41 protein-coding genes (2 of these 41 running past the window's edge) are annotated in these 57671 nt (G+C 65.1%); 25 read left to right on the forward strand and 16 right to left on the reverse strand.

The genetic code is table 11. The features are described from left to right. Window positions 1-63: the final stretch of a glycerophosphodiester phosphodiesterase gene (locus tag IAE34_RS07745; protein WP_200138281.1), read on the forward strand. 654 nt of this gene lie to the left of the window's left edge; only the last 63 of its 717 coding nucleotides appear in the window; its start codon lies off the left edge, out of view; its stop codon occupies window positions 61-63. 48 nt (window positions 64-111) lie between these two features. On the opposite strand, the gene sthA is transcribed toward IAE34_RS07745, so the two are convergent. Then, on the reverse strand, window positions 112-1506 hold the full coding sequence (gene sthA, locus IAE34_RS07750) for a Si-specific NAD(P)(+) transhydrogenase (RefSeq protein WP_200138282.1): 1395 nt from the start codon (window positions 1504-1506) through the stop codon (window positions 112-114). A gap of 248 nt (window positions 1507-1754) precedes the next feature. Further along, a complete protein-coding gene (locus IAE34_RS07755) occupies window positions 1755-3218 on the reverse strand; it encodes a glyceraldehyde-3-phosphate dehydrogenase (protein WP_200138283.1) in 1464 nt (487 codons plus the stop codon). A 166-nt stretch (window positions 3219-3384) separates the two neighbouring features. Here IAE34_RS07755 and mfd point away from each other — a divergent pair, with 166 nt between their 5' ends. From mfd to IAE34_RS07770, 3 genes are read left to right on the forward strand one after another with little or no spacing between them, the layout of a single operon-like run. Further along, the gene (gene mfd, locus IAE34_RS07760) at window positions 3385-6834 is read left to right on the forward strand and encodes a transcription-repair coupling factor (RefSeq protein ID WP_200138284.1); all 3450 of its coding nucleotides are present in this window, start codon (window positions 3385-3387) and stop codon (window positions 6832-6834) included. 9 nt (window positions 6835-6843) lie between these two features. After that, complete coding sequence (locus IAE34_RS07765) at window positions 6844-7419, forward strand: CsiV family protein (RefSeq protein ID WP_200138285.1); 576 nt, start codon at window positions 6844-6846, stop codon at window positions 7417-7419. Window positions 7420-7423: 4 nt separating this feature from the next. Further along, entirely contained in the window at window positions 7424-10723 is a 3300-nt protein-coding gene (locus IAE34_RS07770) for a DEAD/DEAH box helicase (RefSeq protein ID WP_200138286.1), read from the forward strand. 8 nt (window positions 10724-10731) lie between these two features. On the opposite strand, the gene nagZ is transcribed toward IAE34_RS07770, so the two are convergent. Together nagZ and IAE34_RS07780 are read right to left on the reverse strand one after the other, a co-directional pair. Continuing rightward, window positions 10732-11730, reverse strand: coding sequence for a beta-N-acetylhexosaminidase (nagZ, locus tag IAE34_RS07775; protein WP_200138432.1), 999 nt, complete (start codon window positions 11728-11730; stop codon window positions 10732-10734). A 168-nt stretch (window positions 11731-11898) separates the two neighbouring features. Then, complete coding sequence (locus IAE34_RS07780) at window positions 11899-12612, reverse strand: TetR/AcrR family transcriptional regulator (RefSeq protein ID WP_200138287.1); 714 nt, start codon at window positions 12610-12612, stop codon at window positions 11899-11901. 241 nt (window positions 12613-12853) lie between these two features. Between IAE34_RS07780 and lexA the strand changes: the two genes are divergently transcribed. Both lexA and sulA read left to right on the forward strand, forming a co-directional pair. Beyond that, window positions 12854-13462: a transcriptional repressor LexA gene (gene lexA / locus IAE34_RS07785; RefSeq protein ID WP_200138288.1), complete on the forward strand. Its 609-nt coding sequence runs from the start codon at window positions 12854-12856 to the stop codon at window positions 13460-13462. Window positions 13463-13475: 13 nt separating this feature from the next. Then, the gene (sulA, locus tag IAE34_RS07790) at window positions 13476-13952 is read left to right on the forward strand and encodes an SOS-induced cell division inhibitor SulA (RefSeq protein WP_200138289.1); all 477 of its coding nucleotides are present in this window, start codon (window positions 13476-13478) and stop codon (window positions 13950-13952) included. Between the two features lie 45 nt (window positions 13953-13997). On the opposite strand, the gene IAE34_RS07795 is transcribed toward sulA, so the two are convergent. The 8 genes from IAE34_RS07795 to IAE34_RS07830 form a co-directional block, all read right to left on the reverse strand. Then, complete coding sequence (locus IAE34_RS07795; protein ID WP_200138290.1) at window positions 13998-14231, reverse strand: hypothetical protein; 234 nt, start codon at window positions 14229-14231, stop codon at window positions 13998-14000. A gap of 51 nt (window positions 14232-14282) precedes the next feature. Then, on the reverse strand, window positions 14283-14804 hold the full coding sequence (locus IAE34_RS07800; RefSeq protein ID WP_200138291.1) for a DUF6586 family protein: 522 nt from the start codon (window positions 14802-14804) through the stop codon (window positions 14283-14285). Between the two features lie 123 nt (window positions 14805-14927). Beyond that, on the reverse strand, window positions 14928-17537 hold the full coding sequence (gene topA, locus IAE34_RS07805) for a type I DNA topoisomerase (RefSeq protein WP_200138292.1): 2610 nt from the start codon (window positions 17535-17537) through the stop codon (window positions 14928-14930). Window positions 17538-17637: 100 nt separating this feature from the next. Further along, window positions 17638-17889 (reverse strand): DUF1653 domain-containing protein, encoded by a 252-nt coding sequence (locus tag IAE34_RS07810; RefSeq protein WP_200138293.1) that lies wholly within the window; start codon window positions 17887-17889, stop codon window positions 17638-17640. Between the two features lie 86 nt (window positions 17890-17975). Further along, window positions 17976-19151: an acetyl-CoA C-acyltransferase FadA gene (gene fadA, locus IAE34_RS07815; protein ID WP_200138294.1), complete on the reverse strand. Its 1176-nt coding sequence runs from the start codon at window positions 19149-19151 to the stop codon at window positions 17976-17978. 31 nt (window positions 19152-19182) lie between these two features. Then, window positions 19183-21330, reverse strand: a complete 2148-nt coding sequence (gene fadB, locus IAE34_RS07820; protein ID WP_200138295.1) for a fatty acid oxidation complex subunit alpha FadB — start codon at window positions 21328-21330, stop codon at window positions 19183-19185. Then, window positions 21330-21608: a hypothetical protein gene (locus IAE34_RS07825; RefSeq protein ID WP_200138296.1), complete on the reverse strand. Its 279-nt coding sequence runs from the start codon at window positions 21606-21608 to the stop codon at window positions 21330-21332. Before IAE34_RS07825 ends, fadB begins: the two co-directional genes overlap by 1 nt. 182 nt (window positions 21609-21790) lie before the next feature. Beyond that, complete coding sequence (locus IAE34_RS07830; RefSeq protein WP_200138297.1) at window positions 21791-22228, reverse strand: hypothetical protein; 438 nt, start codon at window positions 22226-22228, stop codon at window positions 21791-21793. 106 nt (window positions 22229-22334) lie between these two features. On the opposite strand from IAE34_RS07830, the gene IAE34_RS07835 reads away from it, so the two are divergent. Beyond that, the gene (locus IAE34_RS07835; protein WP_200138298.1) at window positions 22335-22775 is read left to right on the forward strand and encodes a universal stress protein; all 441 of its coding nucleotides are present in this window, start codon (window positions 22335-22337) and stop codon (window positions 22773-22775) included. 80 nt (window positions 22776-22855) lie between these two features. Here IAE34_RS07835 and IAE34_RS07840 read toward each other — a convergent pair whose 3' ends face one another. Further along, complete coding sequence (locus IAE34_RS07840; RefSeq protein ID WP_200138299.1) at window positions 22856-24784, reverse strand: ATP-binding cassette domain-containing protein; 1929 nt, start codon at window positions 24782-24784, stop codon at window positions 22856-22858. Between the two features lie 234 nt (window positions 24785-25018). On the opposite strand from IAE34_RS07840, the gene IAE34_RS07845 reads away from it, so the two are divergent. The 4 genes from IAE34_RS07845 (at window position 25019) to dsbG (ending at window position 30396) form a co-directional block, all read left to right on the forward strand. After that, entirely contained in the window at window positions 25019-26947 is a 1929-nt protein-coding gene (locus tag IAE34_RS07845) for a transglycosylase SLT domain-containing protein (RefSeq protein ID WP_200138300.1), read from the forward strand. A 131-nt stretch (window positions 26948-27078) separates the two neighbouring features. Next, window positions 27079-28803 (forward strand): protein-disulfide reductase DsbD, encoded by a 1725-nt coding sequence (gene dsbD, locus IAE34_RS07850; RefSeq protein WP_200138301.1) that lies wholly within the window; start codon window positions 27079-27081, stop codon window positions 28801-28803. Further along, window positions 28803-29642: a TlpA disulfide reductase family protein gene (locus tag IAE34_RS07855; protein WP_200138302.1), complete on the forward strand. Its 840-nt coding sequence runs from the start codon at window positions 28803-28805 to the stop codon at window positions 29640-29642. Before dsbD ends, IAE34_RS07855 begins: the two co-directional genes overlap by 1 nt. 1 nt (window position 29643) lies before the next feature. Beyond that, on the forward strand, window positions 29644-30396 hold the full coding sequence (gene dsbG, locus IAE34_RS07860) for a thiol:disulfide interchange protein DsbG (RefSeq protein WP_200138303.1): 753 nt from the start codon (window positions 29644-29646) through the stop codon (window positions 30394-30396). Between the two features lie 39 nt (window positions 30397-30435). On the opposite strand, the gene IAE34_RS07865 is transcribed toward dsbG, so the two are convergent. Then, window positions 30436-43395, reverse strand: coding sequence for a non-ribosomal peptide synthetase (locus tag IAE34_RS07865; protein ID WP_200138304.1), 12960 nt, complete (start codon window positions 43393-43395; stop codon window positions 30436-30438). A 308-nt stretch (window positions 43396-43703) separates the two neighbouring features. On the opposite strand from IAE34_RS07865, the gene IAE34_RS07870 reads away from it, so the two are divergent. Then, entirely contained in the window at window positions 43704-44273 is a 570-nt protein-coding gene (locus IAE34_RS07870) for an RNA polymerase factor sigma-70 (protein WP_200138305.1), read from the forward strand. Window positions 44274-44345: 72 nt separating this feature from the next. On the opposite strand, the gene IAE34_RS07875 is transcribed toward IAE34_RS07870, so the two are convergent. Continuing rightward, window positions 44346-45149 carry a substrate-binding periplasmic protein gene (locus tag IAE34_RS07875; protein WP_200138306.1) on the reverse strand — a complete coding sequence of 268 codons (804 nt, stop codon included), beginning with the start codon at window positions 45147-45149 and terminating at the stop codon, window positions 44346-44348. A gap of 210 nt (window positions 45150-45359) precedes the next feature. On the opposite strand from IAE34_RS07875, the gene IAE34_RS07880 reads away from it, so the two are divergent. Next, complete coding sequence (locus tag IAE34_RS07880) at window positions 45360-45911, forward strand: exonuclease domain-containing protein (RefSeq protein ID WP_200138307.1); 552 nt, start codon at window positions 45360-45362, stop codon at window positions 45909-45911. Window positions 45912-45983: 72 nt separating this feature from the next. Continuing rightward, a complete protein-coding gene (gene ppnP, locus IAE34_RS07885; RefSeq protein WP_200138308.1) occupies window positions 45984-46268 on the forward strand; it encodes a pyrimidine/purine nucleoside phosphorylase in 285 nt (94 codons plus the stop codon). Here ppnP and IAE34_RS07890 read toward each other — a convergent pair whose 3' ends face one another. Continuing rightward, on the reverse strand, window positions 46269-46994 hold the full coding sequence (locus IAE34_RS07890) for an alpha/beta family hydrolase (protein ID WP_233631010.1): 726 nt from the start codon (window positions 46992-46994) through the stop codon (window positions 46269-46271). It lies immediately after the preceding gene. A 49-nt stretch (window positions 46995-47043) separates the two neighbouring features. Here IAE34_RS07890 and ccoN (IAE34_RS07895) point away from each other — a divergent pair, with 49 nt between their 5' ends. From ccoN (IAE34_RS07895) to IAE34_RS07945, 11 genes are all read left to right on the forward strand, one after another. Further along, window positions 47044-48468 (forward strand): cytochrome-c oxidase, cbb3-type subunit I, encoded by a 1425-nt coding sequence (gene ccoN, locus IAE34_RS07895; RefSeq protein ID WP_200138309.1) that lies wholly within the window; start codon window positions 47044-47046, stop codon window positions 48466-48468. Window positions 48469-48481: 13 nt separating this feature from the next. After that, entirely contained in the window at window positions 48482-49090 is a 609-nt protein-coding gene (gene ccoO / locus IAE34_RS07900) for a cytochrome-c oxidase, cbb3-type subunit II (protein ID WP_200138310.1), read from the forward strand. Window positions 49091-49095: 5 nt separating this feature from the next. Next, window positions 49096-49314: a cbb3-type cytochrome oxidase subunit 3 gene (locus IAE34_RS07905; protein WP_200138311.1), complete on the forward strand. Its 219-nt coding sequence runs from the start codon at window positions 49096-49098 to the stop codon at window positions 49312-49314. Continuing rightward, on the forward strand, window positions 49311-50249 hold the full coding sequence (gene ccoP / locus IAE34_RS07910; protein ID WP_200138312.1) for a cytochrome-c oxidase, cbb3-type subunit III: 939 nt from the start codon (window positions 49311-49313) through the stop codon (window positions 50247-50249). Before IAE34_RS07905 ends, ccoP (IAE34_RS07910) begins: the two co-directional genes overlap by 4 nt. A 354-nt stretch (window positions 50250-50603) precedes the next feature. Then, window positions 50604-52049 carry a cytochrome-c oxidase, cbb3-type subunit I gene (ccoN, locus tag IAE34_RS07915; protein WP_200138313.1) on the forward strand — a complete coding sequence of 482 codons (1446 nt, stop codon included), beginning with the start codon at window positions 50604-50606 and terminating at the stop codon, window positions 52047-52049. Continuing rightward, on the forward strand, window positions 52049-52657 hold the full coding sequence (gene ccoO, locus IAE34_RS07920; protein WP_200138314.1) for a cytochrome-c oxidase, cbb3-type subunit II: 609 nt from the start codon (window positions 52049-52051) through the stop codon (window positions 52655-52657). Before ccoN (IAE34_RS07915) ends, ccoO (IAE34_RS07920) begins: the two co-directional genes overlap by 1 nt. 5 nt (window positions 52658-52662) lie before the next feature. Further along, the gene (locus IAE34_RS07925) at window positions 52663-52860 is read left to right on the forward strand and encodes a cbb3-type cytochrome oxidase subunit 3 (RefSeq protein ID WP_200138315.1); all 198 of its coding nucleotides are present in this window, start codon (window positions 52663-52665) and stop codon (window positions 52858-52860) included. Beyond that, a complete protein-coding gene (ccoP, locus tag IAE34_RS07930) occupies window positions 52857-53885 on the forward strand; it encodes a cytochrome-c oxidase, cbb3-type subunit III (RefSeq protein WP_200138316.1) in 1029 nt (342 codons plus the stop codon). Before IAE34_RS07925 ends, ccoP (IAE34_RS07930) begins: the two co-directional genes overlap by 4 nt. Window positions 53886-54070: 185 nt before the next feature. Continuing rightward, window positions 54071-55480 carry a cytochrome c oxidase accessory protein CcoG gene (ccoG, locus tag IAE34_RS07935; RefSeq protein ID WP_200138317.1) on the forward strand — a complete coding sequence of 470 codons (1410 nt, stop codon included), beginning with the start codon at window positions 54071-54073 and terminating at the stop codon, window positions 55478-55480. A gap of 17 nt (window positions 55481-55497) precedes the next feature. Beyond that, window positions 55498-56022: a FixH family protein gene (locus IAE34_RS07940; protein ID WP_200138318.1), complete on the forward strand. Its 525-nt coding sequence runs from the start codon at window positions 55498-55500 to the stop codon at window positions 56020-56022. 124 nt (window positions 56023-56146) lie between these two features. Then, window positions 56147-57671, forward strand: partial view of a heavy metal translocating P-type ATPase gene (locus IAE34_RS07945; protein ID WP_200138319.1) — the 5' portion only. Its footprint extends 926 nt past the window's final position; the window shows 1525 of its 2451 coding nt (coding positions 1-1525); its start codon is at window positions 56147-56149; the stop codon falls past the right edge of the window.

The raw sequence follows: 57671 nt of genomic DNA on the forward strand, positions 1-57671 counted from the left end.
GACTTTGGCGTGGACAGCCTGATCACAGACTTTCCCGGTTTGGCCAAGACCACCCTCGGGTAGGGCTGAAATCGGTCTCCCCGACCGGCTCAGGCCACCGGCCGGAGCCGCTCAAAAAAGCCGGTTCAGGCCATCGTACGCCGCTACCCGATAGGCTTCGGCCATGGTCGGGTAGTTGAACGTGGTGTTGACGAAGTACTTGAGATTGTTCAGCTCACCCGGCTGGCTCATGATCGCCTGGCCGATGTGGACGATCTCCGAGGCCTGGTAACCGAAGCAGTGCACGCCGAGGATCTCCAGGGTCTCGCGGTGGAACAGGATCTTCAGCATGCCCTGAGGCTCGCCGGCGATCTGCGCACGCGCCATGCTCTTGAAGAACGCCTTGCCCACTTCGTAGGGAACCTTGGCCTGGGTCAGCTCCTGCTCGTTCTTGCCGATCGAGCTGATCTCCGGAATGGTGTAGATGCCGGTTGGCACGTCGTTGACGAAACGCCAGCTGCCATTGTCGACGATGCTGCCAGCGGCCGAACGGCCCTGGTCATGCGCGGCGCTGGCCAGGCTCGGCCAGCCGATCACGTCGCCGGCACCGTAGATATTGGCCACACCCGTGCGGTAGTTTTCGTCCACCTCGATCTGACCACGGCTGTTGACCTTGATGCCGATGTTCTCCAGCCCCAGTTTGTCGGTGTTGCCGGTACGACCGTTGCACCACAGCAAGGCATCGGCCTTGATCTTCTTGCCGGATTTCAGGTGCAGGATCACACCGTTGTCCAGCCCCTCGACCCGCTCGTAGTCTTCGTTGTGGCGGACGGTGATGTTGTTGTTGCTGAAGTGATAGCTCAGGGCCTGGGAAATTTCCGAGTCCAGGAAGCTCAGCAACTGGCCGCGGTTGTCGACCAGTTCGACCAGCACGCCAAGGCCGCTGAAGATCGAGGCATATTCGCAACCGATGACGCCGGCGCCGTAGACGATCAGCTTGCGCGGAGTGTGGCTGAGGCTGAGGATGGTGTCGCTGTCGTAGACCCGCGGATGGTTGAAGTCGATGTCGGCCGGACGGTACGGCCGCGAGCCGGTGGCGATGATGATGTGCTTGGCGTTGAGCTTTTCGACCACGCCGTTGGGGCACACCACCTCGACGGTCTGCTCGTCGGCGAAGCTGCCGGTACCGACGAACACGTCGACGCGGTTGCGCGCGTAGTAGCCGGTACGCGATGCCACTTGCTTGGCGATGACCTTCTCGGCGCTCTTGAGCACGTCGGGGAACGAGAACCAGCGCGGCTCACCGATGGCGCGGAACATCGGGTTGGTGTTGAACTGCATGATCTGCCGCACCGAGTGACGCAGTGCCTTGGACGGAATGGTTCCCAGATGGGTGCAGTTGCCGCCGACCTGGCGCCGGCTGTCGACCATCGCCACCTTGCGCCCTGCCTTGGCGGCGTTCATCGCCGCGCCCTCACCGGCCGGGCCTGAACCCAGCACCACCACGTCGTAGTTGTAGACAGCCATGCGTACTCCTTCAGAACGGGCCCGCCGGCCAACTGGCCGCGGGGCTTGCCATGTCGCCTGGGCGCCATGAAAAAATCGGGTGCAGTCTAATCGAGCCTGAACGCTGCGCACATTACCCCTTGGTCGCGTCGTAGGCCAATTCTGCTTGCACTACATGGGCGCCACCTGTACCTGCTGCAGGGCCAGGCGGCACCCTACGAAAAACGGGAACCCGCAGGTTCCCGTTCGTTCAGCACTTCACTCGCCGATCAGCGCGGGAAAGCCGGCGGATTGACGCCAGCCATGTCTTCCATCACGCGGACCACCTGGCAGCTGTAGCCGAACTCGTTGTCGTACCAGACATACAGCACGACGCGGTTGTCGTTGCAGATGGTGGCCTCGGCATCGACCACACCGGCATGACGCGAGCCGACGAAATCGGTGGACACCACTTCCTGCGAACTCACGTAGTCGATCTGCTTGTGCAGCTCCGAGTGCATGGCGGTCTGGCGCAGGTACTCGTTCAGCGCTTCGCGGCTGGTGGCCTTCTCCAGGTTCAGGTTGAGGATCGCCATCGAGACGTTCGGCGTCGGCACGCGAATGGCGTTGCCGGTCAACTTGCCCTTGAGCACCGGCAGCGCCTTGGCAGCAGCGGTGGCGGCGCCGGTTTCGGTGATGACCATGTTCAGCGGCGCGGCACGGCCGCGACGGCTGCCCTTGTGGAAGTTGTCGATCAGGTTCTGGTCGTTGGTGAACGAGTGAACGGTTTCGACGTGGCCGTTGACGATGCCGTATTCATCGTTGATGGCCTTGAGCACCGGCACGATGGCGTTGGTGGTGCAGGAGGCCGCCGAGATGATCTTGTCGTCGGCGGTGATGTCGCCATGGTTGATGCCATGGACGATGTTCTTCAGCGCGCCCTTGCCCGGTGCGGTGAGGATCACGCGGGCGGCGCCCGGGCAGGCCAGGTGCTGGCCCAGACCGTCGGCGTCGCGCCATACACCGGTGTTGTCGACGATCAGTGCGTTGTCGATGCCGTACTGGGTGTAGTCGACTTCGCCAGGGTTCTTGGCGTAGATGACCTGGATCAGGTTGCCGTTGGCAGTGATGGTGTTGTTGGCTTCATCGATGGTGATGGTGCCGTCGAACGGGCCATGGACCGAATCGCGACGCAGCAGGCTGGCACGCTTGACCAGGTCGTTCTCGGCGCCCTTGCGCACGACGATGGCGCGCAGGCGCAGGCCGTCTCCGCCGCCGGTCTTCTCGATCAGAATGCGCGCCAGCAGGCGGCCGATGCGGCCGAAGCCGTACAGCACCACATCGGTGCCCTTGCGGGCCGAAAGGTTCTGCTGGCCGACCACATCGGCCAGCTCCTCGCGCACGAACTGCTCGGCGCTGCGGCCGTTGCCCTGCTGCTTGAACTTGTTGGCCAGCTTGCCCAGGTCGACCGAAGCGGCGCCCAGTTTCAGCTCGCTCATGGCCTTGAGCAGGGGGAATGTCTCGTGCACGGACAGTTCGGTCTCGTCGGCCTGGCGATGCCGCGCGAAGCGGTGAGCCTTGAGGATCGAGATCACCGAACGGTTGATCAGGCTGCGGCCATAGATCGAGCTCACCACGTTGTTATTGCGGTAGAGCTGACCGATAAGCGGGATCATCGCTTCAGCCAGGGCTTCACGATCGATCCACTCACCAAGACACTGGTCGGGCTTCTGAGTCACGGGAACCTTCCACATGTAGGGACAGAAAAAAGGGGCTACATTATGCCGCCCCGTCGCGTAACCGGCAATGAGTGCCTGTCGGCGCCGCACACGGGCGCCTTGGAGGCCTTTGGAACCTGACAGCAGACGGCGGCGTCAGTACAATCAATCCCTTTGCCGTACGCTTGGAGTCGGATCTTACGTGTCAGTTCTGCGCCTACCGCCACTGTCGGCCACGGCCGGCAAACACACCTGGGGCAACCTGCCCGGTGCCGCCCTCAGCCTGGCCATCGCCGAGGCCGCCAGCAGCGCTGGCCGCTTCACCCTGCTGCTGACCGCCGACAGCCAGGCGGCCGACCGCCTGGAACAGGAACTGCGCTTCTTCGCGCCGCAGTTGCCGGTGCTGCCGTTCCCCGACTGGGAAACCCTGCCCTACGATCTGTTCTCGCCCCATCAGGACATCATCTCCCAGCGCATCGCCAGCCTCTATCGCCTTCCAGAACTGGACCACGGCATTCTCGTGGTGCCGATCAGCACCGCCCTGCACCGGCTGGCGCCGACTCGTTTCCTGCTGGGCAGCAGCCTGGTGCTGGACGTGGGGCAGAAAATCGATGTCGAGCAGATGCGCGCGCGGCTGGAAGCCAGCGGATACCGCTGCGTCGACACGGTCTACGAGCATGGCGAGTTCGCCGTGCGCGGCGCGCTGATCGACCTCTTCCCGATGGGCAGCAAGGTGCCCTACCGCATCGACCTGTTCGACGACGAGATCGAGACGCTGCGCACCTTCGATCCGGACAGCCAGCGGTCGATCGACAAGGTCGAGTCGATCCGCCTGCTGCCGGCGCGGGAATTTCCCATGCACAAGGATGAAGTCACCCGGTTCAAGGCGCGCTTTCGCGAACGCTTCGATGTGGACTTCCGCCGCAGCGCGATCTTCCAGGACCTGACCAGCGGGATCATCCCGGCCGGCATCGAGTACTACCTGCCGCTGTTCTTCGAGGACACCGCCACCCTCTTCGACTACCTGCCGGCCAACACCCAGGTGTTTTCCCTGCCCGGCGTGGAGCAGGCGGCGGACGTGTTCTGGAACGACGTGCGGGCGCGCTACGAGGAACGTCGGGGCGACCTGAGCCGGCCGCTGCTGCCCCCGGCCGAACTGTTCCTGCCGGTGGAAGACTGCTTCGCCCGGCTCAAGCAATGGCCACGCGTGGTGGTCAGCAGCGACGAGCTGGAGGCAGGCGTGGGACGCGAACGCTTCCCGGCGCGCGCCCTGCCCAACCTGGCGATCGAGGCCAAGGCCAGCCAGCCCCTGGCGGAACTGGCGAATTTCCTCGATCAGTTTCCCGGCCGCGTGCTGTTCACCGCCGAGTCGGCGGGGCGGCGCGAGGTGCTGCTGGAGTTGCTCGAACGCCTGAAGCTGCGCCCTCACATGGTCGAAAGCTGGATGGACTTCGTCACCAGCAGCCAACGCCTGGCGATCACCATCGCGCCCCTGGACGAAGGCTTGCTGCTGGACGATCCGGCCATCGCCCTGGTGGCCGAGAGCCCGCTGTTCGGCCAGCGCGTGATGCAGCGTCGGCGCCGCGACAAACGCGGCGAAGTGGCCAGCGACGCAGTGATCAAGAACCTCACCGAGCTGCGCGAGGGCGCCCCGGTGGTGCACATCGACCACGGTGTCGGCCGCTACCTGGGCCTGGCGACCCTGGAAATCGACGACCAGGCCGCCGAATTCCTCACCCTCGAATACGCCGAGGGCGCCAAGCTCTACGTGCCAGTGGCCAACCTGCACCTGATCGCCCGCTACACCGGCAGCGACGATGCGCTGGCGCCCCTGCACCGCCTGGGCTCCGAGGCCTGGCAGAAGGCCAAGCGCAAGGCCGCCGAGCAGGTGCGCGACGTCGCCGCCGAGCTGCTCGACATCTATGCCCGCCGAGCGGCGCGCAAGGGCTACGCCTTCGCCGATCCGGCCGTCGACTATGCCACCTTCAGCGCAGGTTTTCCGTTCGAGGAGACCCCGGACCAGCAAGCGGCCATCGAGGCCGTGCGCCTGGACATGCTCGCTGCCAAACCCATGGACCGGCTGGTCTGTGGCGACGTCGGCTTCGGCAAGACCGAAGTGGCCATGCGCGCAGCCTTCATCGCCGTGCACAGCGGTCGTCAGGTGGCGGTGCTGGTGCCCACCACCCTGCTGGCCCAGCAGCACTACAACAGTTTCCGCGACCGCTTCGCCGACTGGCCGGTGAAGGTCGAGGTGATGAGTCGGTTCAAATCCGCCAAGGAGGTGGCGGCCGCCGCCGCCGACCTGGCCGAGGGCAAGATCGACATTCTCATCGGCACCCACAAGCTGCTTCAGGACGATGTGCGCTTCAAGGACCTGGGCCTGGCGATCATCGACGAAGAGCACCGCTTCGGCGTGCGCCAGAAAGAGCAGCTCAAGGCCCTGCGCAGCGAGGTGGACATCCTCACCCTGACCGCCACGCCGATTCCGCGCACCCTGAATATGGCCGTGGCCGGCATGCGCGACCTGTCGATCATCGCCACGCCACCGGCGCGGCGGCTGTCGGTGCGCACCTTCGTCATGGAGCAGAACAAGAGCACGGTCAAGGAGGCGCTGCTGCGTGAGCTGCTGCGCGGGGGCCAGGTGTATTACCTGCACAACGACGTCAAGACCATCGAGAAATGCGCCGCCGACCTCGCCGAACTGGTGCCCGAGGCGCGCATCGGCATCGGCCATGGCCAGATGCGCGAACGCGAACTCGAACAGGTGATGAGCGACTTCTACCACAAGCGCTTCAACGTGCTGATCGCCTCGACCATCATCGAAACCGGCATCGACGTGCCCAGCGCCAACACCATCGTCATCGAGCGGGCCGACAAGTTCGGCCTGGCCCAGCTGCACCAGTTGCGCGGACGTGTGGGGCGCAGCCACCACCAGGCGTATGCCTATCTACTGACCCCACGGCGCCAGCAGATCAGCGCCGACGCCGAGAAACGCCTGGAAGCCATCGCCAACACCCAGGACCTCGGCGCCGGTTTCGTCCTGGCCACCAACGACCTGGAAATACGCGGCGCAGGCGAACTGCTCGGCGAGGGCCAGAGCGGGCAGATCCAGGCGGTCGGTTTCACCCTCTACATGGAAATGCTCGAGCGCGCCGTCAAGGCCATTCGCAAAGGCACCCAGCCCAACCTCGAGCAGCCCTTGGGCGGCGGCCCGGAGATCAACCTGCGCCTGCCCGCGCTGATCCCCGAAGACTACCTGCCGGATGTGCACGCGCGGCTCATCCTGTACAAACGCATCGCTTCCGCAGCCGACGAGGAAGGCTTGAAGGACTTGCAGGTGGAGATGATCGACCGCTTCGGGCTGCTGCCCGAGCCGACCAAGCACCTCATGCGCCTGACCTTGCTCAAGCTGCGGGCCGAGCAACTGGGCATCAAGAAAGTCGATGCCGGCCCCAACGGCGGCAAGCTGGAGTTCGAGGCCGAAACGCCGGTCGATCCGCTGACCCTGATCAAGCTGATCCAGAGCCAGCCCAAGCGCTACAAGTTCGAGGGCGCGACCCAGTTCCGCTTCCTGATGCCCATGGAACGCCCGGAAGAACGCTTCAACACCCTCGAGGCGCTGTTCGAGCGCCTCGCTCTCCACTCCAAGTAAGGAAGTTCAATGCGTGCCATTGGTTGCCTGACCCTGCTGCTGACGCTGCTCGCGCCGGTGGCGGCTTTCGCCGAAGGGCCCTATCAGGTGGAGATGCTGGTACTGCGCCAGAACGCGGTGCCGGCGGTGACCAGTCCGTTCGCACCGGAGAACTGGAGCGCGGGTGCCCCACGTCTGAGCCAGGAGGCCGAACGGCCGTTGGCGCTGAACGACGAAGCGACGCGCCTGCAGGCCACGGCCGACTATACCGTCCTGCTGCACAAGGCCTGGCAGCAGCAGGTCGGCAGCGAGCCCAGCCGTATCGCCCTGGGCGCCGGCCAGGAGCAGTTCGGGCACTTTCCCATCGAGGGCAATCTGAGCCTGGCCGAGGGCCGGTTCACGCGCATCGATGCCACGTTCTGGGTCAACGAGCTGGACGGCAACGGCAATGTGCTGCGCAGCGAACAGTTCAAGCAAAGCAACAGCAACGTGAAGAATGGTCAGCTCACATTCCTCGATGGCGGCCATCTGGCCGTGCTGATCAAGGTCGCGCCCGTCGGCATGCGCCAACCGCCAAGCCAGGATCCGGAACTGATGGAGCAGTGAGGCCGTGAAAGCGCTGGAGCACCTGTTTGCAGAAAACCGCAGTTGGGAACACGCGTTCGGCGCGGCCACGCTGCAACGGGGCCGGCGCTACGCCGAGCTGGGATGGGTCAGGCTGGTTTCCGAGCAGCAGTCGCGCATCGAGGCGAGCTGCCAGGGCAGTGGCGACAGTCGCTACCGGCAGTCGATTACCTTCAGCGTCACGCCCGCCAGGGCGGTGAAGGTCGAAGGCCGCTGCACCTGCCCCGTCGCCACCAACTGCAAGCACTGCGCGGCCGTCCTGTACACCCTTGCCGCTGGCTACGAGCCCGCAGCCAGCGGCGGCCACTTGCTACCCCACGAACTCGAGCACTGGCTGCAGGTCCTTGGCCAGCCGCCCGCGCCACCGCCGGAAGACCGAGGCGGACGCATGCTGTGCTACGAGCTCATCCTGCGCGAAGACCTGAGCTGTGCCGTGCGCGCCCGCAAGTGCGCCCCGCAGCCCGAAGGGATGCGCTACAGCCGCATCCACTCACTCCACGAACTGCTGTACGACCCACCCCGCTACGTCACGCAGGACGATTTGCGTATCTTGCGCCAATTGATGACCCAGAACGTGCCGTATGGCCAGGAACGCGGCTACGCCCTCAAGGGCCGTGAAGGTGGAGACCTGTTGCAGCAGATCGCCGCAACCGGCCGACTGCTGGTGGACGAGGGTTCACCCCTGTTGAAGCTGGGCGCCGAGCGCGAAGCGGATTTTCGCTGGGTGCGCCTTGAGAGCGGCCAGTATCGGGGGCTGTGGCACTGCGCGGACAGGCCGGTCAAAGTCCTGCCACTGATCCCGCTCTTCTACCTGGATATCGAAGCGGGCGAAGTCGGCATTCTCCAGCATTCGCTGGACCCGCATACGGCGCAGCAGCTGTCCATCGCCCCCGAGGTGCCGGAACACCTGATCGTGCCCCTGAGCCACAAGCTCAAGGCGTTGAATCACCAGTTACCGACCCCGAGCAGCGTGACCCAGGAGCAGGTGAACGACCTCCAGCCGGTCGCCCACTTGACCCTGGGCAGCGTCGAGTTCAGCGCCTACATGCCCAAGACCGGGCGCATGCAGCGACAGTTGCAGCACCGAGCGGCGCTGGCCTTCGATTACGACGGCATCCGCGCCAGCGGCACCGATGACAAGCCGCTCAGCCGCCTGGCAGGCACCACCAGCCAGCGCATCGCTCGCCAGCCACTGCGCGAGAAACAGCTGCGCGAGACCCTGCGCAGCCTGGGCTTCAAGGCCGCCACCCGCCAGAGCAAGGCCCTGCCCGACAGCGCCGGAGAGATGTACCAGTTGCCGGACGACGAAGCCTGGCTGCACTTTGCTCGCGAGGCACTGCCGAAACTGCGTGAAGCGGGTTGGCACGTGGAGATGCAGCGCGATTTCGCCTTCGACCTGCAGGAGGTGCAGGACTGGTACGCGCACATCGAGCAGGCCCCTGCCCACGAATGGTTCGATCTGGAACTGGGCATCGTGGTCGACGGCCAGCGCCACAGCCTGTTGCCGATCATGTTGCAGCTGTTGCGCAGCAACCCGGAGTTGCTGCGGCCCAGCGAGCTGGCGCGGCGCGGCGACGACGAGCACCTGCTGCTGGATCTCAATCGCAATCGCCCGGAGGGCACCGCACTACGCGTCGCCCTGCCCTATGGCCGGATCAAGGCGGTGATGGGCACCCTGAGCGAGCTGTACCTCAACGAAGCGTCGAGCGGTCCCGCGGTGCGCCTGGAACGCGCTGACGCCGCCCGCCTGAACGACCTCGACCACCTGCCGCTGCAGTGGGAAGGTGGCCAGTCGCTGCGCGACCTCGGCCGCCGCCTGCGCGATGCACGCGACCTGCAGGTCACGCCGCCGAAAGGCCTTGCTGCGACGCTGCGGCCTTATCAGCAACAGGGCTTGAATTGGCTGCAGGCACTGCGCGAAATGGGTACCGGAGGCATCCTCGGCGACGACATGGGCCTGGGCAAGACCCTGCAGACGCTGGCCCACCTGCTGCTGGAAAAGGAAAGTGGCCGCCTGCAGCGGCCCGCTTTGGCGGTGATGCCCACCAGCTTGATCCCCAACTGGCTGGACGAGGCGCAGCGCTTTGCGCCGGACCTCAAGGTGCTGGCACTGCACGGCCCGGGACGCTCGCGCTCTTTCGCCGCGTTGAGCGATCACGATCTGGTCCTGACCACCTATGCCCTGCTGCCGCGCGATCTTCCCCACCTGCAGCCCATCAACTGGCACCTGCTGGTGCTGGACGAAGCGCAGAACATCAAGAGCAGTACCAGCAAAGCCGCCCTGGCCGCCCGGGAGCTCCAAGCCGACCAACGCCTGTGCCTGACCGGCACGCCCATGGAAAACAACCTGGGCGAGCTGTGGTCGATCTTCCACTTCCTGATGCCCGGCTGGCTGGGCGATCAGAAACGCTTCAGCCAGGACTACCGCACCCCGATCGAACGCCATGGCGACACCGACCGCATGGCGCACCTGGCCAATCGGATACACCCCTTCCTGCTGCGCCGGCGCAAGGAACAGGTGGCACAGGAACTGCCGGCCAAGACCGAAATGGTGCATTGGGTGGACCTGAGCGATGCTCAGCGCGACGCCTACGAAACCGTGCGGGTGGCCATGGATAAAAAGGTGCGTGACGAGATCAGCCGCAATGGCGCAGCACGCAGTCAGATCGTCATCCTCGACGCCCTGCTGCGCCTGCGTCAGGTGTGCTGCGACCTGCGCCTGGTCAAGGGCGCTGAAGCCAAGGGCAATCAGGCGGACAAAGGCAAACTCGGCAGCCTGCTGCACATGCTCGAGGAACTGCTGGACGAGGGCCGTCGAGTGCTGCTGTTCTCGCAGTTCACCTCGATGCTCGCACTGATCCAGGCCGAGCTGGACGCGCGGGCCATCCGCTACAGCCTGCTGACTGGCGACACCCGCGACCGACGCACACCCGTCAGGCAATTCCAGAACGGTGAGAGCGAGGTGTTCCTGATCAGCCTCAAGGCCGGCGGCACCGGCCTGAACCTGACTGCCGCCGACACCGTCATCCATTATGACCCGTGGTGGAACCCGGCCAGCGAGAACCAGGCCACCGATCGCGCCTACAGAATCGGCCAGGACAAGCCGGTGTTCGTGTACAAACTGATCACGCGCGGCACGGTGGAAGAGAAGATCCAGCATTTGCAGCAGGAAAAAGCGGCGCTGGCAGCGGGCCTGCTCGATGGCGGGCAGGCCGGACAATGGCGCCTGGGTGATGAGGAGATCGAGGCCCTGTTCGCGCCGCTGACCGGCAAGCGGGCGCGCTAGACGCGTCGTCAGTCCACCAGTTGCGCGTCCTTGAGCGCCCCCAATGCCTCGAGCCAGCGCGGCTGCTGCTTGTAGTCGGTGCACGCCAGGCCTGTGCCGCGCATCGCGGCGATACGCGGTGACGGGCGCACCCGCAAGCGCTGCGCGGCGCTCAAGGCCAGCTCGGCCGCCGCACGATCGTTGCACACCAGGCCCATGTCGCATCCGGCGCTGAGCGCTGCCTCGATGCGGTTGGCGGCATCACCTGCCACATGCGCCCCGGCCATCGACAGGTCATCGCTGAAGATCACCCCGTCGAAGCCCAGCTCACCGCGCAGGATGTCCTGCAGCCAACGCCGGGAGAATCCGGCAGGTTGCTCGTCGATCTGCGGATAGATGACGTGTGCGGGCATGACGGCTGCCAGTTGCCCACTCAGACGCGCGAAGGGCACCAGGTCCGCCTGACGCAGTTGCTCCAGGCTGCGCTCGTCAGTGGGGATGGCCACATGCGAGTCGGCTTCGGCCCAGCCGTGACCCGGAAAGTGCTTGCCGCACGCCGCCATGCCGGCAGCGTTCATCCCGCGGATGAAGGCGCCGGCCAATTGCGTGGCGATGTGCGGATCGCCCTCGAAGGCGCGACTGCCGACCACCGCGCTGCGCTGGTGATCCAGGTCCAGCACTGGCGCGAAGCTCAGGTCCAGGCCGACGCTCAGCACTTCGGTCGCCATCAGCCAGCCACATTGCTCGGCCAGGTAGGCGGCGTTGGCGTTGTCAGCCAGCGCGCGCATCGCCGGCAGGCGCACGAAGCCCTGGCGCAGACGCTGGACGCGACCTCCCTCCTGGTCCACTGCCAGGATCAGGTCGGCACGCACGGCGCGGATCGAAGCGCACAACTCGCGTACCTGGCGAGGGCTGTCGATGTTACGAGCGAAGATGATCAGGCCCGCCACTTCGGGCTGGCGCAGGAGATGGCGATCTTCGGCAGTCAGCCAGTGGCCGGCGATGTCGACCATCAGGGAGCCTTGCAGGCTGGCAGTCATGGAGAGTCCTTGTACGAAGCGCCAGGGTGGCGACACACGTGCACGCCGACATCGACTGTGACGCCGGCAGCGAGCGGATGGGAGGAATTGGGCGTAAGAGTGGAGACAGCAGGCATGGTCGCTAGCTTAGCGCAAGCGCCCCGCTGCGCCCAGCCTTCAGGCCTTGCTCGGGACGGCGCCGGCGGTACTTTTGCTGCGTGGCCGCAACTGCGCGCTGGCCATGGCCGGGTCGGTCACGCCGCTCTCGGCGCGCATGCCCGCTGCCAGGAACGGCACCATCAGCCGCATGACCTGCTCGATCGAGGTGTTGATGCCGAAATCGGTTTCGGCGATGGCCCGCAGGGCCTTGATACCGGACATGCTGAACGCGGCCGCACCCAGCATGAAATGCACGCGCCAGAACAGCTCGATGGGCGGAATGCGTGGGGCGGCGTCGTTGACCAGCAGCATGTAGCGGCGAAACACCTTGCCGTACATGTCTTCGAGGTAACGCCGCAGGTGACCCTGGCTCTGGCTGAATGCCAGCCCGAGCAGACGCATGAAGATCGACAGGTCGTTGTTGCTGCGAGGTTGCACCGCGAGCGCTTGCTCGACGAGCATTTCCAGCAGTTCCTCGAGGCTTGGCCTGGCCTCCGGCTGGGCCTGGCGCCGCTCCAGCTCGCGCTCCAGACTGGCGCAGAACGGACCCAGGAAGCGTGAGAACACCGCCTGGATGAGGGCCTTCTTGGACCCGAAATGATAGTTCACCGCCGCCAGATTCACGCCGGCCTTGCTGGTGATCAGGCGCAGCGAAGTCTCCGCGAAACCTCGTTCGGCGAACAGCTGCTCGGCAGCATCGAGAATGCGTTCAACGGTTTCCGATTGTGCCATGAGTGATCCGCCAGACGAACAGTTGTTTGAAACATACGTTTCAGAGGCTCCACTGTCAAGGTAGGGTGACCCATCGGTCGCGTAATATTCGCCCGAATCCTGGGCCCAGGACGGCTCGGCTGGCAAGGCCTGCAGCGCGCCTGATCGGGCTGAGCGATTTTTTGTTGGAACTTGACCCTTGCAGCCGCCCCAGCACTGTATATAATCCCAGTCACTGTATAAAAAGACAGAGCCACTCGCCATGCTGAAACTTACGCCACGCCAAGCCGAGATCCTGGCTTTCATCAAACGTTGCCTTGAAGACAACGGTTTCCCCCCTACCCGTGCGGAAATCGCCCAGAAGCTGGGATTCAAATCGCCCAATGCGGCCGAAGAGCACCTCAAGGCCCTGGCCCGCAAGGGCGCGATCGAAATGACCCCAGGCGCCTCCCGGGGCATTCGCATCCCTGGCGTGGAGAACAAGCCACAGGACAGCGGCCTGCCGATCATCGGCCGCGTGGCCGCCGGCGCACCGATCCTCGCCGAGCAGCACATCGAGGAATCCTGCAACATCAACCCGGCCTTCTTCCACCCCCGCGCCGACTACCTCTTGCGTGTCCAAGGCATGAGCATGAAGGACATCGGCATCGTCGACGGCGACCTGCTGGCCGTACACACCTGCCGAGAAGCGCGCAACGGGCAGATCGTCGTGGCGCGCCTGGGTGATGAAGTCACCGTCAAACGCTTCAAGCGAGAAGGCAGCAAGGTCTGGCTCATCGCTGAAAATCCAGAATTCGCTCCGATCGAAGTCGACCTGAAAGATCAGGAGCTGGTGATCGAGGGCTTGAGCGTCGGCGTTATACGCCGCTGATCCAGGAGGCGCCATGCAGCAGTCCGCCCATTCATCCCAGCCCGCGCAATTGCCCTTGTTCGAGGCGTTCCTCGCGCAGCCGATGCTGCCGGGGCTGAAGAGCCGTGAACACCCACTCAAGCCCCAGCGACCTGAGCTCTTCAGTGAACTGGCGCTGCGGGGTGCGCCGGGGCATTGTCACAGCTTGCTGGCGCCGATCCTGCGCGAGCTGAGCGAAGAAGACGACACGCGGTGGCTGACCTTGATCGCTCCACCGTCGAGTCTGACTCAGGCCTGGTTACGTCATGCCGGGCTGAATCGCGAGCGGATTCTGCTGCTCCAGCCTGGACAGAACCAAACCGCAGTGCAACTGGCGTGCGAGGCCTTGCGTCTTGGCCATAGCCATACGGTGGTGAGCTGGCTCGGCAGCGTCAGTGCCACGGTACGTCATCAGCTTGTCAGTGCGGCTACCTCTGGAAACGCACAGAGCCTGAATATCCGCCTCGGCTGATATTCAGGCTCTGCCAACGGCCCTGATGGCGTTGGCGGGTACCGCTCAGTGAAGGACTCGCGGCCCTTCATCCCGCTCGAACTCCCCTTCCACCAGCTTGCCGGCCATCTGCACGCCTACGCTGAGCATCGCCTTGGCCACTTCCACGTGCTGTCCTTGCAGGAATACCTTGGCATCTTCGGAGAAATCCAAGGTCACCAGCGAACCCTCGTCCTCGGCGCGGCGCAGCTCGATGCGACCATCAGGCAGTTCGACAATTTCTAGAAAGGACGTAGACATAAGTGGCCTGCTGTTCACGAAAGGCGGGTAGTGTACCAGCCACGCTCGCTCTCAGCACTCACTCAAGGCTTCACGAAAACGTCTTGCAAGGCTCTTGAGCGACTGACGCCAGGCTTCCAGCGTTTCGCGAGATAGCGTAGCAGGCTCGTCTTCATCCAGATTGACCGCCTGGATCAAAGGCTGGGTGACGTCCGTCTTCACAGGTCGCCTTGCGACCGGCGGTTGGAACAAATCGGCATAAGCGGCCAGCAGCTGCGCCAGCCATGTCTCTGGCTGGCGAGCCAACTCGATCATTTCGGCCATTTCTGGAATGGCCACGGCCGCGAGCGCGTCTTCTGTCAGCAGCGCCTCGGCACGCGCGGCATTGGCTTGAGGCAGTCGATAGAAGCCGGCGATTTCGTGGCACAGCCCAAGCAGGGCGCCGTAGAGGTGAAACAGCGACGACTCGCGCTCTGCCTGGATCAGCCCTTGGGCGTTCATGGCGCCACTCTGTTCAGCCTTGGCCATCGACTCCAGGGCGAGCCCGGCGAAGAACAGTTTCTGATTGGTGCGAGTGTAGAGTTCCTGGGCCATATGCGACGACCTCCCTAGGCTGTGAAACGAATGCCAGCATCATAAATGATCAGGGCCAGTTCTGCGCCCATCACGACGGTCCGTGATGGGCGCAGAACTGGCCCTTTTCGGTTGCAGGTGCGATCAGCGCTTGTCTTCGACCTTCCACGCCTTGCCATCGTAGAACGCCTTCCAGCCGGTGGGCTTGCCATCGACCTCGGACTGCACGTACTGCTCCTTGGTCTTGCGGCTATAGCGGATCACGCTTGGGCGACCGTCCGGATCCTTCGGCGGGGCATCACAGAGGAAATGGTACTTGGGATCGATTTCGTGCTTGTGCGGAAGAATTTCCAGCACCAGCGGTGCACGAGTTTCGCGGTTCTTCGGAAACTGGCTCGCGGCCAGGAACAGCCCGGAAGCGCCGTCGCGCAGCACATAGGTGTCATCGACCTTCTCGCAGCGCAGCTCGGGCATGTCCACCTTGTCCATTTTCGGCGGCGCGGCCTCGCCGCTCTTGAGCAGCTTGCGGGTGTTCTTGCACGCCGGATTGGTGCAACCGAAGAACTTGCCGAAACGGCCGGTCTTGAGTTGCATCTCGCTGCCACATTTGTCGCATTCCAGGCTCGGACCTTCATAGCCCTTGATACGGTAGCTGCCCTCTTCGATCTCGTAGCCGGGGCAATCCGGGTTGTTGCCGCAGATGTGCAGCTTGTGCTTCTCATCCAGCAGGTAGGCGTCCATCGCCGTGGAGCAGATCGGGCAACGGTGCTTGCCGCGCAGCACCAGCGACTCGGATTCGCCTTCGTCGTCCGCCGCGATCTCGTCGCCCGGCACCAGGTTGACGGTCGCCTTGCAGCGCTCCTTGGGCGGCAGGCTGTAGCCCGAGCAGCCGAGGAACACGCCGGTGGAGGCGGTACGGATCATCATGGGCCGCCCGCATTCCTTGCAGGCAATGTTGGTCAGGGTCGGCTGATTGGCACGCATGCCGTTTTCGCTGGATTCGGCGGTGAGCAGTTTCTTGCTGAAGTCACCATAGAATTCGTCGAGCACGTTCTTCCAGTCACGCTCGCCCTGGGCCACGTCATCGAGGTTCTCCTCCATGCCGGCGGTGAAGCCGTAGTCCATGAGGTTGGAGAAGCTCTCGGAGAGGCGCTCGGTGACGATGTCGCCCATCTTCTCGGAGTAGAAGCGGCGGTTGTGCAGGGTCACGTAGCCACGATCCTGGATGGTCGAGATGATCGCTGCGTAGGTCGAGGGGCGACCGATACCGCGCTTTTCCATCTCCTTGACCAGACTCGCCTCGGTGAAGCGAGCAGGCGGCTTGGTGAAGTGCTGGCTCGGATCGAGCTTGAGCAGCTGCAGCGACTCGCCTTGGGCCATGTCCGGCAGGACATCGTCCTCGCCGGGCTTGGACTGCTGCGCAAGGACGCGGGTGTAGCCATCGAACTTGAGGATGCGGCCCTTGGCGCGCAGCTCGAATTCGCCCGCTGCCACGGTAACGCTGGTGGACAGGTACTGCGCAGGCGGCATCTGGCAAGCCAGGAACTGGCGCCAGATCAGCTCGTACAGCCGCTCGGCATCACGCTCCATGCCGCTGATCTTGCTCGGGTGCGTGGTGACGTCGGAAGGTCGAATCGCTTCGTGCGCCTCCTGGGCACCTTCCTTGCTGCCATAGACCACCGGCGCTGCCGGCAAGTACTGCTTGCCGAACTCTTTCTCGATATAGCTGCGCGCCATGTCGACGGCATCGGTCGAGAGGTTGGTGGAGTCGGTACGCATGTAGGTGATGTAGCCCGCCTCGTAAAGGCGCTGGGCCATCATCATGGTCTTCTTGACGCCGAAGCCCAGGCGATTGCTGGCGGCCTGTTGCAGGGTCGAGGTGATGAACGGTGCCGACGGCTTGCTGCTGGTGGGACGATCCTCGCGCTTGACCACGCTGTAGCTGGAGGCCTTGAGCTTTTCCAGGGCAGCCATGGCCTGGGCCTGATTCAGCGGCTTGAACGCCTCGCCGCGCTCACGGGCCACCTCGAAACGCACCTTGGCGTTTTTCGCAGTGCCCAGGTCGGCGTGCACTTCCCAGTATTCTTCGGGGTTGAACGCACGAATCTCACGTTCGCGTTCGACCACCAGCTTCACCGCCACCGACTGCACACGCCCGGCAGACAGCCCGCGGGCGATCTTGGACCACAGCAGGGGCGAGACCATGTAACCCACGACGCGGTCGAGAAAACGCCGAGCCTGCTGGGCGTTGACGCGGTGGATGTCCAGATCGCCTGGTTGGGAAAACGCCTCCTGGATGGCCTTCTTGGTGATCTCGTTGAACACCACTCGCTTGTAGCGGCTGTCATCGCCGCCGATGGCCTCGCGCAGGTGCCAGGCGATGGCTTCCCCCTCGCGGTCCAAGTCGGTCGCGAGATAGATGGTGTCGGCGTCCTTGGCCAGGCGGCGCAACTCGTCGATCACCTTTTCCTTGCCGGGCAGGATCTCGTACTTGGCTTTCCAGCCGGCTTCCGGGTCCACACCCATGCGCGCGACCAGCTGCCGGCGAGCCTTCTCCTTGGGCGTGAGGGTCGGTGCCTCGGCAGCGGTCTTGCCGCGTTTGGCAGCCGGCTCCTTGGCCGTGCTGGCCGAACCGCTGGTGGGAAGGTCTCGGATATGGCCGATACTCGACTTCACCACGTACTGGTTGCCCAGGTACTTGTTGATGGTCTTGGCCTTGGCCGGGGATTCCACAATGACCAGCGATTTGCCCATGGATCGGAAGATTCCTGAATCTGAAAATGAAAAACGCGTCAGGTGCCGCACGCGGCACCGCTATATATAGTGGCGAAAGAGTGAGGTCAAGCGTGGACTATCACTCGCCGGGCTTCACCAGGAGCCCTGCAAGCCCGTCTTCAGCCTCGAGCAAAGCAAAGCGCGGTAGACGCTCGCCGTCAACCTCGACCGACTCCTGAAACATCGAGAGTGGCCTGACCCAGAAGCTGTAATCACCATACAGGCACTGGTAGAACACCATCCACTCCTCGGTCTCGGAGTGACGTGCGACACTCAGCACACGGTACTCAGGCCCTTTGTAATGGCGGTATACGCCAGGTTGGATGTGCATCGGTTTACCTCTTGCCTGCGAACGTTGCTGGATCGATAAAAAACAAAACCGGGGCACTAGGCCCCGGCTGCTGTCCTGCAAAACGCTCAGACGCGTTCGAAGACAGTGGTGATGCCCTGACCCAGGCCGACGCACATGGTCGCCACACCCAGGGTGCCGCCGTTTTGCTTCATCACGTTCAGCAGAGTGCCTGAAATACGGGCACCGGAGCAACCGAACGGGTGACCGAGGGCGATAGCGCCGCCGTGCAGGTTAACCTTCTCATCCATCTTGTCGAGCACTTTCAGATCCTTGAGCACCGGCAGTGCCTGCGCTGCGAAGGCTTCGTTGAGCTCGAAGAAGTCGATGTCGGCGATGCTCAAACCTGCGCGCTTGAGCGCTTTCTGAGTCGAAGGCACGGGGCCGTAACCCATGATCGCCGGATCCACGCCGGCCACCGCCATCGAACGGATCACCGCCAGCGGTTGAATGCCGAGGTCCATGGCGCGCTGGCCGGACATCACGATCATGCACGAGGCACCGTCGGTGATCTGCGAGGACGTACCGGCGGTGACGGTACCGCCCTTGGGGTTGAAGGCAGGCTTGAGCGCGGCCAGGCCCTCCAGGGTGGTTTCCGGACGAATGGTTTCATCGTAGTCGAAGACCTTGAGGAAACCGTTCTCGTCATAACCCTGCATGGGAATGATCTCGTCCTTGAAATTGCCCTCCACAGTGGCCTTGTGGGCCAACTGGTGGGAGCGCAGGCCGAACTGGTCCTGTTGCTCGCGGGTGATGCCATGCATCTTGCCCAGCATCTCGGCGGTCAGGCCCATCATTCCCGACGCCTTGGCAGCGTACAGGGAAAGGTGCGGGTTGGGGTCCACGCCATGCATCATGCTGACATGACCCATGTGCTCGACGCCGCCAATCACGAATACGTCGCCGTTGCCGGTCATGATCGCCTGGGCGGCGGTGTGCAGAGCGCTCATCGACGAGCCGCACAGGCGGCTGACGGTCTGGGCGGCGCTGGTATGAGGGATCGGCGTCATCAGCGAGGCCATGCGGGCGATGTTCCAGCCCTGCTCCAGGGTCTGGTTGACGCAGCCCCAGATGACGTCCTCGACTTCTTTCGGATCGACCTTGTCGTTGCGCTCCAGCAGCTTGCTGATCAGGTGCGCCGACATGTCTTCAGCGCGGGTGTTACGGTGCATGCCGCCCTTGGAGCGGCCCATCGGCGTGCGACCGAAGTCGACGATCACCACGTCTCTTGGATTGAGGCTCATATCACTATTCTCGCTCTAGCTCGGGGGCCGTTCAGTTGAAGAAGCGCTGGCCGTTCTTGGCCATTTCACGCAGCTTCGCGGTCGGGTGGTACAGCGGACCCAGATCGGCGTAGCGGTCGGCCAGGGCGACGAACTCGGCGACACCGATCGAATCGATGTAGCGCAGCGCGCCACCGCGGAAGGGAGGGAAGCCGATGCCATAGACCAGGCCCATGTCCGCCTCGGCGGCGGTCTCGACGATGCCGTCTTCCAGGCAGCGCACGGTTTCCAGGCACAGCGGCACCATCATCCAGTTCAGGACGTCTTCATCGCTCAGCTCACGCTGTTCGTAGACCACCGGCTTGAGCACTTCCAGGACCGAGGGATCGGCGACCTTCTTCGGCTTGCCGCGCTTGTCGGTCTCGTAGGCGTAGAAGCCCTTGCCATTCTTCTGACCCAGGCGATCGGCCTCGTAGAGGGCGTCGACGGCGGAACGACGATCATCCTTCATGCGGTCGGGGAAGCCCTCGGCCATGACGTCGCGACCATGGTGGCCGGTGTCGATACCGACCACGTCCATCAGATAGGCCGGACCCATGGGCCAGCCGAACTTTTCCATGATCTTGTCGATGCGCACGAAGTCGACGCCAGCGCTGACCAGTCGGGCGAAGCCGCCAAAGTACGGGAACAGCACGCGGTTCACCAGAAAGCCCGGGCAGTCGTTGACCACGATCGGGTTCTTGCCCATTTTCTTGGCGTAGGCCACGGTGGTGGCGACTGCCACTTCGCTGGACTTCTCGCCACGGATGACCTCCACCAGCGGCATCATGTGCACCGGGTTGAAGAAGTGCATGCCGACGAAGTTTTCCGGACGCTTGAGCGCCTTGGCCAGCAGGTTGATGGAGATGGTCGAGGTGTTGGACGCCAGGATCGCGTCGTCCTTGACCTGCCCTTCCACCTCGGCCAGTACGGCCTGCTTGACCTTTGGATTTTCCACCACAGCCTCGACGACGATGTCGACGTTGGCGAAGTCGCCATAGGACAAGGTCGGGCGAATGGCGTTGAGCGCCTCGGCCATCTTCGTCGGCGTCAGGCGGCCTTTCTCCACGCGTTTGTCGAGCAGCTTGGACGCTTCGTTCAGACCCAGTTGGATGGCTTCTTCACGGATGTCCTTCATCAGGATCGGCGTGCCCTTGACCGCCGACTGGTAGGCGATGCCGCCGCCCATGATGCCGGCACCCAGCACGGCGGCCTGCTTGACGTCGCGGGCGATCTCGTCGTGGGCCTTGGCCTTGCGCTTGAGTTCCTGGTCGTTGAGGAACAGACCGATCAGGCTCTGCGCCACCGAGGTCTTGGCCAACTTGGCGAAACCGGCGGCTTCGACTTCCAGCGCCTTGTCACGGCCGAAGTTAGCCGCTTTCTGGATGGTCTTGATCGCCTCGACCGGCGCAGGGTAGTTCGGCCCGGCCTGACCGGCGACGAAGCCCTTGGCGGTCTCGAACGCCATCATCTGCTCGATGGCGTTGAGCTTGAGTTTTTCCAGCTTGGGCTGGCGCTTGGCCTTGTAGTCCAGTTCGCCGCTGATGGCGCGCTTGATCAGGTCCAGGGCGCCGGCCTGGAGCAGCTCAGGGGCCACCACGGCGTCGACGGCACCGACCTTCAAGGCGTCTTCGGCGCTGTTTTCCTTGCCCGAAGCGATCCACTCCACCGCGTTGTCCGAACCGATCAGTCGTGGTAGGCGCACGGTACCGCCGAAACCGGGGTAGATGCCCAGCTTGACTTCCGGCAGGCCGATCTTGGCGCGATTCGACATCACCCGGTAGTCGGCGGCCAGGCACATTTCCAGGCCACCGCCCAGTGCGATGCCATTGATGGCTGCGACGGTAGGTACGGCCAGGTCTTCGAAATCGCTGAAGATGCGATTGGCCTCCAGGTTGCCGGCGACCAACTCGGCCTCTGGCAGCTTGAAGTTGTCGACGAATTCGGTGATGTCAGCGCCGACGATGAACACGTCCTTGCCGCTGCTGACGATCACGCCCTTGATGGACGCATCGGACTTGATGGTGTCCACCGCCTGGCGCAGTTCGCTCAGGGTCAGGCGGTTGAATTTGTTGACGGACTCACCCTTGAGGTCGAAATTCAGTTCGACGATGCCGCTTTCAAGAGCCTTAACCGTGATGGCTTTACCTTCGTAAATCATCAACTGATCTCCACGATATGGAAGCTGAACTGTACACGCCGAACGCTGGCGGTCGGGTTTCGAACAAACCCGCGCCAGGCACACCCGTCAGCGCGATAGTCGGGATTCTGGACGAGCGATGAAAACAGACAAACGCTCAATTCATACGCCCGTTTGATTTGGGTACGCACACATTCTCCGAAAAGGTCGAGGTTGTCAAATGCCCGCAGACAGCGGTGAAAACCCGACTTTGCGGTCATTTTGTCGCAGGCAGGCGAAAACCGGATGACGATGATCACCGGTCATTCATGGGAACGATTCGGGCTGGCCAGGCGGGTAGCGCTGCGCAGGACTCGGCCCAGCCTGCAGCCGCGTGCACCGGCTGGACAGACAGGTCGGTACCGGCTCTGGCCGATTGGCGGGTATGCCCTGCAACCAAGCGCAATCGGCGTGGCGACGGGCGTGTGGCTCGAATGCTGCTTCAGGCGAGGGTGTCGAGCGTGTGCGCAATATCCTGTAAAACAGCGGCATCTCCTCGCTCGCTCCAATACAGCGCGAGCATCCGCGAGTCGGCCTCGACCTTGTAGACGCTCGCCGGCAGTTTGCTGAAGCACGCCATTAGCCGTGCATCCTCGCAGGGCTCGCGCCAGGTATTGCACCAGAGGCCGGGGCTGACTTGCCAGTAGCACCAGGTGTCCTCTCGCCCCTTGCGGCGCCCCCGGTGGTATTGCGGGCAGGGGCTGGGGGGCTCGTGCTCCAGCCAATGCGGCCACTTCTGCGGAGCCAACTGCATGGCAAGGCCCATGCGCCGGGCGTGCAGGCGCAGATTCATCTGCTCGCTCTGCTTGCGCGACGGTCGCAGCCAGGCCAGGGGGCTCAGCATCAGCGCAAGGATTGACACCACTAGCCATACCGTCATATCTGTATCCCCCCTAATGAACCGGACAGTGGCGTGAGATCATTTCACACGGCCCTGCCGTAAACCGACCATACTTGCATTATCGCGATCTTCAGGAGAGCCGCTCATGTCCTATCAACACCTTCTGGTCGCCGTCGACCTGACCGAGGAATGCGATCCGGTGATAAAGCGCGCGATGAAGCTCGCCGAGCCCACCCAGGCGACCGTGTCGCTGGTGCACATCGTCGAGCCCATGGCCATGGCCTTCGGGGGCGACGTGCCCATGGACCTTTCACAACTGCAACAGCAGCAGTTCGACCAGGCCAAGGAGCGGATGGATCGCCTGTACGCCAAGTACCCCAGCATCAAGCGTGGAGACTCGCACCTCAAGTACGGCCAACCGCGCCAGGAGATCCACCAACTGGCCAAGGAACAGGCGTGCGACCTGATCGTGGTGGGCAGCCATGGCCGCCACGGCCTGGCGTTGCTACTGGGCTCCACGGCCAACGACGTGCTGCATGGCGCACCTTGCGACGTGCTGGCCGTCAGGTTGCAGACCAAGGAGTGATTCCTCGCGGCTAGCCCGCCCCCGGTGGCTGAGATGCTGCCTGCCTGTTCAGGCGCGGGACCGCCCGCGCCTGAACGGCTTCAACCCTCCAGCTCGGCCCAGCGCTCCACCAGTGCATCCAGCTGCGCCTGCAGCGCTTCGAGCTGACCGAGCACGTGCGATGTCTCGGCGATCGGCCGCTGGTAGAAGCTGGGCGCAGCCACTTCCTCCTGGAGCACCGCCATCTTCTGCTCGAGTGCGTCGATCTGCCCGGGCAGCAGCTCCAGTTCGCGCTGCAGCTTGTAGCTGAGCTTCTTCTTGGCACTGTCGGGCGCCGCAGCGGGCACCGGCTCCACGGCCTGCACCTCGACCTTTTCGACCACGGCACTGTTGAGCGCCGACTTGCCACCCTTGCTCTCGGCCACGCCCAGCAGCTTCGGCGAGCCGCCCTGGCGGATCCAGTCTTCGTAACCGCCAACGTACTCACGAACCCGGCCCTGACCTTCGAACACCAGCGTGCTGGTGACCACGTTATCCAGGAAGGCCCGGTCGTGGCTGACCATGAGCACGGTGCCCTTGAAGTTGGACAGCACCTCCTCGAGCAGCTCGAGGGTCTCGACGTCGAGGTCGTTGGTCGGTTCGTCCAGCACCAGCAGGTTGGCCGGCTTGCTGAACAGCTTGGCCAGCAGCAGGCGGGCGCGCTCGCCGCCGGACAACGCCTTGACCGGGGTCCGCGCCCGCTGTGGGCTGAACAGGAAATCGCCCAGGTAGCTCAGCACATGGCGATTCTGGCCATCGATCTCGATGAAGTCCCGGCCTTCGGCGAGGTTGTCGATCACGGTCTTCTCGAGGTCGAGCTGGTGGCGCATCTGGTCGAAATAGGCCACTTCCAGCTTGGTGCCGCGCTCGACGTGACCTTCGGTGGGCTCCAGGTCGCCGAGCATCAGCTTGAGCAAAGTGGTCTTGCCGGTGCCGTTGGCACCGAGCAGGCCGATGCGGTCCTGGCGCTGCAGCACCATGGAGAAATCCTTGACCAGCGCCGGACCGTCGGCATGGGCGAAGCTGACGTTCTCCAGCAGCATCACCTGCTTGCCGGACTTGTCCGCGACTTCGATCTGGATGTTGGCCTTGCCCTGGCGCTCACGCCGCTCACCGCGCTCCACGCGCAGCGCCTTGAGCGCACGCACCCGCCCTTCGTTGCGGGTGCGTCGGGCCTTGATACCCTGGCGGATCCACACCTCTTCCTGGGCCAGGCGCTTGTCGAACAGCGCATTGGCGGTTTCTTCGGCCGCCAGCGCCGCCTCCTTGTGCACCAGGAAGCTGGCGTAGTCGCCGTTCCAGTCGATCAGCCCCCCGCGATCGAGCTCGAGAATTCGCGTGGCCAGGTTCTGCAGGAAAGAACGGTCGTGGGTGATGAACAGCACCGCGCCGTTGAAACCGTTGAGGGCTTCTTCCAGCCAGGCGATGGCGCCGATGTCCAGGTGGTTGGTCGGCTCGTCGAGCAACAGCAGATCGGGCTCGCAGACCAGCGCCTGGGCCAGCAGGACCCGCCGCCGCCAGCCGCCGGAGAGCTCGGCCAGAGTCTTGTCGGCCGGCAGTTGCAAGCGGCTCAGGGTACTCTCGACCACCTGCTGCAGGCGCCACCCATCGCGGGCCTCGATCTCGTGCTGGACGTGCATCAGCTTGTCCAGGTCGTCGTCACCCTGGATGTTCTGGCTCAGGTGATGGTATTCGGCGAGCAGCGCGCCGACGCCATCCAGCCCCTCGGCCACCACGTCGAACACGCTGCGCGCGTCGGCCACCGGCAGTTCCTGCGGCAACTCGCCGATCTTCAGGCCTGGCGCACGCCAGATGTCGCCCTCGTCGGGTTTCTGTTCACCCTTGACCAGACGCAGCATGCTGGACTTGCCGGTGCCGTTGCGACCGATGATGCACACCCGCTCACCACGGGCGATCTGCCAGGACACTTTGTCCAGCAGCGGCATGGCACCGAATGCGAGGGACACATCGCTGAATTTGAGCAGGGTCATGATCGTCTCCAAAAACCGGGCGCGTATTCTACCTGACTTTTGCCTTGCCTTGGCCGATTCATGACGGTATGCGCCTGGCCGGAAAGCGCTTGGCGACCCTGGGTCGAGGTTCATGATTGGATACAAGCACAGCGCTTTCATCCATGGCGGGCAACCGGCTAAGCTAGGACCCAACCACCTCACCAGTGTTGGCTTCGCCGTCACTTTCTCATGGTTCAACTGCCCGGACGACTCATGCGCAGCCGCCTGTTCCAATTCGTTTCCTGCCTGGTGTTCACCGCTGCCACTGCCAGCGCTGCCCAGGCCATCGACATCACCCAGCAGCGCCAGTACTACGATGAAGCCAAACGCGCCCTGGCCAAGGGGGACAAAGGGCCTTATCTGCGTTATGCCGATGCCCTGGCCGATTATCCACTCACGCCCTACCTGGCCTACGACGAACTCACTGCACGCCTGAAAACCGCCAGCAACGAGGAAATCGAGCGTTTCCTCGCCCAGCATGGCGACCTGCCGCAGGCCAACTGGATGAAGCTGCGCTGGCTGCGCTGGCTCAGCGAACGAGGCGACTGGAAAACCTTCGCCAAGTACTACGACGCCAAACTCAATTTCACCGAGCTCGACTGCCTCAATGGCCAGTATCAGCTCGCCAGCGGGCAGCGCGCCGAGGGCTTCGCCACGGCAGAGAAGCTGTGGAACGTCGGCAAATCCCAGCCCGCGGCCTGCGACACGCTGTTCGGTCTGTGGGCTGCCGAGGGCCAGCTCACCGAGGCGCGGCGCTGGCAACGCGCCAAGCTGGCGGCCCAAGCGCGCAACTACACCTTGGCGAGCAACCTGGTACAGACGCTGCCGACCCTCGCCACCCAGGGCAAGCTGCTCATCGACGTGGCGCAGAAGCCCGAGTTGCTCAAGCAGCCCGCACGCTTCCAGCCAGCCAGCGACGCCATGTCCGACGTGGTCAGCCTCGGGCTGCGCCGGTTGGCGCGGCAGGACCCGGACCAGGCCATGGCGCTGCTGGACGACTACGCCCAGCGCATGCACTTCTCCCGTGACGAGAAAGTGGCTATCGCCCGCGAGATCGGCCTCACGCTGGCCCGCCGCTACGACCCGCGCGCCCTGGACCTGATGACCGGCTACGACCCTGAACTGCGCGACAACACGGTCAGCGAGTGGCGGATGCGTCTGCTGCTGCGCCTGGGCCGCTGGGAAGACGCCTACGAGCTGAGCCGGCGTCTGCCCAAGGATCTCTCGGACAGCAGCCGGTGGCGCTACTGGCAGGCGCGCAGCCTGGAACTGGCGCAGCCTAACAACCCGCAGATCCCTCTGCTGTACAAGAACGTGTCGCGCGAGCGCGATTTCTACGGGTTCCTGGCCGCCGATCGCGCGCAGACGCCCTACCAGCTCAACAACAAGCCGCTGGTGCTCAGCCAGGCGCTACTCAACAAGGTGCGCAACACGCCGGGCGTGCGTCGCGCCCTGGAGTTCCATGCCCGTGGGCAGATTGTCGAGGGTCGACGCGAGTGGTATCACGTCAGCCGCCACTTCAACCGCGACGAAATGGTCGCCCAGGCGCGTCTGGCCTACGACCTGCGCTGGTACTTCCCGGCCATTCGCACCATCAGCCAAGCCCAGTACTGGGACGACCTGGACATCCGCTTCCCCATGGCCCACCGCGACACGCTCGTGCGCGAAGCCCAGGTGCGCGGCCTGCATTCGAGCTGGGTGTTCGCGATCACCCGCCAGGAAAGCGCCTTCATGGACGATGCTCGCTCCCCGGTGGGCGCGAGCGGTCTCATGCAACTGATGCCTGGCACCGCCAAGGAAACCGCGCGCAAGTTCAGCATTCCCCTGGCCTCGCCTGCACAGGTGCTGGACCCGGACAAGAACATCCAGCTCGGCGCTGCCTACCTGAGCCAGGTCCATGGCCAGTTCAATGGCAACCGGGTGCTGGCATCGGCTGCCTACAACGCCGGACCAGGGCGTGTGCGTCAGTGGCTCAAGGGTGCAAAGCACCTGAGTTTCGACGTGTGGGTGGAATCGATACCTTTCGACGAGACCCGCCAGTACGTGCAGAACGTGCTCTCGTACTCGGTGATCTACGGTCAGAAACTCAACGCGCCACAACCGCTGGTGGACTGGCACGAGCGTTACTTCGACGACATGTAGCATTGCAAAGCTGCTGCAGCCCCTTCGGAGCCTTCGCACAGCCTCCAGGGGCTGCATGTCGGACTGGGTTAACCCGACGTTAATCAGCTCGCTCCAGCATGATGCCTTCACTGCACTGCCAAGGCGGCCACATGCGCATCATTCTCCTATTGCTGACGTTTCTCTCCGCTGGCGCGGTGTACGCCAATCCTTTCGCGCCCAAGTCGGATTTCCTGCCGGTGGACCAGGCATTCGTGCTGTCCCATGACCGTCTACCTTCGGGGCAGACGCGCCTGTATTTCCAGATCAAGGACGGCTACTACCTTTATCAGAAGCGCCTGAAATTCGACGGCATCGCCACGGACCTTCAACCGGCCTTGCCACAGGCGCTCAATCATCACGACGAATTCTTCGGTGACAGCGCGGTGTACCGCACCGAGCTGGAACTGCTGCTGCCGCCCGAGGCCAGCGGGCAGTTGCGCCTGGGTTGGCAAGGTTGCGCCGACGCCGGGCTGTGCTATCCGCCACAGACCACCGTGATCGACCTGGGAGGGCCGGCCAGCGCAGCGGCGCCGGCCGGCGACCAGCAGGCCGCGGACCAGACGCTGGCCAGCGACCTGGCCGACGGCAGCCTGGCCTGGAGCCTGCTGGCATTCTTCGGCCTCGGCCTGCTGCTGGCCTTCACCCCCTGCACTTTGCCGATGTTGCCGATTCTCGCCGGCGTGGTGATGGGTAACGGCGCCAGTGCCAGGCGAGGTGCATTCCTGGCTGGGGCTTACGTGCTGAGCATGGCGCTGGTGTATGCCGCGCTGGGCGTGGTGGCAGCGTTGCTGGGCGCGAGCTTGCAGGCCTGGCTACAGCAACCGTGGCTGCTGGGCAGCCTGGCCGGCCTGTTCGTGATACTCGCCCTGCCGATGTTCGGTGCGTTCGAACTGCAGTTGCCTGCCGCGCTGCGTGATCGCCTGGACCGTGCGGGACGGGGCACCCAGGGCGGTAGCCTGTACGGTGCAGCGCTGCTGGGCGCCCTCTCCGGCCTGCTGCTGGGTCCCTGCATGACCGCGCCTCTGGCCGGCGCGCTGCTGTTCATCGCCCAAAGCGGGGATGTCGTGCAAGGCGCGCTGGTATTGTTCAGCCTGGGCTTGGGCATGGGTGTGCCCTTGTTGCTGCTGGTCACCGTAGGCAATCGCTACCTGCCGCGACCCGGCGCCTGGATGGATCGGGTCAAGGGTGTGTTCGGCTTCATCTTTCTCGCCATGGCCCTGTACACGGTGCGCAGCCTGCTACCCGATCCGCTGTTGCTGGGGCTGGCCGGCGCATGGTCGCTGGTATTCGCCTGGGCCGCCTGGCACGCCTTGCAGCGGTTGCCGGCCTTGCGCGCCTTGCCGCTGCTGGCCGGTCTGTGGGGCACTCTGCTGTTGATCGGCGCGGCAGCAGGCGGCGACGATCTCTGGCAGCCCTTGAAACCCTTCGCCAGCCGCGGGGTGGCCACGGTGACCGATTCGCATCAGGAGCAGGTGGTCACCCTCGATGATCCGCAAGCGCTGCAGCGTGAACTGGATGCAGCCAAGTTGCGCGGCCAATGGGTGCTCATCGACTACTACGCCGATTGGTGCGCCTCGTGCAAAGTGATGGACAAGCAGGTATTCGCCCGCGACGACGTGCAAGCCAGCCTGCGCGATGTGCACATGCTGCGCCTGGATGTGACCTCCGATTCCGCGGCCAGCCGCGAGCTGCTGCAGCGCTACCAGATCCCCGGGCCTCCGACACTGCTGTGGATCGGCCCGGAAGGCCAGGAGCGTCGACATCGGCGCATCACCGGCGAAGTCGATGCCGCTACATTCCTGCAACATTGGGCCAGGACTCGGAGTGAAGGCTGATGCTGACGATTACCCTCGGTCCCCTGACCATGGCGCTCAATCACCTGCTGCTGCTCGCGGCGCTGGGTGTCGCCTGCCTGGTCGGCTGGTGGGTGGCACGCCGAGGCGGGGAAAATCCTGAAGCGGCATTGTTCAACCTGTTCCTGGCCGGGGTGCTCTGCGCGCGCCTGGGTTTCGTCCTGCAATATTGGTCGATGTACCAGAACGATCCGCTGCAGATGATCGACATTCGCGACGGCGGCTTCCAGCTCTGGGGCGGCCTGGCCGGTATCGTCGCGGCCACGCTCTGGCAGGTCGTGCGCCGCCCGGGATTGCGCGTCCCCCTGGGCTGGGCGGTGATGAGCGGCGCGCTGTTCTGGGGCCTGACCAGCCTGGGCAGCCACCTGTACGACAAAGGCACCGAGCTGCCCGACCTCACCCTGCGCACCGCCAGTGGCGAACCGGTCGCACTGCAGACCTACCGCGGCAAGCCCTTGGTGGTGAACATCTGGGCCACCTGGTGCCCGCCCTGTCGTCGCGAGATGCCCGTGCTGCAACAGGCGCAGGGCGATCACCCGGACGTCACCTTCGTGTTCGTCAACCAGGGTGAGACCGCAGAAACCGTCAGCACCTTCCTTGCCACTACAGGACTGAGCCTGACCCATGTGCTGTTCGACGGCAGCGGACAGCTGGCGCAGCGAGTGGGCTCCATGGCCCTGCCCACGACCTTGTTCTACGACGCCCAAGGGCGTCTGGTGGGCAGCCATCTGGGCGAGCTGTCGCGCGCCAGCCTGCACGCTGCCCTCGCCGACCTGACACGGGCCATCCCGCCCGATGCACACCTTTCCAGAGGACATTGACATGCGAATGACCGCCCTGCTCGCCCTGAGCCTGCTGACCGCACCGCTGGTGCATGCCGAGACCTGGCCGGAACCGATCCGGCAGATGCAGGCCAAGGGTGCAGTGATCAAAGGCAGCTTCGAAGCCCCCGACGGGCTGCGCGGCTACGCTGCCGAGTACCACAACAACGGCATCGCCCTGTACCTGACCGCCGACGGCAAGCATGTACTGGTGGGCAGCCTGTTCGACGAACAGGGCCGGGACCTGAGTGCCGAGCCGTTGGAAAAACTGGTGTACGGCCCGATGAGCAAGGAGATCTGGGCGAAACTGGACAAGAGTACCTGGATCCAGGATGGCAAGGCCGATGCGCCTCGAACTGTGTACCTGTTCAGCGACCCGAACTGCCCTTACTGCAACATGTTCTGGGAACAGGCACGGCCCTGGGTGGACTCGGGCAAGGTGCAACTGCGCCACATCATGGTGGGCATCATCCGGCCGGACAGCCCGGGCAAATCGGCGGCCCTGCTGGCAGCCAAAGACCCGGCCAAGGCCCTCAAGGACCATGAAAGCGCTGGCAAGGCCAGCACGCTCAAGGCGCTGCAAACCATTCCAGAGGTCGTGCAGAAGCAACTGGCCGCGAATCAGGGGCTGATGGAAGAAATGGGCCTGGGCGCCACCCCGGCGATCTTCTACCGAGACGAGCAGGGTCAATTGCAGACCCAGCAAGGCGCCCCGCGACCGGACATGCTGGGCAAGATTCTCGGCAAGCGCTGATCCAGCCAGCGAACGGGGGCGCAAGGCGCCCCTGTTCACTCACAGCCCTTCCAATGCCGCCATCAGGTCGCTCAGCCGATCCACTTTCCGATCGTCCAGGGCACTGCCCTGCAAGCCCTCGACATACACCGCCAGCTCCTCCACCGTGCTGCACTCGAACATCGCTCGCAGCGGCACGTTGAGTTGCAAGCGTTTCTGTACGCGCGAGGCGATCTGCGTAGCCAGCAGCGAGTGACCGCCCAGCTCGAAGAAGTTGTCGCGCACACCGACCCGCTCCAGCTTGAGCACCTCGGCCCAGATACCGGCCAGGGTCGCTTCCAGCTCGCTGCGCGGAGCCAGGTAGGCTTGGGTCTGCTGAGCGCCGATATCGATGGCCGGCAAGGCCTTGCGGTCGAGCTTGCCATTGGCGTTGTGCGGTAACTGGTCGAACCAGCCCCAGTGCAGCGGCACCATGTACTCGGGAAGCTCGGCGCGCAGGCGCTGCTTGAGCTGGTCGAGCAGCGTGGCGTCGGCCGTCACATCCTGATGGGCGACCAGGTAGCCGACCAGGTGTTTGCCGTTGGCACCTTCCTGAACACCCACAGCGACATCGCGCAGCTCGGGTTGCTCGTGCAGACGGGCTTCGATCTCGCCGAGCTCGATCCGGTAGCCGCGGATCTTCACCTGATGGTCGATCCGGCCGACATATTCCAGCACTCCGTCGACGCGCCGCCGTGCCAGGTCGCCGGTGCGGTACAGACGTTCGCCGGGTGCGCCGTGCGGATGCGGGACGAAGGCCAGCGCAGTGCGGACCGGATCACCGACGTACCCACGGCCCACGCCGGTGCCTGCCACGCACAGTTCACCCACGGCCCCCAGCGCCACCAAGGTCTGCTCTTCGCCATACAGGTACAGGCGGTTGTTGTCGGTGGGCGTGCCGATGGGCAGGTAACTACCCTGGGTGGACGCGGCATCGACCTGGAAGAAGGCCACGTCGTCCGAGCATTCCGCAGGGCCGTAGGCGTTGACCAGACCGATACCTGGGTAACGCTCCAGCCACTGGGCCGCGAGCTCCGGTGGCATGGCCTCGCCGGTGGGCAGCATCCAGCGCAGGCCATCGAGCGCCTGGTGATCGTTGGCCAGCATGCCCTGGATCAGCGAAGGCACGCTTTCCAGCACGGTGATGCCGCTGCGCTGGACATGGTTCAGCAGCCCCTGAGGATCGTGTGCGAGGTCGTTGGGCACGATCTCGACGCAGCCGCCGAACAAGGGCGCGGCGAGGAACTGCCACACGGAGATGTCGAAGCTCTGCGAGGCGGTCTGGGCGATCACGTCGGCCTCGTCCAGCGCCAGGTAGGGCACCTTGCTCAGCTGGTTGTTGAGCATCCCGCGCTGCTCGACCATCACCCCTTTGGGCAACCCGGTAGAGCCAGAGGTGTAGATCACATAGGCGAGGTTGTCCGGCCCGCTATGGATACCCGGATTGTGGCTGGCGCTCTGGCTGGACTGGACGTCCTCCCACACCAGCAGTGCAGGCCGGCGCGTATCGCCGAGGCTATCGAGCAACTGGCGCGCCTGCTCGGCGCAGGCAGCCGTGCACACCAGCACAGGGGTCTGGCTGAGTTCGACGATGCGTTGCAGGCGCGCAGCCGGCAGCCCCGGATCCAGCGGCAGATAACCCGCACCGGCCTTGAAGCTGCCGACGATCATGCCCAGCAAAGGCAAGCCACGCTCGGCCAGCAGTGCCACCGGCTGATCGACCGCCACGCCGGCCGTGGCCAGCGCATGGCCCAGACGGTTGGCAGCCAGATTAAGGCCCGCATAGTCGTAGGAGGCCTCCAGGCAACGTGCCACGGTGCGCTGCGGGTGGGCCGCCACACGGGCTTCGAACAACTGCACATAGCTCTGCTCGAGCGGATAGCTGCGCGCACTGCGGTTGCAGGTTTGCAGCAGGAAGTGCTGCTCTTCGGCGCCCAGCAGCGGCAAGGCGTCCATGTCGCCCTCCAGGCCATCGACCAGCGCCAGCAACAGCCGCTTGAACTCGGCCAGCAGGCGTTCGACCGTGGAATAGTCGAAGTAGCGCTGGTCGAACGACAGGTGCAACCCCAGGTCATCGCCGGGGTAGCACACGGCCGTCAGCGGGAAGTTGGTGTGGGTCCGGCCGGAATCGGAGCTGGCGTTCAGGTGCTGGGCGTGGTCGAGCACGTTGCTCTCCACCGGAGCGTTCTCGAACACGAACAGGCTGTCGAACAGCGCCTGGCCTTTGGGCAGCTCGCTGCACTCCTGGATGGCCACCAGTGGCAGGTATTCGTATTCGCGCAGTTGCATGTTGCGCTCAAGCAGGCCCTGCAGCCAGTGACGCACGCTCAGCCGCTCGCCAGCAGCGGGCAGCTGTACGCGCAGGGCGACGCTGTTGATGAACAACCCGACCGTACGTTGCATCTGCGGCAGGCTCACCGGGCGCCCGGCGACGGTGACGCCGAACAGCACGTCGCGCTCGCCGCTGTAGCGTGCCAGCACCAGCGCCCAGGCCGCCTGGGCGAAGGTGTTGACGGTCAGCTGGTGGGCCTGGGCCAGCTCGCGCAGGCGAGCGCCTTGGCTGGGCTCCAGTCGGGTGAGGCAGTCTCCCACGATCATGCCGTCGCCGGCGTGGTCATGGCGCAGCGGGCGGTCGCTGGGGATGGCCGTGGCCCGTTCGAACCCTGCCAGATTGGTTTGCCACCACTGTCTGGCCTCGTCCAGGTCCTGGCGCTGCAACCAGCTGATGTAGTCGCGGTAGCGCGGCGGCACCGGCAACTGCGCCTGACGCCCCTCACCGAGTGCCTGGTAGAGCTCGAAGAAGTCGTTCATCAGCAGCGAGCGGCACCAGGCATCGATGAGAATATGGTGGTTGCTCATCATGAACCAGTAGCCGTGCTCGGCCACACGTACCAGGCGCAGGTGGAACGGTGCCTCGCGCAGCAGTTCGAAGCCGGCTTCGCGCTCCTGCTTGTGCAGGGCCTGAAGACGTGCCTCCTGACTGGCGTCGTCGAGGTCGCGCCAGTCTTGGTAGTCCAGCGAGGTGCTGCCGGGCTTGTGGATGATCTGCAGCATGGCCTCGCCGGCGTTCCAGCTGAACGAGGCGCGCAGGGCTTCATGGCGAGCCACCACGGCCTGCCACGCCTGGGCGAAGCGCTGTGGGTCTAGGGCGCTGTTGATGCGGTAGCGGTCCTGCATGTAGTAGATGCCGGTGCCGGGTTCGAGCAGGGTATGCAGCAGCAAGCCTTCCTGCATGGGCGTCAGCGGATAGACGTCCTCGATCTGCGCGGCCGGCACCGGCAGCGCGTCGATCTGCTCCTGGGTCAAGCGCGCCAGGGGGAAGTCCGATGGGGTGAAGCTGCCGTGGCCGTCGATCAGGCAGTGCTCGATCAGCGCCAGCAGCTCCTGGCGGTAGCCCTCGGCCAACGCGGCGATGCTCTGCTCATCGTAGCGCTCGGTGCTGAAGGTCCAGCGCAGTTGCAAGGCGCCGCCATAGACCTGGCCGTCGACGCTGAGCCAGTTCGGCAGCGGCGCGTCCAGGTCGTGGGCCAGGCCCGCCGGTGCGTCGACGGGCAGGAACAGCGCTGCGTCGTCGAACTGCTGGTCGAACTGCCCCAGGTAGTTGAAGGTGATGCGTGCCTGGGGCAAGGCGGCCATGCATTCGCGGACCGGCGCATCGGCCAGGTAGCGCAGCACACCGTAGCCCAGCCCCTTGTGAGGGACCTGGCGCAGCTGCTCCTTGACCGCTTTGATCGACGCCGAACGCGCCGCATGATCGTCACCCAGCACCGGGCTCAGGCTCAGGGGATAGGCATTGGTGAACCAGCCCACGCTGCGGGTCAGGTCGATGTCCTCGAACAACCCTTCGCGGCCATGGCCTTCGAGTTGCACCAGGGCGTGCGCTTCGCCACTCCAGCGGCACAGGGTGCGCGCCAGGGCGGTGAGCAGCAGGTCGTTGACCTGGGTGTGGTAAGCCGCGGGCGCCTGTTGCAGCAACTGGCGGGTCTGCTCGGCGTCCAGCGCCATGCTCAGGGTACGGGCATGCCGATGCAGGTTGCCGCCCTGGGGATGATCGCAGGGCAGCTCGCGGCCGATATCACCGAGTTGCGCCTGCCACCAGCCCAGTTCGTCACGCAGCGAGTCGCTGCCGGCATAGCTGGCCAGGCGCGCGGCCCAGTCGCCCATGGCATGGGTCTTGGCCGGCAGAGACTGGTCGCGGTACAGCGCCTGCAAGTCTTCAAGCAGCACGCGCCAGGATACGCCATCGACCACCAGGTGATGGATGGCCAGCAACAGGCGTTGCTGTCCTGCCGCGTCGGTCAGCAAGAGCGCACGCAGCAACGGCCCCTGCGCCAGGTCGAGGCTGCGCTGGGCGTCGGTGTACAGGGCCTGGCAGTCGGCGAAATCGTCCACGGTCGCCGTCCACAGCAGCGGAGTGACCGTGGCGGCATAGTCGCCCTGCCAGTGCCCGGCCGATGCACTGAAGCGCAGGCGCAGGCTGTCGTGGTGCTCGACCAACGCCGCCAGCGCCTGCTCCAGAGCATCGGCTTCCAGCGGTTGACGCACCTGCAGCAGCACCGCCTGGTTCCAGTGTTGTGGCTGGGGCACCTGGGTTTCGAAGAACCAGTGCTGGATCGGCGTCAGGCCGATACGGCCCTGGCGCGCGCCCTGCTCGATCCGGGTGGGCGCCGCGCCCTGGGTGACCACGGCGGCCAGGGCCTGGATGGTCTGATGCTGGAACAGGTCACGCGGGGTGAACTGCAAGCCGAGCTGGCGTGCGCGGCTGACCACCTGGATCGACAGAATCGAGTCGCCGCCCAGTTCGAAGAAGTTGTCCTGCACGCCGACGCGAGGCAGGTTCAGCACCTCGCCCCAGACCTGTGCCAATTGCGCCTGTACGGGGCTGGACGGCGCCTGATAGCGCTGACCCGCCAGTTCAAGGTCCGGCGTGGGCAATGCGCGGCGGTCGAGCTTGCCGTTGCCCATCAGTGGCAGGCGCTCGAGCAGCAGCAGGTGCGCGGGCACCATGTAGTCCGGCAGGTGCTGACGCGCCTGGGCCTTGACGGCGTCGCGCAGCTGCGCCTGGGTCTGCTCGTCGGCGGTGGCCTGGGCACAGACCAGATAGCCGACCAACTGCTTGCCGCCCGGGAGGTCGAGGGCCTGGACCACGGCCGCCTCGACGTCGGGGTGGGCGTGCAGGCGGCTTTCGATTTCGCCCAGCTCGATGCGGAACCCGCGAATCTTGACCTGTTGGTCGGCGCGACCGATGTACTCCACCAGACCGTCGGCGCGCAGGCGCACCAGGTCACCCGTGCGGTACAGGCGCCCGCCGTCGTGGCTGAAGGGGTCGGCGACGAAACGTTCCGCCGTCAAGCCCGGACGATCGTGATAGCCCTGGGCGAGACCGGCGCCACCGATGTACAACTCGCCGATGCCACCCTGGGGCATGAGCGCCAGGTCTTCATCGAGGATGTAGCCGGTGCGCGCCCCGATCAGGCGACCGATCGGCACGCTGCCGGCATCGTCGGGCAGCGTCTGCGGCGCCAGGCAGGCCAGTGGCATGACCACGGTTTCGGTCGGGCCGTAGGCGTTGAAGAACTGTTGCGGCGCGAACGCCTGGCGGATGCGTTCCAGGTGCTCGCCGGTCAGTGCCTCGCCACCGGTGATCACCAGGCGCACCGGCAATCGCTCGCCACGGCTGCTCAGGTACTGGGCCAACTGGCTGCCGTAGCTGGGCGTGAAGCCCAGGATGCTCACCTGCTGCTCGCGCACCAGTTGGCAGATCTCTTCGGCGCCCCATTGCCCCTGGGCGCGCAGCACCACGCGAGCGCCGCACAGCAGCGGCGTGAGCAGGCGCTCGGTGGCCGCGTCGAAATTGATGGAGTAGAAATGCAGCTCGCAATCGTCGCTGCGCATGCCGAAGTCGACGATCACTGCCTGGCAGTGCATGGCGATCTCGCCATGGCTGACCACCACGCCCTTGGGCTTACCGGTGGAGCCGGAGGTGTAGATCAGGTAGGCCTGATGCTGCGCCACATTGAGGTTGTCCAGCGGCGCATCGCTGTAGCCGGACAGCGTCGCCTCGCCCTGTTCAGGGCTCCAGGTGGCGACGTTCGACGGCAGCTCGCCCAGGGTGGCGAGCAGATCGCGTTGGGCGATCAGCAGCCCCAGGCGGCTGTCTTCGATCATGTAGTGCAGGCGCTCGACCGGGTATTCCGGGTCTAGCGGGACGTAGGCGCCGCCGGCCTTGAGGATGGCCAGCAATCCCACGACCATCTCCAGCGAGCGTTCCAGGGCCAGCCCGACGCGCACCTGCGGACCGACACCGCGCTCGCGCAGGGCGCGGGCCAGGCGGTTGGCCTGCTGGTCGAGCTCGGCATAGGTCAGGTGGCGACCGGCGAAGGTCAATGCCCGCGCCTGCGGCGTGCGCTCGACCTGTGCCGCGAACAGACCATGCAGAGTCTGGTCCGGCTCGAAGTCCTGCTCGCCCTGCAACTGGCCGATCAGCGCCTGTTGCTCGGCGTCCGAGAGCATCGGCAACTGGCAAAGACGTTGTTGATCGTCGTCCAGCACCGCGCTCAGCAACTGTTGCAGATGCTCGGCCATGCGCGCGATGCGCGGCAGCTCGAAGAGGTCTTCGCTGTAGGTGAGGCAGCAACCCAGGCGACCGTCCAGGTCGGTGACCTCCAGGTACAGGTCGAACTTGGTGGCGCTGGCGTCGTTGACCAGGTAGTCCACCTGCATGCCGGCGAGGGTTCGGCTCTGCTGGAACGTCCAGCGCTGGACGTTGCACATCACCTGGAACAGGGGGTTGTAGGCGCTGCTGCGAGGCGGTTGCAATGCCTCGACCAGTTGATCGAAGGGCAGGTCCTGGTGCGATTGGCCGTCGATCACCGTCTGGCGGACCTGGTCGAGCACCGCTGCAGCGGTCATCTGCCCATCCAGCTCGCAACGCAGCACCTGGGTATTGAGGAAAGCGCCGATCAGCCCTTCGCTTTCCGGACGAATACGGTTGGCCACCGGCGCACCGATGCGCAGGTCGTGCTGGCCGCTGTAGCGGTGCAGAAGCACGGCCAGGGTCGCGGTCATGGTCATGAACAGGGTCAGGCCGTGGCGCGCGTTGAACGCATGCACACGCTCCACCAACGCCGGCTCCAGGTCGAAGCGGTACAGCGCGCCGCGATGGCTCTGCACGGCGGGCCGCGGACGGTCCGCCGGCAGGGCCAGCACCGGGTGCTCGTCGCCCAGGCGGTCTTTCCAGTAGGCCAACTGGCGCGCGCCCTCGCCGGCATCGAGCCACTGGCGCTGCCACACGCTGTAGTCCAGGTACTGGACCGGCAGTGGCGCCAGCGGCGACTCGCGCTCATCGACGAAGGCCTCATACAACTCGCCCAGCTCGCGGGCGAAAATGTCCATCGCCCAGCCTTCGGTGACGATGTGGTGCAGGGTCAGCACGAAGAAATGCTCACGCTCCTGGGTCTTGGCCAGGCAGGCACGCAGCAGCGGGCCGCGCTCCAGGTCGAAGGGCTGGTGGGCCTGCTCGTCGGCCAATCGCTGCAGGCCCTGCTGGCGAGCCTCCGGTGCCAGGCTAGTGAAGTCCTGCCAGTGCAGGCGCACACCGGCATCCTCGGCCACGCACTGGTAAGGCTTGCCATCGACGCTGGGGAAGGTGGTGCGCAAGGTTTCGTGACGCACGATCAGCGCGTGCAGGGCCCGCTCGAAGGCGTCCACGTGCAAGGCGCCGCGCAGGCGGGCCATGCCGCCGACGTTGTACGCCGGGCTGTCGGGCTCCATCTGCCAGAGGAACCACATGCGCTGCTGGGAATACGACAACGGCACGGCCTGGCGGCGGTCGACGCGAGCGATCGGCCCTTGCAGGTTGCGCCCACCCGCTTGCTGGATGCGGGCGATCTCGGCGCAGAAGGCAGCCAGTTCGCTGGCATCGAACAAGGCCTTGAGCGGCAGCTCGACGTCGCAGGCCTGCCGGCAGCGCGAGACGATCTGGGTCGCCAGCAGCGAGTGACCGCCCAGGGCGAAGAAATCGTCGTGCAAGCCCACCTGCGGCAGGTTCAGCACTTCGCGCCAGATGGCCGCCACCTGCCGTTGCAGGGCAGTGGCGGGCTCGACATGCTCGCGTTGCTGCCAGGCGGGCGCCGGCAGCGCGCGGCGGTCGACCTTGCCGCTGGGCCCCAGCGGCATCTGCGCCACATGGATCAACTGGGTCGGCACCAGGTAGGCCGGCAGTTGCGCGGCCAGGAGGGCCTGCAGCTCAGCGCTGCGCTCGGCGCCGCTGTAGTAGCCGATCAGTTGCGCGCCCACGGCATCCTGGTGAACCAGCACCAGGGCCTGCTCAACGCCGGGCTGGTCGAGCAGCACGGCCTGGATCTCCTCCGGCTCGACGCGGAAACCGCGTACCTTGACCTGCTGGTCGACACGGCCCAGGTACTCCAGGGCCGCACCCTGGGGCCACCAGCGCGCGCGGTCGCCGCTGCGGTACAGGCGCTGGCCGTCGCCATCGGGTTGCGGCACGAAGCGTTCCGCGGTCAGGCCGGGACGTCCCAGGTAGCCACGGGCCAGGCCAGCGCCGCCCAGGCACAGCTCGCCCGGTACACCGGGCACCGTCAGCTCGAACTGATCATCCAGCACCCGGCACAGGACGTTGGCCAGGGGACGACCGATGGGCGAGCGCTCGCCATCCTCGCACTGGGCGTGCCAGTGGGTGACGTTGATCGCGGTTTCGGTCGGTCCATAGCGGTTATGCAGTTGCACCTGGGGCAGCAGCGCCAAGGTGCGGTCGCGCAGGCTGGCCGGCAGTGCCTCGCCGCCGGAGAATACGCGACGCAGGCTGCTGCAAGCTGCGGCCAATGGCTCCTGCACGAAAACCTGCAGCAGTGGCGGCACGAAGTGCAAGGTGGTCACGCCGTAACGCTGCACCAGCCCGGCGATGCGCTGCGGATCGCGGTGCTCGCCGGGCGCTGCGAGCACCAGGCGGCAGCCGTTGACCAGCGGCCAGAAACACTCCCATACCGAGACATCGAAGCTGATCGGTGCCTTCTGCAGCAGGACGTCGCTGGCGTCCAGCGCGTAGGTGGCCTGCATCCAGTGCAGACGCTCGGCCAGCGCCCCGTGGGTGTTGCCCACGCCCTTGGGCCGGCCGGTGGAGCCGGAGGTGTAGATGACGTAGGCCAGGTGCTCGGGTTCCAGGTGCAGGCCCGGCGCATGGCTTGGCCAGCTGTCTAGGTGCAGCTGGTCCAGGGCGATGGTGCTGACGCTCTCGACCTGCGGCGTGCGCTCGCCCAGGTGGCTCTGGCTCAGCAGCAGGCTGGCGCCGCAGTCGGCCAGCATGAAGGCCAGGCGCTCGGCGGGATAATCCACGTCCAGCGGCACGTAGGCGCCACCGGCCTTGAGGATCGCCAGCAAACCGATCAGCAACTGCGGCGAGCGCTCCACGGCGATGGCCACGCAGGTGTCCGGGCCGACGCCCTTGTCGCGCAGATAGTGGGCCAGGCGGTTGGCCTGCTGGTGCAGGCTGGCGTAGTCCATTTCGCCGCCATCCCAGGCCAGGGCGATGCGCTCGGGGGTCAGGCGGGCCTGTTCGTTGAGCTGCTCGACCAGCAGCGCGGCTGGGGGCTGCGCAGGCGCCTGCCCCCAGGCCAGCAGTTGATCGCGGGCGCTGTCGTCGAGCAATCGCACCTCGCCGACCGGCAGGCCAGGCTCGGCGCACACCTGTTCGAGCAGGGCCAGCAGGTGACGCGCCAGGCGCTCGATGGTAGCCGCGTCGAACAGCTCGGCAGCGTAGTCCAGGGCCAGGGTCAGGCGGCCCTGGTGATCCTGCTCGCTGTGCAGTTGCAGGTCGAACTTGGCCTCGCGGCTATGCCAGGGCAGTTCTTCGGCGAGCAGGCCCGGCAGGCGTCGCAGGGCCGAGAGATCGCGCTGCTGGTGGTTGAACATCACCTGGAACAGGCCCTGCTCGCGCGCCTGCGGCAGTGCCTCGAGCAGTTGCTCGAAGGGCAGGTCCTGATGGGCCTGGGCATCGAGGGTGCGCTGACGTACCTGCGCCAGCAATTGCTCGAAGGGCGTGCGGCCGTCGAACTCGGCACGCAGGACCTGGGTGTTGATGAAGAATCCCACCAGGCCCTGGGTTTCCAGGCGTGGACGGTTGGCGTTGGGTACGCCGACGCGGATATCGCTCTGGCCGGTGTAGCGCTGCAGCACGGCCTGCCAGCCGGCCAGCAGCAGCATGAACAGGCTGGCCTGCTGCTCGCGGGCCAGCCGCTCCAGCGCCTGGCCCAAGGGTGCGGGCACTTTCAGGCTCAAGCGCTCGGCACGCCGGGTCTGCTGGGCGGTGCGTGGATGATCGGTATACAGGTCCAGTACCGGTGCCTGGTCGCCCAGCGCGTTTTGCCAGAACTGCAACTGGCGCGCGCCCTCGCCTTCGGCCAGCCATTGGCGTTGCCAGGTGCCGTAGTCGGCGTAACCCAGGGCCAGCGGTGCCAGTGCCAAGGTCTGGCCCTGGCAATGGGCCGCATACAGGCGGGCGAATTCGTCGAGCAGGATATTCAGCGACCAGCCGTCGGCGACGATATGGTGCAAGGTGACCCACAGCTGATGCTCGTCATCGGCCAGGCGCACCAATGTCACGCGCAGCAGCGGGCCGTGGCACAGGTCGAATGGCTGCACGGCCTCGCGCTCGCGCGCGGCGGCCACGTCCGCGGCCTCGGCGCCTTCGAGGTCCAGGTGTCGCAGGTCGAAGTCGGCCTTCGCCAGCACCTGTTGCAGCGCCTGGTCGCCGACCTGGCTGAAGCGGGTGCGCAGGGATTCGTGGCGATCCACCAGGGCCTGGAAACTGGCCTGCACGGCCAGCGGATCCAGGTCGCCACGCAAGCGCAGCCCGGCCGGGATGTTGTAGGCGGCCGAGTGCGGCTCCAGTTGCCACGTCAGCCACAGGCGATGCTGTGCCAGCGACTGGGGCAGCGCGCGAGCGCGGTCCAGGGTGGCGATGGCTTTGGCGCCCTCTGCGCCCTGCCCGCCCTGCGCCAGCAAGGTCTCGACCGCTGCGGTGTAGTCCGCCAGCACAGGCGCTTCGAACAGCGTGCGCAGGCCCAGGGCGATGCCCAGTTCATCGGACAGCCGCGCCGTCACCTGGGCGGCGGCGATGGAGTTGCCGCCCAGCAGCAGGAAGTGATCGTCGGCCGCCACCGACTCGACGCCCAGTAGCTCGCACCACAGGGCGGCGATCCGCGCTTGCAGGGCATCGCCGCTCGCGACCGGCTTACGCGCCTGCTCCGGCAGAGGGAAGCGGGCATAGCAGTCCAGGCTGCCATCTTCCATGCGCAAACGGCAGGCCGAGCGCTGCAACTTGCCGCTGGAGGTCTTGGGCAGCGCACCGGGATTGAGCAGCAGCACCACGGCCGGCGCCTGGCGGCAGGCGTCGGCGATCACCTGGCGCAGGGTCTTGATCAGGCTGTCGGCGGACTGCGCCTTCTGCACGTTACGGCTGATTTCCACCGCGACACCGATGCCCTCCTCACCACCGTCATCTACGGCGAACACGGCTACGCGGCCTTTGCGCAGCACAGGAACTTCAGATTCGAGCGTTTTTTCCAGGTCCTGCGGGTACAGGTTCTGCCCCCGGACTATGAGCATGTCCTTCAGACGCCCGGTGACGAACAACTCGCCAGCGCGCATGAAGCCCAGATCGCCGGTGCGCAACCAGGTGTGGCCGTCGCGCTGGACGAAGGTCCGCGCGCTGGCCTCGGGATTGCGCCAGTAGCCGTGGGCGATGCTGGGGCCGCACGCCCAGATCTCGCCGACCTGACCCTCGCCGAGCAGGCTCAGGTGCTGCGGGTCGACGATCTGCACGCCGTGACCCGGCTGCGCATAGCCGCAACTCATCAGCACGCTGCCCGCGCCGGGCTCGGCCCGGTTGGCGGCGAAGGCGGCAGCGTCCAGTTCCAGGGCCGCGATGCCCTGACCCCGGCGACTACCGCTGACGAACAGGGTCGCCTCCGCCAGGCCGTAGCTGGCGAAGTAGCTGCTCGACTGGAAACCGCAGGCGGCGAACCTGTCGGCGAAGGTGACCAGGCTGTCCTGGCGGATCGGCTCGGAACCCGAATACGCCACTCGCCAGCGGCTGAGGTCGAGCCCGGCCAGTGCCGCGTCGCTGACCCGCTCGCTGCACAGTCGGTAGGCGAAATCGGGGCCACCACTGATGGTACCGCCGTACTCGCTGATCGCCTGCAACCAGCGCAGCGGGCGGGCGAGGAAGTACCCAGGCGACATCAGCACGCACGGCACGCCACTGAAGATCGGCTGCAACAGGCCGCCGATCAGCCCCATGTCGTGGTACAGCGGCAGCCAACTGACGATGACATCGTCGGGATTCAGGTCGATGCCGAAGCCTTGGCGAATCAGTTGCTCGTTGGCGACCAGATTGCCGTGGCTGACCTGCACGCCCTTGGGTAGCGCAGTGGAGCCGGAGGTGTACTGCAGGAAGGCGATGTCGTCGGCGCCCAATGCCGGCGCCTGCCAGTGGCCGGCCAGGTCAGGTGCCAGCCGATCGACCGCCAGCAGCGCCGGCGCATCCTCTGCCGCCAGCGCGTCGAGCCCCTGCAGGCTGTCGTGCAGCGCCTGGACGGTGAGTAGCAGGCGCGGCTCGGCGTCGGCGATGATCGACAGCAGGCGCTGCTGATGGTGCTGGCGCGCAGACTCCGGTGGATAGGCCGGCACGGCGATGACGCCGGCATACAGGCAGCCGAAGAATGCCGCGACGTAGTCCGCCCCGCTGGGGAACAGCAGGACCGCGCGGTCACCCAGCCCCGCCCGGGCTTGCAGGGCGGCGGCGATGGTGCGCGCACGCAGGTCCAGTTCACGGTAGCTGAGCACCACCTGTTCGCGCGGATCGTCGGCGAGAAAGCGCAAGGCGATCCGGTCCGGTGTAGCCAGGGCGCGTTGCGCCAGGGCCTGGACCAGCGTGAGCGGGAGTTCGAAGGCGTCCGTCATGGAATGTTCCTGCCAGTGTCTGGGTAGGGCGGGCCGCGACCGCGTCCGGTGCGAACGGGCGGCAATGGGCGGCGGCTGGATGTACACAGGGGAACGGATGGGCAGGGCAAATAATTAGCGCCGTCGCCAAGCCGTCAAGCAGGCTTCACACGACGGTCACGCAGGCAGCGCAGCTTATATCGGGAACGAATAGAGACTCACTCACTTCTGTATTTGACAATCATTATCATTACGAATAATTTGTCGCACGTTGCAGGGAGCGCACCGTCACGCAGTGCCCCCTTTCTTTCAGAGACAAGGTGACTTCCATGGCGGAACAACTATCCACAAGTAAGTGCGATTCACCACTGCTCCAGGCATTCGTCGACAACCGCAGCATCCTCGTGAAGATCGCCGCCCGCATCACCGGGTGCCGTTCGCGCGCCGAGGATGTGGTGCAGGACGCGTTCTTCCGACTCGGCTCGGCCCCGCAGATCACGTCGTCGTTCAAGGCCCAACTCAGCTACCTGTTCCAGATCGTGCGCAACCTGGCCATCGACCACTATCGCAAGCAGGCGATGGAGCTGAAGTATTCAGGCAGCGAGGAAGAAGGCCTGAACGTGGTGATCCAGAATGCCTCGCCCGAAGCCACCCACATCAACCTCACCACGCTGGAGCACATCGCCGACTCGCTCGACGAACTGCCCAAGCGCACCCGTTACGCCTTCGAGATGTATCGCCTGCACGGCGTGCCGCAGAAGGACATCGCCAAGGAACTCGGCGTCTCGCCGACGCTGGTCAACTTCATGATCCGCGATGCCCTGATCCACTGCCGCAAGAACAGCCGCCAGGCCGAATACGATCAAGCCGGCGAGTCGTCGAGTCTGCGGCGCCGCTAGTGCGCTCTGGCCCCTCACCGGCAAACGACGGCCTGCCCGCTTTACCCCACCGCTATGGCATGCGCCCGGGCTTCACTGCCGGGGCGGCGCCTGCACGGTGATGCGGTAGGGATCGAACAACGTGGCCAGGGCGCCACGTTCGCGCAGCCGCTGCATGAGTTGCGCGAAGGCCTCGGCGCTGATCGGAGCACCGGGGCGCAGCAGCGCATAGTGGTGATAGACCTGATCGACCCGCTCCGAAGCCAGCAGCTCCTGGGCCTTGGACGGATTACGCCGCAAGTAGTCGCTCAGGTACGAGCGGGTCACCAGGGCGATGTCGGCGCGGCCATGCTGGACCATCGACAGGTTGCTGTCATGGGAATAGGTCAGGTTGGCCTGGAAGGTCTTCTTCAGGTATTCAGGGTCGGAATTGAAGCCGGCGAAGGCATAGTGGTAGCCGTTGAACAACGCCAGACGCTTGTCCTCGAGCTCGTCGAAGTAATGCTGATCGCGCCCCGGCTGTCGGCGGGCAACGAAGATCTCGGCGTCCTCGAGGCCCATGTCGACCGCGGTATGGGCGATCTTCTGCCAGCCCCACTGCGGATTCTCGAACACCGCCATGTCGGTGCGATGCTGCTGGAAATCGCCGAACCGACGCGGAATCGAGGTGGGCACCAGCACGAAGCGATAGCCGGCCTGCAACTGGTTCAGCGCCTCGGCCAGTTGCGGCAGCAGGCCGGTGTCCGCGCCCTGCTCGGGGCGAACCGTGTACGGCGGGAAGTGCGCCGCGCCGATGCGCACCTCCACCACGTCGGCAGCATGGGCGCCTGCGCCCAGGCACGAGACAGCGAGCATCAGCAGCGATGGCAGGGCCCGCAGGCCAGACAGGGGTGTCACGTGGGGCACTCGATCACGCGGTGTTGAACTCGGTGCGCCTAAGCTAGGCGTTTTCCCATCAGGGCACAACTGCTGGATGCGGCAAAGTAGAGGCAATTTGCCAGGGGATGCCCTAAGGGTCACGGATTGGCTACGCTCTAGGAGCCCGCGACCTGGCCTGGCCAGCGTCATCCATGTCGCGGCCCACAGCGTCTTGCAAGGGAGCCTGGTATGGGCCATTGGCTGGTCATCGACCTGGAGGCCACCACCGACGACGGTGGCTGGCCGGTCACCGAGATGGAAATCATCGAGATCGGCGCGAGCCTGGTCACGCGCGAAGGGCGCGAAGTGGATCATTTCCAGCGTTTCGTCAGGCCACGCCGGCGGCCGCAATTGACGCCGTTCTGCCGGCAACTCACCCACATCAGCCAGGCCAGCGTCGACTCGGCCGCCTCTTTCGTGGAGGTGTGGGCACAGTTCGAGCGCTGGCTGGGTCACCACAGCCAACAACTGCAGGCATGGGTGAGCTGGGGCGACTACGACCGCCGGCAACTGCTTCAGGAATGGCAGCACCACCAGTTGGACAGCCTGCTGCAAGGCCTGCCGCACATCAACCTCAAGCAGCGCTTCGCCAAGGCCCGTCAGTTGCAACGCCCACCCGGCCTCAATGGCGCCCTGCAACTGGCCGGCCTACAGTTTGCCGGCCAGCAGCACAGGGCCCTGGAGGATGCCCGCAACACCGCGCGGCTGTTGCCCTTGAGCCTGCCGGCCACGGGTGCCTGAAAGCAGATGACGGGCGCCGGGGGCTTGGGCATACTGGCCAGCCTTTTTCCAGCCCCTGTTCAGGAGTGGCCCATGTTCCAGGTCAACGAATACTTCAACGGCACCGTCAAGTCGATCGCCTTCAGCGGCGAGGAAGGTCCGGCCACCGTGGGCGTGATGGCGCCGGGCGAATACGAATTCGGCACCGCCAAGCGCGAGATCATGCACGTGGTCTCCGGCGCCCTGACCGTCAAGCTGCCGGGCAGCCAGAACTGGGAAACCTTCAACGCCGGCACCACCTTCAACGTGCCGGCCGACAGCAAGTTCCAGTTGCAGGTGAAGGTCGACACCGCCTACCTGTGCGAATACCGCGACTGATCAGCCGCCCGCTCCAGGCGGATTCTTCGCAGGCAGCCCGGCGAAGAATCCCGCCACCCGGTCGGCCGTCGCCTGCAGATGCTGATCATGGGTGAAACCGGAGGCCTTCAACGGCTTGAGGTCATGATCGCCCGCCACCTGCCAGCTCAGCGCGATGGCGACTGACAAGGCATAGCCCCCGACCCGCTCGCGGTTGCCCAAGGCATCGCGCTCGCCCTGCACGATCAGCGTCGGCGTGCGCAGCTGTGCCAGATGCTCGACCCGCGGCTTCTCCGGCTTGCCCGCCGGGTGGAACGGGTAGCCCAGGCATACCAGCGCATCGGCGCCCAGTTCGTCGGCCAGCAGACTGGCCATGCGCCCGCCCATGGACTTGCCGCCGATCGCCAGCGGCCCAGTGACCAAAGGTCGCACCTGCCGATACACTTCGCGCCAGCGCTCGAGCAGCACCCCCTGGGGATTCGGCGGCCTTTTTCCGCCGTTCAGGCGACGCTGGGCCATGTAGGAAAATTCAAAGCGGATGACGCCTACGCCAAGACCGGCCAGCCTTCGCGCGATCGTTTCCATGAACGGGCTGTCCATCGGCGCGCCTGCACCGTGGGCCAGGATCAGCGTCCAGGATCGCCGCCGATCTTCCAGGATCTGTGGGGGATCGACGCGCAAGCCCTGGACTTGTGCAACTTGGGCCCATTGATCCCCGTCAATACCGGCACAGTGCCCTTCTTTCATGCTTCCTCCGCTGTTTAGCCTGCCTATAACCGTGGATGGGAACCCATACATGAACACAACCAGCAGTACCGCCTATGACTACCAGGTGGTCCGCCAATTCGCCATCATGACGGTGGTGTGGGGCATCGTCGGGATGGGGCTCGGCGTGTTCATCGCCGCGCAACTCGTCTGGCCCAGCCTGAACTTCGACCTGCCGTGGACCAGCTTCGGTCGCCTGCGCCCGCTGCACACCAACGCGGTGATCTTCGCCTTCGGTGGCTGCGCGCTGTTCGCCACCTCCTACTATTCGGTGCAACGCACCTGCCAGACCCTGCTGTTCGCGCCCAAGCTGGCCGCGTTCACGTTCTGGGGCTGGCAACTGGTGATCGTGCTGGCGGCGATCAGCCTACCGTTGGGCTACACCAGTTCCAAGGAATACGCCGAACTGGAATGGCCGATCGACCTGCTGATCACCCTCGTCTGGGTCTGCTACGCCATCGTCTTCTTCGGCACGCTGATCAAACGCACGACCAAGCACATCTACGTGGGCAACTGGTTCTTCGGCGCGTTCATCCTCACCGTGGCCATCCTGCATATCGTCAACAACCTGGAGATTCCGGTCAGCCTGACCAAGTCCTACTCCGTCTATGCCGGTGCCACCGACGCCATGGTGCAGTGGTGGTACGGCCACAACGCCGTGGGCTTCTTCCTCACCGCGGGCTTTCTGGGGATGATGTACTACTACGTGCCCAAGCAGGCCGAGCGGCCGGTGTATTCCTATCGGCTGTCGATCGTCCACTTCTGGGCGCTGATCACCCTGTACATCTGGGCCGGCCCGCACCACTTGCACTACACCGCCCTACCCGACTGGGCCCAGTCGCTGGGCATGATCATGTCGCTGATCCTGCTGGCGCCCAGCTGGGGCGGCATGATCAACGGCATGATGACGCTCTCCGGCGCCTGGCACAAACTGCGCAGCGACCCGATCCTGCGCTTTCTGGTGGTGTCGCTGGCGTTCTATGGCATGTCCACCTTCGAGGGCCCGATGATGGCGATCAAGACCGTCAACGCCCTGTCCCACTACACCGACTGGACCATCGGTCACGTCCATGCCGGCGCGCTCGGCTGGGTAGCGATGATCTCCATCGGTGCGCTGTACCACACCATTCCGAAGGTGTTCGGCAAACAGCAGATGCACAGCCTGGGCCTGATCAACGCGCACTTCTGGCTGGCCACCATCGGTACCGTGCTGTACATCGCCTCGATGTGGGTCAACGGCATCGCCCAGGGCCTGATGTGGCGGGCGGTGAACAGCGACGGCACGCTGACCTACTCGTTCGTCGAAACCCTGGTCGCCAGCCACCCCGGCTTCATCGTGCGCTTCGTCGGCGGCGCGATCTTCCTCAGCGGCATGTTCCTGATGGCCTGGAATACCTGGCGCACCGTGCGTTCGCCAGCCATCGCCGTCGCCCCTGCGAACGCCCAGCTGGCTTGAGGAGAACCGCCTGATGAAACATGAAGTCATCGAGAAAAACGTCGGCCTGCTGGCCTTGCTGATGGTGTTCGCCGTCAGCATCGGCGGCCTGACCCAGATCGTCCCGCTGTTCTTCCAGGACGTGACCAACAAACCGGTCGAGGGCATGAAGCCCTATACCGCCCTGCAACTCGAAGGCCGCGACATCTACATCCGTGAAGGCTGCGTGGGCTGCCACTCGCAGATGATCCGCCCGTTCCGCGCCGAGACCGAACGCTACGGCCACTACTCGGTGGCCGGTGAAAGCGTGTGGGATCACCCCTTCCTGTGGGGCTCCAAGCGCACCGGGCCGGACCTGGCCCGGGTGGGCGGACGCTATTCGGACGACTGGCACCGCGCGCACCTGTACAACCCGCGCAACGTGGTGCCGGAGTCGAAGATGCCCGCCTACCCCTGGTTGGTGGCGCAGCCGGTGGACAACAGCCACACCGAGACCAAGCTGCGCGTGATGCGCTCGCTGGGTGTGCCCTACAGCGACGAGGACATCGCCGGTGCCCGCGACGCGGTCAAGGGCAAGACCGAGATGGATGCACTGGTCGCCTACCTGCAGGTGCTCGGCACCTCGATCAAGAACAAGAGGTGAACGCCATGGAAATGGACATCGGCATGATCCGCGGCGTGGGCACCCTGGTGGTGATGATCGCCTTCATCGGCCTGTCGCTGTGGGTGTTCAATCGACGCCGCGACCGTGATTTCGCCGAAGCGCGCCTGCTGCCCTTCGACGACGACCGCCTGCCCCCTGCCGGGCAGGAACCAGCTGCTGTGCCTGCAGCCGTGACTGCAGTGGTGAGGAGTAACGGGCAATGACCACCTTCTGGAGTACCTACATCAGCGTACTGACGCTCGGCAGCCTGGTCGGACTGACCTGGCTGCTGCTGGGCACGCGCAAGGGCCAGAGCGGCAACACCACCGACCAGACCATGGGTCACAGCTTCGATGGCATCGAGGAGTACGACAACCCGCTGCCCAAGTGGTGGTTCTGGCTGTTCGTCGGCACCCTGGTGTTCTCGGTGGGCTATCTGATCCTCTACCCGGGCCTGGGCAACTGGAAAGGCATCCTGCCGGGCTACGAGGACGGCTGGACCCAGGTCGGCGAATGGCAGAAAGAGATGGACAAGGCCGACGCCCGGTTCGGACCGATCTTCGCCAAATTCGCCGCGATGCCGGTGCAGGAGGTGGCCAAGGATCCCCAGGCGCTGAAGATGGGCGCACGTCTGTTCGCCTCCAACTGCGCGGTGTGCCACGGCTCCGACGCCAAGGGCGCCTACGGCTTCCCGAACCTCACCGACAAGGACTGGCGCTGGGGTGGCGAGCCCGAGACCATCAAGGCGTCGATCATGAACGGCCGGCACGGCGTGATGCCGGCCTGGGCCGAAGTGATCGGCGAACAGGGCGTCACGGATGTCTCGGCCTACGTGCTGACCGGCCTGGCTCATCGCAGCCTGCCGCAAGGAGTCAAGGCCGACCCGGTCAAGGGCAAGGACATCTTCGCCAGCACCTGCGTGGCCTGCCACGGCCCCGAAGGCAAGGGCATCGCGGCCATGGGCGCCCCGGACCTGACCCATCCGCAGGCGTTCATCTACGGTTCGAGCCTGGCGCAGTTGCAGCAGACCATTCGCTATGGTCGCCAGGGACAGATGCCGGCCCAGGCCGAGATCCAGGGCAACGACAAGGTGCATCTGCTGGCAGCCTATGTTTACAGCCTGTCACAGGATGACCCGGCCCAGACCACCCAGCCGTAATACCTTTCCCCGCCAGTCCCGCGCTTCTGTGGTGGTGCCGAGTCGGTCAAGTCCGACTCCGCATCGCCACAGGAGCGCTGTCGTTTCAGCCAGGCTTGACGGACGCCACCCCAGTCGCCGTTATATCCCATCGCGCTTGTGAAGTGGCTGAAACGCGCTTTAAAAGCCTGACCGATCGATCAGAAAATTCCGAGAAAAGGTACACATAACAGTTATTTGTTTGTGTACAATCACCTAGCCTGCGCTCGATACCGCCGAATGAACCGCATCGCCCGTGGGCATCGGCGCGTTGCCTTGCGTAGCCTCGCCACCGATCGTCCACTCACAAGAACAGCCCAAGCGTGGAACCTCGACATGCCTACAATCGCTGCCCATCCCCCTGCCTACAACTACAAGGTCGTCCGCCAGTTCGCCCTCATGACCGTGGTATGGGGCATCGTCGGCATGGGGCTGGGGGTGTTCATCGCCTCGCAACTGGTGTGGCCGCAGCTGAACTTCGACCTGCCCTGGACCAGCTTCGGCCGCCTGCGACCGCTGCACACCAACCTGGTGATCTTCGCCTTCGGCGGGTGCGCGCTGTTCGCCACCAGCTATTACGTGGTGCAGCGCACCTGCCAGACACGCCTGTGCAGCGATCGCCTGGCCGCCTTCACCTTCTGGGGCTGGCAGGCGGTGATCGTCGGCGCGCTGGTCAGCCTGCCGCTGGGCTACACCACCACCAAGGAATACGCCGAGCTGGAGTGGCCCATCGCGATCCTGCTGGCCATCGTCTGGATCGCCTACGCGGTGGTGTTCTTCGGCACCCTGATGAAGCGCAAGACCCGGCACATCTATGTGGGCAACTGGTTCTACGGCGCTTTCATCCTGGTCACCGCCATGCTGCATGTCGTCAATCACGCGGCCCTGCCGGTGAGCCTGTTCAAGTCGTACTCGGCGTATGCCGGCGCCACCGACGCGATGATCCAGTGGTGGTATGGCCATAACGCCGTGGGGTTCTTCCTGACCACCGGTTTCCTGGGGATGATGTACTACTTCGTGCCCAAGCAGGCCGAGCGGCCGATCTACTCCTATCGGCTGTCGATCGTCCACTTCTGGGCACTGATCACCTTGTACATCTGGGCCGGCCCGCACCACCTGCACTACACCGCCCTGCCCGACTGGGCGCAGTCGCTGGGCATGGTCATGTCGATCATCCTGCTGGCGCCGAGCTGGGGCGGCATGATCAATGGCATGATGACGCTCTCCGGCGCCTGGCACAAACTGCGGACCGACCCGATCCTGCGCTTTCTGGTGGTGTCGCTGGCGTTCTACGGCATGTCCACCTTCGAGGGCCCGATGATGGCGATCAAGACCGTCAACGCCCTGTCCCACTACACCGACTGGACCATCGGTCACGTCCATGCCGGCGCCCTGGGCTGGGTGGCGATGATCACTATCGGCGCCCTGTATCACATGATTCCGCGCCTCTACGGGCGCACCCAGATGCACAGCATCGGCCTGATCAACGCGCACTTCTGGCTGGCGACCCTCGGCACCGTGCTGTACATCGCCTCGATGTGGGTCAACGGTATCACCCAGGGCCTGATGTGGCGCGCCGTGAACAGCGACGGCACGCTCACCTATTCGTTCGTCGAGGCGCTGCAAGCCAGCCACGCCGGCTATGTGGTGCGCGCGGTGGGCGGTGCCTTCTTCGCCTCGGGCATGCTGCTGATGGCCTATAACGTGACGCGCACGGTACGTGGCGCGAAGCCGGCCGAGGCCGAACAGGCCGCCCGGATCATCGCCGTGGGAGCGCCGTGATGAAGCATGAAATCGTCGAGAAGAACATTGGCCTGCTGGCCTTCTTCATGGTCGTTGCCGTGAGCATCGGTGGCCTGACGCAGATCGTCCCGCTGTTCTTCCAGGATGTGACCAACAAGCCGGTCGAGGGCATGAAGCCGCGCACCGCACTGGAGGTCGAAGGCCGGGACATCTACATTCGCGAAGGCTGCGTGGGCTGCCACTCGCAGATGATCCGCCCGTTGCGCGCCGAAACTGAACGCTACGGGCATTATTCGGTGGCCGGTGAAAGCGTGTGGGATCACCCTTTCCTGTGGGGCTCCAAGCGCACCGGGCCGGACCTGGCCCGGGTCGGTGGGCGCTATTCGGACGACTGGCACCGCGCGCACCTGTACAACCCCCGCAACGTGGTGCCCGAGTCGAAGATGCCAGCCTACCCCTGGCTGGTGGAGAATCGCCTGGACGGTCAGGACACGGCGAAGAAGCTCGAGGTGCTGCGTACCCTCGGCGTGCCTTACAGCGATGCGGACATCGCCGGTGCGCGCGACGCAGTCAAGGGCAAGACCGAGATGGACGCGCTGGTGGCCTACCTGCAGGGCCTGGGCACCTTGATCAAGAGCAAACGGTGATGGCGATGGATATAGGAACGATTCGCGGCCTGGGCACCCTGGTGGTACTGCTGGCCTTCGTCGGCCTGGCCCTGTGGGTGTTCAGCCCGAGGCGCAAGCAGGCTTTCGACGAGGCCACGCAGTTGCCGTTCGCCGACGACCCCGAGGCGCGGTCGCGCCTGGAGCGCGCGCACGACCAGACACCCGGGAGCGAGCGACCATGACCACGTTCTGGAGCCTGTACGTCAGCGTGCTGACCCTGGGCACGATCCTGGCCCTCATCTGGCTGCTGCTGTCGACCCGCAAGGGCCAGCGCGACGAACTGACCGAGCAGACCGTCGGACACGCCTTCGACGGCATCGAAGAGTACGACAATCCCCTGCCGAGCTGGTGGTTCTGGCTGTTCGTCGGCACCATCGTCTTCGCCCTGGGCTACCTGGTGCTGTATCCGGGCCTGGGGAACTGGCGCGGCCTGCTGCCTGGCTACGCCTACCTGGATGCGGACACACGCAGCGAATTCGGCGACGGCGAACGCGGCTGGAGCGGCGTGCACGAATGGGAAAAGGAAATGGCCAGGGCCAATGCCCGCTTCGGCCCGATCTTCGCCAGGTTCGCAGCCATGCCGTTGGAAGACGTGGCCAAGGATCCCCAGGCGCTGAAGATGGGGGCGCGGCTGTTCGCCTCCAACTGCGCGGTGTGCCATGGCTCCGATGCCAAGGGCGCCTACGGCTTTCCCAACCTCACCGACAGCGACTGGCGCTGGGGGGGCGAGCCGCAGACCATCAAGGCCTCGATCATGAACGGTCGAATGGGCGTGATGCCTGGCTGGGGCCCGGTGATCGGCGAACAGGGCGTGGCGGACGTGGCGGCCTATGTGTTGACGGACCTGGCCGGCCGCAGCCTGCCAGAGGGTGCCAAGGCCGACCCGCAGAAGGGCCAGGCAATCTACGCCAGCACCTGTGTGGCCTGCCATGGCCCCGAAGGCAAGGGCACCGCGGTCATGGGCGCGCCGAACCTCACCCGCCCCCAGGCGTTCATCTACGGCTCCAGCTTCGCCCAGCTGCAACAGACCATCCGTCATGGCCGCCAGGGGCAGATGCCAGCCCAGGCCCAGATCCAGGGCAACGACCGTGTGCACCTGCTGGCCGCCTATGTCTACAGCCTGTCCCAGCAAGCGCAGCCCGCTACGCCAGCCTCAGCCGAGGCGCTCGAAACACCGACGCCGCCAGCGAAACCGGCCGCTCACTGACCTGAATCAATTGACACCTTGCCGTACACGAATATCGTCGGCAACCCAACGCGGCTAAAGGTCGCAGCGCGGTCCGAGCCCGCCATCAGCGGCGTATCATGACTCGCAGAGCGCCCCTGCCGGGCGCATGACCAGGGCCGGCACGCACTGGCCCGGGCATTTCTCCACTGCCGTGGGATCGAATGATGAGCAAGCAGATACCCGTACATGATGTCACCCCTGCCACCGGAAAGGATTCCGTCGACCTGTATGCTTCCCGGGAAAAGATCTACACCCGCGCCTTCACCGGTGTGTTCCGCAGACTGCGCATGGCCGGTGGGGCCGTGCTGTTGCTGCTGTACTTCGGTACCGTCTGGTTGAACTGGGGCGGTCACCAGGCCGTGTGGTGGAACCTGCCCGAGCGCAAGTTCTACATTTTCGGCGCCACCATCTGGCCGCAGGACTTCATCCTGCTGTCGGGCATCCTGATCGTCGCCGCCTTCGGTCTGTTCTTCATCACCGTTTACGCCGGGCGGGTCTGGTGCGGCTATACCTGCCCGCAAAGCGTGTGGACCTGGATCTTCATGTGGTGCGAGAAGGCCACCGAGGGCGATCGCAACCAGCGCATGAAGCTGGACAAATCGGCGATGAGCGGCGGCAAATTGCTGCGCAAGCTGGCCAAGCACAGCCTGTGGCTGCTGATCGGCCTGGTCACCGGCCTGACCTTCGTCGGCTACTTCGCCCCCATTCGCGAACTGGTGGTAGATTTCTTCACCGGTCAAGCCGACGGCTGGGCGTACTTCTGGGTCGGTTTCTTCACCCTGGCCACCTATGGCAACGCCGGCTGGCTGCGTGAACAGGTGTGCGTGTACATGTGCCCCTACGCGCGTTTCCAGAGCGTGATGTTCGACAAGGACACGCTGATCGTCTCCTACGACCCGCGCCGTGGGGAAACCCGTGGGCCGCGCAAGAAAGGCGTGGATCCCCGCGCCAAGGGTCTGGGCGACTGCATCGACTGCACCCTGTGCGTACAGGTCTGCCCCACCGGCATCGACATCCGCGACGGCTTGCAGATCGAGTGCATCGGCTGTGCGGCGTGCATTGACGCCTGCGATGCGGTGATGGACAAGATGAACTACCCGCGCGGCCTGGTCAGCTACACCACCGAGCACAACCTGTCCGGGCAGAAAACCCACCTGCTGCGCCCGCGCCTGATCGGCTACGCCATCGTGCTGCTGGTGATGATCGGCGCCCTGGCCAGCGCCTTCGCCACCCGTTCGCTGGTTGGGCTGGATGTCAGCAAGGACCGGGTGCTGTACCGCGAGAACGCCCAGGGCCAGATCGAGAACGTGTACAGCCTGAAGGTCATGAACAAGGATCAGCACGACCATGTGTATGTGCTCGATGCCGGTGGTCTGCCGGGGCTGCAACTGACCGCCCAGCGAGAGCTGCGGGTGGCGGCCGGTGACAGCGTCAGCCTGCCGGTGCAATTGTCGATCGCGCCCGAGCAACTGCCGTCGACCACCAACGACATCACCTTCATCCTCAGGGACGCCGACGACAGCGCCACCGAGGTCCAGGCCAAGAGCCGCTTCATCGGCCCACAGATCCGCTGACAGAGAGATAGCGCACCATGATCGCCACCGCCGCCAGCCCCTGGTACAAGCACCTCTGGCCCTGGATCCTGATCGGCATCCTCACCACCTCGGTGTGCCTGAGCCTGACCATGGTCAGCATCGCCGTGCGCAACCCGGACAACCTGGTGAACGACAACTACTACGAGGCCGGCAAAGGCATCAACCGCTCGCTGGACCGCGAGATGCTCGCCCAGGCCCTGAACCTGCACGCCAGCATGAACTTGGACGAGCTGACCGGCGAGGTGCAACTGCAGCTGAGCGGCGACAGCGTGCCGGCCAGCCTGGAGCTGAACCTGATCTCGCCGACCCAGCCGGACAAGGACCGCAAGGTGCGCTTGCTGCGCGTGGATGGCGGGCGCTACGTCGGCCAGATCGACGACAAGGTCGAAGGGCGGCGCTTCGTCGAACTGCTCGGCAGCGAGCAGGGCCAGGTCTGGCGTCTGTTCGAGGAGGAGAAGATCGAGCAAGGCGTCGCTCTGCAGCTAGGCGATGAGGCGCTGCAAGGCGCCCAGGACCGCTGATTGCACAGGCCGCGTCCAGCCGTCCAGCGACGCTGTACGCGCCAGGGCGTGAGCGTGATGATCATCGGCAGGTGCAACTGAACCCGCACCTGCCTTCCCACGATTCGTTCAAGGCACCGACCTGATGACTCAACCCACCCTCTGTTACCACTGCGCCCTGCCCGTCCCGGCGAGCAGCCGCTTCTGCGCCGTGGTGCTGGGTCAGTCGCGAGCATTCTGCTGCCCGGGCTGCCAGGCCGTGGCCGAGGCCATCGTCGCCAGCGGGCTGGAGCAGTACTACCAGCACCGCAGCGACAGCAGCGCCAACCCCCAGGCATTGTCCAGGCTGGTGCCGGAGGAGCTGGCTTTGTACGACCGCAGCGATGTGCAGCAGGGCCTGGTTCACCACCAAGGCGAGTGGGCCGAGGTCGTGCTGATGATCGAGGGCGTCAGCTGCGCAGCCTGTGGCTGGCTCATCGAACATCACCTGGCCCGGCTCGACGGCGTGGCCGAAGTGCGCCTGAACCTGTCGAATCATCGCTTGCAGGTGCGCTGGGACGCGCAGCGCCTGCCGCTGTCACGGGTACTGAAGGCGTTGCGCGGTATCGGCTACGCGGCCCATCCCTATCGACCCGATCAGGCCGCCGAGCAACTGGCGCGAGAGAACCGTACCGCGCTGCGTCGGCTGGGAGTGGCCGGCCTGCTGTGGTTCCAGGCGATGATGGCGACGATGGCCACCTGGCCGGAATTCAATATCGACCTGTCACCCGAACTGCACAGCATCCTGCGCTGGGTGGCGCTGTTTCTCACCACCCCGATCGTGTTCTACAGCTGTGCGCCGTTCTTCAAGGGCGCTGCCCGCGACCTGCGCACCAGGCACATGACCATGGACCTGTCGGTGTCCCTGGCCATCGGCCTGGCCTATGGCGCCGGGATCTGGACGGCGATCACCGGCAGCGGCGAGCTGTACTTCGACACCGTGGGCATGTTCGCCCTGTTCCTGCTCAGCGGCCGCTACCTGGAACGACGCGCTCGCGAGCGCACCGCGGCGGTCACCGCACAACTGGTCAATGTACTGCCCGCTTCCTGCCTGCGCCTGGACCTGTACGGGGCGACCGAGCGCGTGCTGCTATCGGAACTGGCCAAGGGCGATCGGCTGCAGGTGCTGCCTGGCGCGGTCATTCCGGCCGACGGACGCATTCTGGAGGGCCGTTCGAGCGTGGATGAGTCGTTGCTCACCGGCGAGTACCTGCCCCAGGCCCGGCGCGTCGGCGATCCGGTCACCGGCGGCACGCTGAACATCGAAAGCACCCTGGTGGTAGAGGTGCAGGCACTCGGCCAGGACTCGCGACTGTCGGCCATCGTGCGCCTGCTGGAGCGCGCACAGACGGAAAAACCACGCCTGGCACGGCTCGCCGACCGCGCCTCACAATGGTTTCTGCTGCTGAGCCTGATCGCGGCACTGGCCATCGGCCTGTGGTGGTGGCATCTGGATGCCGGGCGGGCGTTCTGGATCGTGCTGGCGATGCTGGTGGCGACCTGTCCCTGCGCCCTGTCGCTGGCCACGCCCACCGCGCTGACCGCCGCCACCGGTACGCTGCACAGTCTCGGCCTGCTGGTGACCCGCGGGCATGTGCTCGAGGGCCTGAACCAGATCGACACGGTGGTGT

The sequence above is a fragment of the Pseudomonas sp. S30 genome (assembly GCF_016518545.1).
Taxonomy (GTDB): Bacteria; Pseudomonadota; Gammaproteobacteria; order Pseudomonadales; family Pseudomonadaceae; genus Aquipseudomonas.

What these genes read in the sequence shown, in the direction of transcription:
- ccoG (WP_200138317.1), top strand. Translation starts at nt 54,071, where the DNA reads ATGAGCAAGCAGATACCCGTACATGATGTCACCCCTGCCACCGGAAAG.
- IAE34_RS07830 (WP_200138297.1), bottom strand. Translation starts at nt 22,228, where the DNA reads ATGACGGTATGGCTAGTGGTGTCAATCCTTGCGCTGATGCTGAGCCCC.
- topA (WP_200138292.1), bottom strand. Translation starts at nt 17,537, where the DNA reads ATGGGCAAATCGCTGGTCATTGTGGAATCCCCGGCCAAGGCCAAGACC.
- IAE34_RS07880 (WP_200138307.1), top strand. Translation starts at nt 45,360, where the DNA reads ATGGGCCATTGGCTGGTCATCGACCTGGAGGCCACCACCGACGACGGT.
- IAE34_RS07765 (WP_200138285.1), top strand. Translation starts at nt 6,844, where the DNA reads ATGCGTGCCATTGGTTGCCTGACCCTGCTGCTGACGCTGCTCGCGCCG.
- ccoN (WP_200138313.1), top strand. Translation starts at nt 50,604, where the DNA reads ATGCCTACAATCGCTGCCCATCCCCCTGCCTACAACTACAAGGTCGTC.
- IAE34_RS07890 (WP_233631010.1), bottom strand. Translation starts at nt 46,994, where the DNA reads ATGAAAGAAGGGCACTGTGCCGGTATTGACGGGGATCAATGGGCCCAA.
- IAE34_RS07810 (WP_200138293.1), bottom strand. Translation starts at nt 17,889, where the DNA reads ATGCACATCCAACCTGGCGTATACCGCCATTACAAAGGGCCTGAGTAC.
- ccoO (WP_200138314.1), top strand. Translation starts at nt 52,049, where the DNA reads ATGAAGCATGAAATCGTCGAGAAGAACATTGGCCTGCTGGCCTTCTTC.
- dsbD (WP_200138301.1), top strand. Translation starts at nt 27,079, where the DNA reads ATGCGCATCATTCTCCTATTGCTGACGTTTCTCTCCGCTGGCGCGGTG.
- ppnP (WP_200138308.1), top strand. Translation starts at nt 45,984, where the DNA reads ATGTTCCAGGTCAACGAATACTTCAACGGCACCGTCAAGTCGATCGCC.
- IAE34_RS07925 (WP_200138315.1), top strand. Translation starts at nt 52,663, where the DNA reads ATGGATATAGGAACGATTCGCGGCCTGGGCACCCTGGTGGTACTGCTG.
- dsbG (WP_200138303.1), top strand. Translation starts at nt 29,644, where the DNA reads ATGCGAATGACCGCCCTGCTCGCCCTGAGCCTGCTGACCGCACCGCTG.
- IAE34_RS07865 (WP_200138304.1), bottom strand. Translation starts at nt 43,395, where the DNA reads ATGACGGACGCCTTCGAACTCCCGCTCACGCTGGTCCAGGCCCTGGCG.
- IAE34_RS07870 (WP_200138305.1), top strand. Translation starts at nt 43,704, where the DNA reads ATGGCGGAACAACTATCCACAAGTAAGTGCGATTCACCACTGCTCCAG.
- IAE34_RS07800 (WP_200138291.1), bottom strand. Translation starts at nt 14,804, where the DNA reads ATGGCCCAGGAACTCTACACTCGCACCAATCAGAAACTGTTCTTCGCC.
- IAE34_RS07840 (WP_200138299.1), bottom strand. Translation starts at nt 24,784, where the DNA reads ATGACCCTGCTCAAATTCAGCGATGTGTCCCTCGCATTCGGTGCCATG.
- ccoO (WP_200138310.1), top strand. Translation starts at nt 48,482, where the DNA reads ATGAAACATGAAGTCATCGAGAAAAACGTCGGCCTGCTGGCCTTGCTG.
- IAE34_RS07905 (WP_200138311.1), top strand. Translation starts at nt 49,096, where the DNA reads ATGGAAATGGACATCGGCATGATCCGCGGCGTGGGCACCCTGGTGGTG.
- ccoP (WP_200138312.1), top strand. Translation starts at nt 49,311, where the DNA reads ATGACCACCTTCTGGAGTACCTACATCAGCGTACTGACGCTCGGCAGC.
- IAE34_RS07755 (WP_200138283.1), bottom strand. Translation starts at nt 3,218, where the DNA reads ATGTGGAAGGTTCCCGTGACTCAGAAGCCCGACCAGTGTCTTGGTGAG.
- IAE34_RS07835 (WP_200138298.1), top strand. Translation starts at nt 22,335, where the DNA reads ATGTCCTATCAACACCTTCTGGTCGCCGTCGACCTGACCGAGGAATGC.
- ccoP (WP_200138316.1), top strand. Translation starts at nt 52,857, where the DNA reads ATGACCACGTTCTGGAGCCTGTACGTCAGCGTGCTGACCCTGGGCACG.
- IAE34_RS07845 (WP_200138300.1), top strand. Translation starts at nt 25,019, where the DNA reads ATGCGCAGCCGCCTGTTCCAATTCGTTTCCTGCCTGGTGTTCACCGCT.
- IAE34_RS07780 (WP_200138287.1), bottom strand. Translation starts at nt 12,612, where the DNA reads ATGGCACAATCGGAAACCGTTGAACGCATTCTCGATGCTGCCGAGCAG.
- sthA (WP_200138282.1), bottom strand. Translation starts at nt 1,506, where the DNA reads ATGGCTGTCTACAACTACGACGTGGTGGTGCTGGGTTCAGGCCCGGCC.
- IAE34_RS07855 (WP_200138302.1), top strand. Translation starts at nt 28,803, where the DNA reads ATGCTGACGATTACCCTCGGTCCCCTGACCATGGCGCTCAATCACCTG.
- lexA (WP_200138288.1), top strand. Translation starts at nt 12,854, where the DNA reads ATGCTGAAACTTACGCCACGCCAAGCCGAGATCCTGGCTTTCATCAAA.
- IAE34_RS07940 (WP_200138318.1), top strand. Translation starts at nt 55,498, where the DNA reads ATGATCGCCACCGCCGCCAGCCCCTGGTACAAGCACCTCTGGCCCTGG.
- ccoN (WP_200138309.1), top strand. Translation starts at nt 47,044, where the DNA reads ATGAACACAACCAGCAGTACCGCCTATGACTACCAGGTGGTCCGCCAA.
- fadB (WP_200138295.1), bottom strand. Translation starts at nt 21,330, where the DNA reads ATGATTTACGAAGGTAAAGCCATCACGGTTAAGGCTCTTGAAAGCGGC.
- fadA (WP_200138294.1), bottom strand. Translation starts at nt 19,151, where the DNA reads ATGAGCCTCAATCCAAGAGACGTGGTGATCGTCGACTTCGGTCGCACG.
- IAE34_RS07795 (WP_200138290.1), bottom strand. Translation starts at nt 14,231, where the DNA reads ATGTCTACGTCCTTTCTAGAAATTGTCGAACTGCCTGATGGTCGCATC.
- sulA (WP_200138289.1), top strand. Translation starts at nt 13,476, where the DNA reads ATGCAGCAGTCCGCCCATTCATCCCAGCCCGCGCAATTGCCCTTGTTC.